Below are 56,493 nucleotides of genomic sequence, written 5' to 3' on the forward strand. Positions count from 1 at the left end.
TTTTTATTTAAAGGGTTGGGCTTATTTGTCTTGTTTAGGTGGAGCGACAACCCACTCCGCCACTTTTTCGATAAGCCGATGATGTCCTGTTTTTAAGACAATGGGTTTTGTGTCAGGTAGCTGTGTGGTGAGAGGAAGTACGTAGTGCGCGGGTAGTAAGCTGTCGTGTTTTCCCAGAAAAATCTTTAAATCGATTTGGTTTTCTTTTATCAATTGAGCAATGAGTTTTATATCTGCCCGCATCAAGCTAAAACCTATCCACGAGCGATATACGCGCTCGCGCTGCTCAGAAGTAGCAAGGGTACTTTCGGCAAATTTTACGGCACTTTTCTCAATTAATTTAAGCTTTACTAATAAGTGAGCTAGTTTTTTAAAATGATTGACATTGCTTACAAAAAAGCGAAATAGTTTTTTGCTTACCCAAAAACGCGTCGCCAACCCATACCAAGGACTTTCCGTAATACCGTCGGGAGCCAAAAGCCAGCAGGATTCAATTTGTTTTGAGAAAAGTTGAAGGGTAACTAAGGCAAATTTCCCTCCCATGCTAAAACCCATGAGAGAGAAATTTTTGATTTGATGTATTTTCAAAAAATCTTCCAAAAAAACCTTCCATGCTTCTAAGGTGAGTTTTTCAGAGGCAAGAGCAGGGCTTTGGCCATGAAAAGGCAAATCAAACAAATAAAAGGTATACTGATTTTTTAGTACTTCTACCAAAGGCAAAAAGCAACGGTAATCTTGCCCAATTCCGTGAAAAGCCAAGAGCGTTTTGGGGCCATGCCCCAAAGTGACGCTTACGAGGTTTGGAACCTCATAAGCGTTGAGATTAGTAGCCGATACTTGTGTCATCACCGCGAGGGTCTGAGCCGCCTTCCAAAGTACCGTCTGGGCGAACCAAAATACAGTCCATCCGTCCGATGGTATTGCGCTGCATTTCCAGATTGTATGATTTGGCTTGTAGTTTCTGAATGACGTTAGGGGTAAATGCCCCATTTTCAAAAGTAGTTTTGTCGGGCAACCATTGATGATGAAACTTGTAAGCATTCACCGCCTGCTGCATGGTCATGCCGTGTTCGATTACATTCAAAATCGTCTGAAACACAGACGTAATAATCGTAGAACCTCCTGGAGTGCCCACTACCATGTAGAGTTTTTTATCCTTTTCGAGGATAGTCGGAGTCATCGAAGAAAGCATTCTTTTGCCAGGCTCGATGGCATTGGCTTTGTTGCCAATCAGCCCAAACATATTCGGTACACCGGGCTTGATACTGAAGTCGTCCATTTCGTTGTTCATAAAGAAACCTCCCCCTTTCACGATGATGCGGCTACCGTAGCCGCCATTGAGCGTAGTAGTCACCGAAACGGCATTGCCGTCTTTATCTACGATAGAAAAATGAGTCGTTTCCATGCTTTCATATCCTGAAATGTTGCCACCCTTAATAGATTTACTATCAGTAGCTTTGGAAAAGTCAAAGTCTTCCCAACGTTTGTGGAGATAAGAGGATGCCAACATTTTCTTGATAGGCACTTTTACGAAATCTGGATCACCCAAAAACTTGGCTCTATCGGCATATACGCGTCTTTCGGCTTCAATCATGACTTGGACAGTAGAGTCAGCGTGCCAGCCCCATTTTTTGAGAGGATAAGGCTCTACAAGTTTCAGAAGTTGTAACAAAGCCACGCCACCGCTTGATACAGGAGGCATGGTTATGAGTTTATAGTCTTTGTATTTTCCAACGAGAGGCTTGCGCCAAACGGCTTGGTAAGATTTGAGGTCTTCTGCCGAAATAAACCCATTTCCGCGCTGCATTTCGGCTACGAGCAAGTTGGCTGTTTCGCCTTCATAAAAACCAGCTCTGCCGTTTTGTTGAATACGACGGAGTGTTTTTCCCAAATCTACCTGAATCAGTGTATCTCCCGCTTGCCATTCGCGCCCGTCTGCTCTTACAAAATAAGTAGTATCAGCATTGAGTTTGACAATATCCGCTTTGATGCGGTTCAGTCCCGCCGCTTCTTTTGTGGTGAGAACAACGCCTTTTTCTGCCAAATCAATCGCAGGTTGAAGGAGAGATGCCCAGGGGAGTTTTGCAAATTTTTGATGTACTTGTACCATACCATCTACCGAACCCGGTACTCCACTTGCCAAATGCCCTACCATACTTAGGCCCGGAATGACATTGCCGTTGGCATCTAAGTACATGTCTTTATGGCCTTTAATGGGCGCTTTTTCGCGGAAGTCTAGCGTAAAATTTTTGCCTTTTCGATCACGATAAACAAAAAAACCTCCGCCGCCGATATTGCCGGCTGATGGGTGAACTACAGCGAGCGCAAACTGCACTGCAATGGCCGCATCGGTAGCATTTCCACCTTTTTGCAGGATTTCTATTCCCACGCGCGACGCTTCAGGATGAGCAGATGCTACCATGCCGTTGGAGGCGGAGACCCCGATACGATCTGAGTAAAACGGTTTTTGGTTGGGGTCGTCAGTCAAAAATTGATAAAAGCCTTTGTTTTCTTTTACTTCTTGACAAAACGCATGAGTGCTGATAAAAACAGCCAGTAAGTTGATGAATAGTTTGTTCATAAAGTGGGCATAAAAGTTTGGGGTTTCAAGTTACAAAAACTCTTTCATTTTGCTTCAAACCAAAAGTTTTAGAAATTGCAGCTTCTAAAATCTGAATGTTATGGCGATGTTTGAAGATGATGAAAGTTTCGGGTTTGAAGATGAAGATTTTGACCCTGAAGAAGCCAATCAAGAATGGCAACAAGAGCGCGCACGGATTGCCAATATGCCCATTATGCTCAAGGCTCGCGAAATCTTGGATACGGTGGATTCGCTCACCGAATTAATGGAGGAAGACGGAATGATGGCGCATTATCGGGATATTTTATTTGAAGATGCTAGTATGATTTGCGCCAAAATCGCGGGTGCTGAGAGTCGAGAATTGTATAGTTTAAGGATGGAAAATGCCGTCATTATTAAAATTCATGCTAGGAGCTTACTTACGCAGGTGTCAGGGCTAGCAATGATGGGATTTAAAGAAAAGCATTATTTGGAGGTCTTGCGGGAAGAAATTGAGGAGTTTAGGGTTTTATTTATAGAATGGGTAGAGGGTTTTGACAAATCCAACGACATCCCCGATAATTGGGGTGTTTTGTTTCGATAAATGAACTTATATTTCAAACAAAAAACCTTTTGATACTAACTCCTGATAGCGTTTTTCATCAAAACAAAAATAATAAGCTCCGCGTCTAGAAGTGCCCTTTTGTTTCTCTTTGAGTTTTACTAATAAGTTCATATTCAGGATTTTCTTGCTAAAGTTTCGCTTGTCAAGGGGTCTTCCCAAGATAGACTCATATAGATTTCTGAGCTCAAGCATCGTAAATTTTTCGGGCAACAATTCAAAGCCAATAGGCTGGTATCTGACTTTTCGGCGAAGTTGATCAAGTGCTTTATGAAGCATCGAAAGATGGTCATACACAAGATTAAGTTTTAGTGCAGAAGAAATGGGATGCCATGTGGCTCCAAAATTGGAGGAGAGCTTGGATAAAGTAGGTTCTACTTCAATGAGGGCATAATAACAAGTCGTAATGACTCTTTCGGTAGGAACCCTAAATACATTTCCGAAGGTGTACACTTGCTCCATGTATACATTTTCGAGGCTCGTAAGACGCTCTACGGTGTTGCGGGCTGCATCGTCAATATTTTCATCAAGATGTACAAATCCCCCCAACAAAGCCCAATATCCTTTGAAAGGCTCATAGGGGAATTTATGAAGTAGAATATGTAGCTCAGTACCATAAAAACCAAAAATGACACAATCAACCGAATTGAGCAGGCCAATTTCGCCGGCATGATAATGCGGCAGAGAGCTATCGGTGAGGCGTGAAATAGGAAGATTGGTTTGGTTAAGAGCAGAAGAGTCGGACATATAAGCGTATAATTTTTCTCCAAATATGTTATGAAAAGACAGAAATGAATCGAAAATACCACTTGATTTTAAGGATACTTTTTAAATAAATCATTACGAAAATGAGACAGACAAGCTTGGCATTAAATGGTATCTAATAGAAATTTGTATATTTGGAGCCAATAAACAATATTAGACCAATCCATTCCGTTTTTGTCACAGCAAAAACCTAACAGTAATGATTTTACTTCAAGCGCAAACCGCCGTCGATTCAGTAGCTACCGCTGCCTCAGCCCCAGGGATTTCATTGTTTGATTTGTTGATGAAAGGTGGATGGGTGATGATTCCCCTCCTAATTATGTTTTTTTTGACTATATTCTTAATCATTGAACGTTGGCTAGCTATCAATGCCAATGGCAAATTGGAAGAGAGTTTTATCGACAATATGAAGGACTTTGTCCAACAAGGTAATATTAAATCAGCCGAATCTCTGTGCCGTAATCAACGTTCAGCGGCAGGGCGTATTTTTGAGAAAGCGATTGGACGCATTGGATACTCTATAAAAGATATTGAAAGTACCATCGAAAATGCCAGTCATATCGAAGTATCTCGCCTCGAAAGCAACCTTTCGTATTTGGGGGTGATTGCGGGGATTGCGCCAATGCTTGGATTTGTGGGAACCATTTCGGGAATTATCAACATCTTCTACAGCATCTCCCAATCCAACGATTTCGACATTAGCACCATCGCAAGTGGTATGTACGAAAAAATGGTAACTTCGGGTGCTGGTCTGATTGTAGGTTTGATTGCGTATATGGGCTATCACTTGCTCAATATGAAAATCGACCGTATCGCTCTGAAACTTCAAGCAGGTGCTTTTGATTTCTTAGATGTATTGCAAAAACCTATTACGAATCGCTAGTCAAAGGCATTGGTTGGAAAGAGGTGTTTGTTGAAAAAGAATAAACACCTATCTAAGCAATGAAGCTGACTTATAAATACTTATACCATGAAAATCCGACGTAAAAGTAGGTTTGCCCCCGAGGTTTTTACGCAATCATTAAACGACATCATGTTTTTCTTGATGTTGTTCTTTTTGATTATTTCAACAATGGTGAATCCCAATGTCATCAAGTTGATGTTGCCTAAGGCTTCTGCGGCTCAACAAATGCAGAAGAAGCAGACAACTCTTTCGGTAGATGCCGAGAAAAACTATTTTTTAGATAAAGAACCTGTTTCTAAAGAACAATTGGAATCGGCATTATCATCCGCTTTTGCCGGAATAGACGAAAAAACGGTCATCTTGCAAGTAGATCAGAGTATTTCGGTACAAGATTTGGTGGATGTACTGGCTATTGGAGCCAAACTTGACATCAAAATGGTAATGGCCGTCAAAAAATAAATCTTCGAGGAATTTTTCCTATCCTTCACAAATTAGGGTGTATCATACGCTAAAACGGGGGTTTTTACGCTAAAATCCTTTGTAAAGAGTATCTAAATTTACAGTTATTGATATAGTTGTAAATCAGATGCTTACACTCTAATTTGTTTATCCATGATTTTTTCTGAAAAAACTTTCGTAGATGCTTTGGGTGGCATAGTCATTCAAAGCAAATTAGGCCCTGCTGTCAAGCGTAGCGGATTTGAAAAGGTGCTTTTTCCGGGCGTAGAAGTGGGGCTTCCGGGTTGGGAACGCGCTCACAGCCAAGGTGCAGGAACGGGTTTTGAAAGTCCCAATGCGATTAGATACGCGCCTCAAGAAGTCAATCAAGTGTATCAAAGGTTAGGAATAGAACAATACTTGAGAGACTTAGCGAAGTATAAAAATACGGAATTATGGCTTACTACGGTCACTTACACACATCCGCGAAGTTTAAGACTTAAAGAAATTCAGTACCGAGTTGATGAAGTTTTGAATGGTTTTTCGCGGAGATTGTTTGAGGCTAGTATTGAGATTGAAAACAAAACAGAAAAGCCGCGAGTGGTAATCAACGCGACCCCTTTATTGATTTATTAGGTCTAAGGCCAACTCTTCGGAATACCCATCGTATGAGCGTAGTTTTTAGGACAATGCGTATGTACATATTCTAAAAGCCGTTGCATATCGCGCTCAAAATCAATGTAATAATCTGGATTAAACTTTGCTAATTTTTTGAGAAGTGCTTCGGTTTTTTTTGCGATGTATTCGGCACAGGTATCACTACGGCTATTATGAACTTTTAGTAGGGGGGATTGATGTTCAAAAAAAGTTAAGAACAAGTAAATCATAAGCTCAATTTCCCCGTATTTGTCTTTGGTGATTTTGACGTGCTGAGTGATGTCACCCATAAAACTCCTCATATCCATCATCATCCATCCGGGCGTGTCATGCGTCATTTGGGCTACTTTCAAGATGCGCTTTTTGATATCATCGCGGCGCAGTTGAATGGTATCTCCGTGTTCAATAAGCTCAAATTCAAAGCGTTGAACTAGATTTTTGTCTTTGCTTATTAGGCGTAGAAGTAATTTGTCTTTCTCTTTTTGAGGCAATTCGACAATCGCCTTCTTTAGTTCATGGGAGATAGCCATTTTAAATTCCTTTGTAGTTTTTCTTTTTTTGTCGCGTTTCTAGTTGTTTAACGACTTGCTGATATATCCGTTCCATAAAAACGGGATTGGTCGAATAAAACTCATAGCTACGATTATAAGTTGCTGAATCAACACCGTACTTTTTGAAAGTTCGTAGTTTTAGTTGCTCCGTAATGATAGTCGACGAATCAAGAGATGTAATAGCCAATCGCCCTACTCTGGCTTCAATCAGGTGAATGTCGGCCAAAATTTGAGCCATTTTATCTTCAGTTATTGTTCCTTTCGGAATTTGGGGGTCACTTTGGCAACTTATTAAGAACAATACAAAAAGTGAAAAACATAAAACTGTGCGATTTACCATGGCTGATTTTTTGTACTTTTGGATAGTTTAGTTACAAAAATACGCATGATTGAGCAATTTATTACTAAGATTCGACAGTACGAGATTAAGATTCGTAAGGCAGTCAACGCCGACATGCGTGGAAGCTTTCGCTCTGTATTTAAAGGCTCAGGAGTGGAGTTTGCTGATTTGCGTGAATACCAATACGGGGATGACGTGCGTACCATCGATTGGAACGTATCGGCCAAGGGGCATGGTACTTTTGTTAAAATCTTTAGGGAAGAAAAAGAGCAAACGGTATTTTTTTTGCTAGATGTGAGTGGGTCGCAGCAAGTGGGCGATGTATTTCGTACCAAGCTCGATACTGCAAAAGAGATTTGTGGGGTATTGGCACTGTCGGCGATACAGGAAGCAAGTCATGTAGGCTTGCTTTGTTTTTCGGATCAAAAAGAAAAATACATTCGCCCTTCCAATGGCATGAAACATGGCTATGAGCTTATTACGGAATTATACAAACTTAAGCCTCAGTCTAATAAAACAAATCTTGCGGAGGCTATTCTATTTACCCTCAATGTAGTAAAACGGCGGAGCGTGGTGATTTTTGTTTCGGATTTTATTGACAAAAACTACGAGCACAACCTACGCGCTTTGGCTCGTAAGCATGACTTAGTCATGATTCATTTGCAAGACCAACGAGAAACTAACTTACCTCGATTGGGGATTATTCCGATGGTAGACCCTGAGTCAAATCGTACGGTGTGGGTCAATACTTCCTCACTTTGGTTTCGGCGTAAAGTCAGGGAGGATTTTGGAAACGTAGGCAAACAAATTGAGCTATTTGCCCGCCAAAATGATATTAATTATGTGTCTATTGATTCTAAACAAGACTACGTCGAACCTTTGATTAAACTCTTCCGTATTCGTCGAAACAAATAAACCTTCATCCTAACTACGATTTTTGATATACCAATAAAAGCGTTATATATTTGGGGATATAACGAATCGCCCCTTTTCATGCAAGATGTTTTAGCACCGCTTTTGTTTGCCATTATGGCTTTTTTATATGCTTCGGTTGGCCACGGAGGCGCGAGTGGGTATTTAGCCTTGATGGCTATCTTAGGGACTTCACCTGCGCTGATGAAATCATCGGCTTTGATTCTTAATGTGTTTGTGTCATTGATTGCTTTTGTGCAGTATTATCGTGCCGGGCATTTTCGTTGGAACCTGTTTTGGCCCTTTGCCCTTGCGAGTATTCCGCTTTCGTATGTAGGGGCGACTTTACCCATTACAGATTCGCTTTACAAAAAACTTTTGGCGGTGGCCTTGGCTATTGCCATTGCTCGAATGCTCTTTCAGCCCGTTGACAAAGCTGAAAGTAAGCCTGTGCCACTGCTAGGTGCCTTGGCGATAGGTGGAGTGATTGGGCTATTGTCAGGAATGCTGGGGATTGGTGGGGGGATTATCCTGAGTCCAGTGATTTTATTGTTAGGATGGGGCAGAGTGAAAGAGACGGCGGCGGTTTCGGCCTTGTTTATTTTTGTCAATTCGATGTCGGGCTTATCTGGACTTTTGCAGAAAGGATTTGAGCCTAATGCAGAAATAACAACTTGGCTGATAGCTGCTTTGATAGGAGGCTTTTTGGGTGCATATCAAGGTAGTTTTAAATTTAATCTTCAAACGCTCCGATATATTTTAGCTTCGGTATTGTTGATTGCGGTGGCCAAACTATATTTGACCTAGTATCAAGCCTCCAATCATCAATAAGTGAAAAAATACCTTCTTTTTTTGTGCCTATTTTCTTGGCAACTAAATGCTCAAAACTTAGACGTTCGTTTATTACAAAATGTATATGGGAGCATTCAACCTACCAATGTAAACACCGAAAAATTTTTGTCATCTACTGCTACGCCCGTGAGTTTGGCTTTACCGGCGGGGCTATTGATAGCCGGTTTTTCTACTCACAATAAAACCTTACAGCAGCAAGGGTGGCAGGCACTGGGAGGATTTTTGATAGCCAATGCAACTACTCAAATCACCAAGAGGATTATATTGAGGGATCGTCCATTTGTGACTCATCCTCAGTTGTTTGTAGCCCGTGTGGATGGAGAAGAGCCTCATTATTCTTTTCCGTCGGGGCATACTACTGCGGCTTTTGCTACGGCCACTACCCTGGCTATCAATTATCCAAAGTGGTATGTGATTGTGCCTGCGTATGCATGGGCGGGGGCGATAGGGTATTCGCGGATGCGATTGGGAATACATTATCCAAGCGATGTATTGGTGGGAGCAGCCACGGGGGCGGCGGGAGCTTGGCTGTCCTACAAAATCCAGCAGAAATGGCTTCGTAGAAAAGCCCAAAGAAAGTAGAATCGAAAAGATATTTGCATTTTTCTAAGTTATCCTCTTACCTTTGTAGCCGATTCTGGCGCGCAGAATTTTTCAAAAATGGGGTGCCCTAACATGACGGGCTGAGATTATACCCTTAACACCTGAACCGGGTAATGCCGGCGGAGGGAATTTAAAATGCTAAAATTTACATCTTGGTTTTTGGCCGTAGCAACGGGAGTGTTGCTTTACGTGCCTGTACTTGCCCAGCTTTCAGTATCGGGCAAAATCACTGACGCAGAAGATGGGCAGCCATTGCCCGGAGCCACCGTTAGGGCGGGAAGTGTGAGAGGAACGGTGACTAATGAAAAAGGAGGTTTTTCCCTTAAAAACCTGCCTCGTGATACAGAAGCGTTGGAAGTATCGTATGTAGGTTATGAAACCCAAAAAATCAATATTGGAGGTGAATCAACGGTTGAGGTTAAGTTACGGAGAAGTTCTTTCTCTGCGGATGAAGTAGTCATCAATGCCACCCGTGCCAATCAAAATTCGGCGGTAGCTTTTACCAATGTAGGAAAGTTAGAATTGAATAAACAAAACCTTGGGCAGGATTTGCCTGTGTTGCTCAACTTTACGCCTTCGCTCGTCACTACTTCTGATGCAGGTGCGGGAATAGGCTACACTGGGTTGAGGATACGAGGTTCGGATGCGACGCGTATCAATGTCACTATCAATGGAATTCCTTATAACGACGCTGAAAGTCAAGGGACGTTTTGGGTCAATATGCCCGACTTTAGTTCTTCGGTAAGCAGTGTACAGATTCAACGCGGGGTTGGAACTTCTACCAACGGAGCGGCAGCTTTTGGCGCAACGGTCAATATCAATACCAATGAATTTAGAAAAGAAGCTTATGCCGAAATCAACAATTCGGTAGGGTCGTTCAATACCCGTAAACATACTGTGATGGCCGGAACGGGCCTACTCAATGATAAATTTACGGTTGATGCACGTTTATCCAAAATCACTTCCGACGGTTTTATCGATCGAGCCAAATCAGATTTAGGCTCTTTTTATGTATCAGGTGCTTATTTTGGAAAGAAAAGCTCTATCCGTATGAATGTATTTTCGGGCAAAGAAGTAACCTACCAAGCTTGGGAAGGGACGCCTGAAGCAAAAATCAAAGGTGACCGCGAAGGTATTTTGGCTTATATAGACCGCAATGGTTTGAGTGAGCGGGATGCCCAAAATCTGTTGAATTCAAATAATCGTACTTACAATTTATACCTGTACGACAATCAGGTTGACAACTATCAACAAGACCATTACCAGCTGATTTCGTCGCACATACTCAACAAAAATTGGACGTTTAACCTCAACGGATTTTTGGTAAAAGGGCGAGGTTATTATGAGCAATTTCGCGATAACGACCGCCTGCGAAATTACAAAATTCCGAATGTGATTGTGGGCGGAGATACGATTACTCGGAGTGATTTGGTGCGTCGTCGTTGGTTGGATAATTCTTTCTACGGAACCACCTTTTCTTTAGATTACAACAGTTTCAAAAAACTAACGGCTAATATAGGCGGAGGTTGGAACCAATACGACGGAAATCACTTTGGTGAAGTGATTTGGGCGCGTTTTGGAGGCAATGCCAACATTCGTCAGCGATATTATGAAAATGTGGGTTTCAAAACCGATTTTAATCTTTATGCAAAAACCTATTATCAATTGACTGAAAAGCTGAATGTATTTGTGGATGCGCAAGTGCGTAAGATTGGGTATTTTGTGAAAGGAGATGACAATCAGCAGCGGCAGCAAGCCCATGATGTCAACTATACTTTTTTCAATCCTAAAGGTGGGTTAACTTATCAGGTTTCGGAAAGCAGTACGGCTTTTGCATCGTTTAGCTTGGCGCACCGTGAACCTAATCGTGACGATTTTACCGAATCGACACGGCAGATTCAGCCTAAGCCAGAAGTATTGCGGGATTGGGAAGTAGGGTATCGTTTCCAAAAAGGACGCGTGGCAGCTTCTATAGGGGGGTATTACATGAACTACAAAAACCAGCTTGTAGTATCAGGGCAGCTCAATGATGTGGGGAATCCGATTAAAATCAACGTTCCCGAAAGTTATCGGGCGGGAGTTGAACTAGAGTTTGGGGCGCAGCTCAGCAAGCAATGGAAATGGAATGCCAACGCGACTTTTAGCCAAAATAAAATCAAAAACTTTACGGAATATGTGATTGATTATGACGACGAAAATGGCGGCTATCAAGTCACAAATCATGGTAATACTGATATCGCATTGTCTCCCAATGTGATTGTGGGAAGTCAATGGGCATACACTCCCGTCAAAAACCTCGAAGTGGCGCTATTGACCAAATATGTGGGAAAGCAATACCTCGACAATACTTCTAACAACGCGCGCAAACTAGATGCTTATTTTACCAACGACCTTCGACTCATCTATCGTATCAAGCCCAAATGGATGAATGAAATTACGGTAAGTGCCTTGGCCAACAATGTCTTCAATGAATTGTACGAATCCAACGGTTATACTTATAGCTATATCTACGGAGGTCAAACCACCACCGAAAATTTTTATTACCCACAAGCTGGGCAAAACTTCTTGGTGAGTTTGGGATTGAAGTTTTAAGTTGATTCATTTGTAACGTCAGGTCTTTCGCAAGGAAAATTTTTTTTTTACTAAAAAAATAGCTATGGCTACTCTACTTGTTGAAATAGAAGATAAAAAGCTCAAGTTGTTTAAAGAACTTCTTCAGAGTTTACCTTTTGTGAAAATGCGTGAGATATATCCTAATGAAGATACGGATGAACAAGTTATTTCTAATATTCGTCAAGGAATACAAGAAATGCGTCTGGTTGAAAATGGAGAACAGAAGAGCCGTTCGGCACGTGAGTTCCTAAAAGACTTATGAGTTAGAAAACGTTGTTAATAAATACATAGCCGTTTATTATATCAACAATAAAGCCCTTCCATTTCTAAAAATTGGAAGGGCTTTATTGTTCGTTTTTCGTAATCCTATTCTACCAAAATCTTGGTTGTAATCATTTTCAATCCTTCGCTTATGCGAATGAGGTAACTTCCTTTGATAGAGTTGGTTATATGAAAGTGCTCGTTTTGTTGTTGTAGTGGTAAAGCACGCCCCATCACATCAAAAAGTTCTACTTTTCCGTTTTTAAACTCAGCAGGAATATCCATTTGGAAGGTGCCGTTGTTAGGATTTGGGAAAACCCTTAATTTACTTTCGGCGCTGCTTGATTCCGTTCCTAATATAGGGCTGATGTCTATAAAAATGCCTTTAGAAACATTGTCGCAACCATTGTTGGTGACTTTTACCGTGTAATTTCCTGAACTCGAAACTTCATAAGAAACTTTGGTGGCACCTGTGATATCTTCACTATCTTTTTGCCATTGATAAGAAAATCTGTTGTCTCCTTTGTTGGCCTGCAAAATAGCTCTAAATGAAGTATTGCCGTTGGTCAATGGGCTAATCTCAGCGGGTGGAATAGAACCAAATTTGATACTAAGTTCGTTGGAAGTCATGGTCTCACAGTCAGTATCTTGGGCGATGATTTTGTAGATTCCCGCTACGGATGTATTGAGACGAGTAGAAGTCGAATTGAGCGTAATATTGTGATTGTCTTTTTGCCATTGATACCTAAAACCTTCTACTTCGTTGACCTTCAAAATGATGTTTTCGCCAGTACACGCTTCAGTTTTAGACGCCGTAATTTGTGGTTTGAGGGATGAACAATCGAGCACCAGACGTTCGATTCGGCCTTTATAAACGAGCAAAATCTCTTGAGAAGATACGGGGAAAATACTGCTGATAAAGCGGGTATCAAGAGTTGGCGTCACTCGAAAGGCAGTATCACGTGAGCCGTCGCTGTTGAGTTTTACAAATAAGGTCTCGTCCGAAGCTTTCTCTTCATTGAAGTATTTACCATAAACCAAGATTTTTTGGTCGTTTTGGAGGTAGGCTGTCCCGGATAAGTCGTCTGGAAGAGCTGCTTGAAAAGTGTTGTCTATCAGACCATTGTCATTGAAGCGTGAAAGCCTGCCGTTCGTTGCCACAATCAACCTTTCACTGTACTGAGTACCTTTCAGTTTAAGGTAATTTTGGGCCGAAATGATGACAGGAGCGAAAGAGGCGTCTACCGAGCCATCTGCCAAAAAACGTGTCAGAGACATGGTTTGATTGTCAGAAGAGACTATTCGTGCTACGATGTTTTTTTGGTCTTTCAATGGCCAATATTCATAAAATTCCGACGCAACGATACATTGCTCAAATTCATTTTGAGGGGCTACGCGTTGGCCATCTTTGTCCACAATAAAACGTGCGGAGGTAGTCCAAGGGTTAGAAAATTGTCTAATGGCAAAGCGATTGTTTGGTAAGGGTAAAGTGCTAGCACTGTCTTTCAAAAATCTGGAATCTACATTTCCGTCGGGTTTTAAGAGATAAGAATTTCGATAAAAAACAAAAATAGAGTTCCTATCCGTTTCTCTATTCATTACGATAGAGCCGTCATTGAGTGGAAACACCTCGGGGTTTCTCACCGTATTGAAAGCAGTGACGTCTCCGTAGTAGCCTGTTGGAGAAGGGAGCTGATACTGTGGGGGGATGCTAGGTTTGGCGGATTGATATTTAAAATTACTGTCCAATTTGCCATCTTTATAAAAGCGGTATAACTGTGCATCATAGCCATTTTGGATATCAGCCAAAATGCGCTCATTGGCTAAAATCCCTCTGACCGCATTGACGGTCGAAATCCCAAGTTTAGGTTTTGATTTTTGAACAATATTACCTTCGCCATCAACCCAGAGTAATTCATCGGCATAATTTGTCAAAAGAAACTGCCCTTGGGGAAGAAGCGAAACTTTATAAGCCCCAAAAGCGGGATGAAGCGTGGTATCTTTGAGCAGAGGCGTGGCTTCATTGGTGTTTATCATAATCTTGTAAGGCATTTTAGCCCCGCGTTCGATGAAAAAATCATCCGAACCAATGATAGTATTGCCCCATTCGTCAAACACTCCTTTGGGAAGAGGGTGATTTTTTTCGAGCTTCCCGTCTTGGTCAAATATGTAATAGGCTTTGGCCATGCGGTCTCTCATAAAAAGCTTCCCGTTAGGAAAAAAGGAGATTTGAGGGAAGGGGCCATCTGCAATCTCAAAAGGAAGACCATTGTGAACGAGAATTGCCTTTTTTTCTAAAACGCCGTCTTTGCTAAATAGCTGAATGTTAATGTTTTTGTTTATGCGAGTAGCCAACAAAATTTTATCGTCGGCTTTGAGGCTGAGATCTAAAACGTAAGGGTCATATTGCTCGCCTGCTATGGGCTGAAACCGAAAAGTAGTATCTATTTGGCCGTTGCTGAGCAGCCGAAAAAGCTTGTCGTTGCCAAGAGCTATTATTTTACCATCTGATTGAATTTTCCATTTATGAAAATTTGGGTGATAACTTTGGTAGACGGTGTCAAGTCCGGCATTTTCTTTGTTTTTTAAATGAGTGATATTTAGCATAGTACCCCACGTCTGAGGAGGGATAATCATCACTTTTCCATCCGCAAATACCCTGTGTTCATCTCCTACCAAAATTTGATTAGACTTGAAACTCTCATCCAAAGTACCGTTTTGGTTGAGTCTAAACATATTGCCCGAAAAATGCTTGCCATTGATATAGTGAAAGTTGGAAGTGCAGAGGATGATTTTTCCGTCTGGCAATACAATAGGCTCAGAGAAATAAAAATGAGTAGTTTCTTGATAAAAATCCGGGGTCTGGAAGGTAGCATCTAGTTCATACCTTTTCTTTTGCTGACTATACACACTGAAAACAACCCACCCTATGAGATACAAGGTTATGCATACTCGTTTCATCTACAAAAATATTTTAGAATTAATACTTCACTTCAGGTTGTTCTTCTGCCGGTAGAGGATACAAAACTATAGACGGAAACCCTCGCGAAAGAGTTGTATAGAAACTCCTTAAATAGTGTAAGTCGCTATGAGTCAGTGTTTTTTTTATAGTGAAGTGCGATGAAAAATAGTTGCTATTTTTCAATAGGCAAGTATCAATAAGGAGAAGTGACGTCTATTTACTAGTAAGTTGGTGATGTACAGATTTTACAAAATCCAATGATGGTTTTTAGTTTTTGTTCTAATTTACCCCTAAACCCAACCTCCAAAAACTTGCTTCGCATAGGCTAAATCGCGTTGATGCGCTTCTACGGCTTTGAGAGTGTTGGGAGATTGGGCTTCGAGGCATTGCTCCAAAACAAGCAATGGTTTTACCTTTAAAGTGGTGAGTTCGCGCACTAAACGAGGATAATCAATGTCGCCTTCGCCAAAAGTTTCGGCCCAAATCTGATTAACGGATTGTCGAATATGCAACTCTACGATGCGTTTGCCGTACATTTTAACCACGTCAAAAAGAGCAACTTGCGAATTTCCAGCACCGCGATATACCCAATGTACATCCAGACAAAATCCCACCTCTTTGGGGTCGGTGTTTTGAAGCATATGGTGAAGCTCCCGCGCGCCTGCCCGTAGCTCTACGTCGTGCGTATGATAAGCGAGCGTTATACCACGTTTACGTAGTTCTTTACCCAGATACGCTAGATTTTTGGCTTGCTCGATGAGCTGCGCATCATTTTTGATTTCTGCCCCTCCCCATTTCAATGGACTTGGATTCGAAACCAATATTTTGAGTCCTAATGGTTGAGCCGCTTCGGCGATTGCCAAGGCGGTTTCGATAGATTTTTTCCCTTCGTTGGGTTCGTGAAGCACACTGCCTACGTAAGCCGAAGGCATCGTTAAGTTGTATTTTTGTAAGAGTGGCCCCAGTTTTTTTACTTCCTCCACCGTCGTAAAACTAGGCTCGTATGCCGTGAGTCCTGATTTGACGTACTCCGCTAAAGAAGCATCAAGGTCGGCGTTCCAATTGCGTTTGTCGCGGTTATAAAAAGTAATCCAAGCGTACTGATTAGAAGAAATAGGCCAATGCTTGGTACCTATCGCCTGAGCCAAAGGCGACAATAAAGCCGCTGTACCAGTAGCCGTGAGAGTTTCGATAAAATGACGACGCGTGTAAGACATGAAAGTGTTTTTTTGGAAAAGACATAAAGTCTCCAAAACTCACTACATGAGGCGTCTTACAATCAATCCTTTGACCAATTCATAAAAGGGCTGAGGCTGCATCGTACGCCAATTGTCGAGGTGGAGCGTACCGCCGAAGTTTAGGAAATAATCTAAGCGATAGCGTTTCCATTCGCGTTCTACGTGCTCACGCGAGCCTACCACCGCAATCCAGCCATCTTCGATTTCTTCAAACCATTCGGCATAATATTCGTCGTCGGAGCCGTGGAAATTGAGGATATTTTCTCCAATCAAAATAAACTGACTAATACCTTCGGCGAGGAGGTGATCGATGACGTTGCGCTTGAAATACATGATGTCGTTGTGGAGGGTATCGTTCCATTCTCCAAATAACTCAATCACTACAAAATGCTTTTTGTAATCAGCAAAGAGGATTTTAACATAAAGCGTTTCTGAATCAATTTCGTCCCACAAAGGGTGTATGTAGTAGCCATAAATATCGTGTTCATATTGATTCATGTTATAGTCGCGACCATAAAAAGGAGATTTTCGGTCTTCGGCGGCTATATAATGTTTTTCCCAATTGTAAAAAGGCTCAATCTCGTGCATGTCTTTCTCTCATTATCTTTCAACTTATCCTTAGGACAAATATACAAACATGGATGGGAGGGTGTGGCTGCTGGACCGTTTTTCTTCTTAACTTGCGTCATTAATTTGTAATGATACCATGCCTACCAACACAATCCAATATAACTACAAAGCCGAGCATCTCAATGTTTCGGAACCGAGTAAATACACCGCCGAAAATCTAAAATCGGAAGAAATGGTGCTCAATATGGGACCGCAACACCCCTCGACCCACGGCGTGTTGCGGCTTGAAGTGGTATCGGATGGCGAAATCATCGTCGATGTAGTGCCCCATATAGGTTATTTACACCGTTGTTTTGAAAAACACGCCGAGGCATTGCCTTTCAATCAAATCATCCCCTACGTGGATCGTATGGACTATGTAGCAGCCATGAACTCCGAACACGCTTATGTAATGGGGGTAGAGCGGATGCTTGGTATCGAAAAAGACATTCCCAAACGCGTCGAATATATTCGAGTATTGGTAGCGGAACTCAATCGCCTTGCTTCGCATTTTGTGGCTATTGGTACTTATGCGATGGATATTGGGGCTTATACGCCTTTTTTGTGGATGATGCGCGACCGTGAGCATATTCTTCGGATGTTAGAGTGGCTATCAGGAGCGCGAATGCTTTATAATTACATTTGGGTAGGTGGGTTGTTTTATGATTTGCCGGTAGGTTTTGAAGAAAGATGTCAAGAGTACATCAAATACCTCAAGCCCAAATTGCAAGAGCTGCAACAATTGGTGATAGAAAACAAAATTTTTGTGCAACGCACCGCCAATGTGGGCGTGTTGCCGTTGGCAGTGGCTATCAATTATGGCTGCTCTGGCCCTGTACTTAGAGGTTCGGGCTTGCGTTGGGACTTACGCAAAGTGGATGGTTATTCGGTATATCCAGAATTGGATTTTGAAGTACCAATGGGTGAAGGGTTGGTAGGAACAGTGGGCGACTGCTGGGATAGAAACTACGTACGGGTACAAGAATGCTGGGAGTCGACCAAAATCATTGAGCAGTGCATCGAAAAACTGCTGGGAGAGTATCGACGCACGCCCGATTTTGACCCGCAGGCTTTTGTCCCGAAAAAAATCAGACCTCAAGCGATGGACTATTATGTAAGAGCCGAAAATCCCAAAGGCGAGCTAGGTTTCTTTTTTAGAACCGACGGAAAATCTGATATTCCAGTTCGGTGCAAAGCACGTGCTTGTTCGTTCAACAACCTCTCGGTTATTGCCGAAATCTCACGTGGGGCTATGCTCGCCGATTTAGTGGCGATTATTGGCTCTATCGATGTGGTAATGGGAGAGGTAGATAGGTAGGCTATTCGTCATTAAACATATAGCCTACGCCTTTGAGGGTTTTGATGTAGTTCTCTCCTACTTTTTCTCTCACTTTTCTGATATGCACATCTACAGTGCGTTCGAGCACATAAATATCTGCTCCCCAGATTTTTTGGAGAAGTTCTTCGCGGTTAAAAACCTTGTTGGGGTGGTTGGCTAAGAAAAACAATAACTCAAACTCTTTCTTGGGTAATACTACCGACTTGTCTTCTTTCGTAACGGTATAGTTTTTACGATTGATAGACAGCCCCGCAATTTCGATTTGAGACTCAGGCTCGGACTTTTGGGCCTCTCTTCTAAACAGCGCATTGATGCGGCTCATCAAAGCACGCGGCTTGATGGGCTTAGTAATATAATCATCAGCACCAATTTCAAAAGCGGCCACTTCCGAATACTCTTCCGAACGAGCAGTGAGAAACAAAATGTAAGTATTGCGAAAATCAGGAATATCTCGTAACAGACGGGCGGTTTCGATGCCATCCATTTGGGGCATCATAATATCCAAAACGACGAGTTCGGGGATGAAAGAACGGGCGATTTCGAGGGCCTGTTTTCCGTTGTGGGCAGTGGCTACATCGTAGCCTTCTTTTTCTAAATTATAAGCAAGAAGCTCGACAATATCTGAGTCGTCGTCAACGACTAAAACTTTGTGTGCAATCTGAGCCGATTTTGCAGCGCTCATAGCATAAATGTTGATTTCGGTGACGAAATTACAAGTAGTGTCAACAATTTTAACACTACTTATTGATTCTTAACACAAATTTAACAGTTGAAGTGCATTAAAACGAATGAAGTATAAAAGTAAAAATACTTTTTTAACTTCAATAAAATCAACAGTTTATGCCGTTTAGGGAAGGAGACTATGATTCTTTAGGAGCAACTGGCGACATCACGTCTTTTTGAATACGGTGCAAAAGCTTTTGCATTGAGCGTTCTATTTGGTCATACTCTACTTTTTCTTTTGCAATAAGTACAAATGCAATCGATAACGCCGGAGATGTGGGAGAAATCTCCAACAAATGTTTGTTTTTACGATACGCTTCACGGCAGCGGCGACGCAGAAGATTGCGATCTACGGCTTTTTTGAAATTGCGTTTTGATATAGAAAACAAAACTTGAGGAAGCTGAGAAGGTAGAGAGGCATCAGCTAAATAAAATACCTTAAACGGAAAAAGGTAGGACGTTTTGGTTTCCGTACTACCTTTTTCAAACAAACGACCGATGCGTTTTGGGCTACAGAGTCGCTCTGTTTTTTTGAATGTCTGTTTCAATGTTTGAATCGTTTGAATGGTTTAAGCTGTTTGAGAAGCTAAATTCAACTTTTCAAACTATCAAACTCCCCAAACACACAAACAAGATTATTGCTTGTGACGTTTTTCGTCAGAAACTGTTAATTTCCAACGACCTTTTTTACGACGCGCCGCTAATACTTTACGACCATTGGCCGATGACATACGCTCACGAAACCCGTGCTTGTTGCGTCTTTTGCGGTTTGAAGGTTGATATGTACGTTTCATTTCTTAAAGCCTTTTATTACTTATAAATCCTTGATTTCAAAACGAGTCCGCAAAGGTACGGAAACTTATAAAAGTTTACAAACTATTTTTCGGGGAAAAACGCGAAATTTGGCGCGGTAGCTCTCAACACCTTCTCTCATACAAAACAAAACGCCTTCTATGGGCCTATTTCGTAAAGATTTGGACGCAATAAATTCGTTAAGATCAGAAAAAAAAACTTGGCTTTTTTTCCTAATCTTTTGTGTACTGAGTGCAACAGGACATGGATTGATAGGATATTGCTGGTCGCGTTCACAAATAGGGGAACTGATTCTTACGTTTGCACCTCTTTTTTTGCTATATACAATAGTGATTTTAAAACAGTGGCCCACTAAATGGATCAAAAGGTTGATGTGGGTTGGCGTAGGGTTAAGATTGGTTTTCTTGATGGCGACACCTGCTTTGTCGGACGATTATTTTCGCTTTATTTGGGATGGCCGATTGCTGGCTTCAGGCTACAATCCCTATTTATATCTGCCTTCTGAAATCCTGCATACTTCTATTGCAAAAGAGGCCAATCTCACCCAAGCGCTTTATGAGGGGCTGAATTCGCCGCATTATTTTACAGTTTATCCACCGCTTAATCAGCTGATTTTTGGGGTAGCAGCTGGGTTAGGACAAGGTAGCGTGCTCATTAGTATTTTGGTACTTAGACTTTTTATTATAGCCGCAGAGGTAGGAAGTCTTTGCATAATGGCCTCTTTTCGATGGCCGAAGTATCTTCAAAAATCCCGTCGAGAAATTGTGTTGGTGTATGCCCTCAATCCGTTTGTGATTATGGAATTGGTGGGAAATTTGCATTTTGAGGCGGTGACCTTGTTTTTTGTTTTATTGGCTCTACGAGGGCTTATGAGTCTATCAAAGATGCCTTTTCAATACCCAAAATCGGCGGTAGCTTTGGGGTTAGGAGCTTCTGTAAAGCTGATTCCTTTGATATTTTTGCCTTTGATTGTGAGTAGAATAGGCTTGCTCAAGGGCGTCAAATACTCAATGATAACGATCGGGGTGGTATTGGTTTTATTTATGCCCTTTATGAGTGAAGCATTATTCCATAATTTCGGTAAAAGCTTGGATTTATATTTCCAAAAATTTGAGTTCAACGCCAGTATATACTATCTTCTACGGGAAGTAGGATTTTGGCTCACGGGCTACAATATTATTCAGGTGCTTGGCCCTGTACTGTCTTTAACAACGCTTGTGGGAGTAGGTTGGTTAGCTTTGCAGCGGCAAAATTTGTTAGAACAAATGCTACTGGCACTTACTTTGTATTTTTTGTTGGCTACTACCGTACATCCTTGGTATATTACTACTTTGGTAGCTTTGGGGGCGCTTACTCAGCGTTGGTACACATTGGTATGGTCGGCTTTGTTGCCTCTCACTTATGTTGCCTATCTTTCCCAACCCTATCAAGAAAATTTACGAATGGTGACGTTGGAGTATCTCCTTGTTTTTGGGTGCTTGAGCTATGAATTTTTTCTGAAAGGCATAGATTGGGAAAAGCCTAATTTGCCTTAATTTTTTCTTGAACAAACTTCAACTCCATGCGAGTTGAGTCGGTAGGGGTGGCATAATGAAGCCATAAATAAGAGGTGCGGGTATCTTTCGGTAAAAATAACAATCCTCTCACAGACTCACCCACCGGTAGAGTGGTTTTGCGCAACGCCATTTCCTGCCAATTAGCTCGTTCATGTTTGAGTTGTTGTGCGCGGGCTTTTTGGAGATGAACGTCGGCAATTTGTTTTTGGATGATAATATTGTAGGCTTGGTCGTGCATGTACCGATTGTTGGCTCGTTGTTGCCAAGAGCGGTCGTTGCGGCTCGAATGGACGTCGCTAGCGATAGTAGCGATAAGCAGCAAGCCATTAAAAACCGAAGAAGCGACCAGTCTTTGTTTTTGTCGTTTTATGTCAAGCGTGGTTTGCTCAATTTTCTTCTCAGGGTCGGTAGCCCGATAAATAGAAGCGTACAGTGGGTTGTGTTTGTTGCGAAGAGTATCTGACTTGGTATCAAAAGGATAATACGAAAAATCGACTGGGTCAACCAATAACGGGGCGGAAGTTCGGTTTTTGATTTCGACATCAAGCACCAAATGACTTGGGTCTTCAAATTCGTAAGAAGCTACCAAAACAACTCCATTTTGTTCGGTACGGGTCACTTCACGTCCGTCAATCCAAGCTACGTCACCCGAGGCAGGGCGTAGTTGATAATAGCTGGGCGCACATCCAATCAGAGAAAGTAAACTGAAAAATACGAGGATATAAACTGAGGTTTTCATGACAACTTTGGCTGTTTTGTTAATCACAAATTTGATAATAATCTTCACAAGATGTGATTAACAAAAATAACAACCATTATAATACTGCCCAAATGAATTTTGATGAATGGTTAAGAGGTAGCGTAGGCTGAAAGAAGTTCGTAAACTTTATGTAAAGGCAAGCCCATAATGGTATAAAATGAGCCTTCGATACGAGAAATCCCAATCATTCCAATCCATTCTTGTACTCCATACGCACCTGCTTTGTCGAAAGGACGATAATGGGCGATATAATAATCGATTTCGGTTTCGGTCAATGTTTTAAATACTACTTGTGCCACATCGCTGAGGGTTTGGTAGCCTTCTGTACTTAGTAAACATATCCCCGTAATCACCTGATGCTCCCGCCCCGATAGTTTTTGAAGCATGGCGCGAGCTTCGGCGGCATTAGCGGGTTTGTTTAGAATTTCGTTGTCAACCACCACAACGGTATCAGCACAGAGAATGAGCTTTTCGCCCAAATCATGCGCAAACTGTGCGGCTTTGTGCTGCGCCAAATATCCTGCTACTTCCGAAGCGGGCATATCTGCGGGAAAAAGCTCATCGGTAGGGCGAACTTGTACCGTAAACTCAATCCCCAATTCTTGCAATAACTGCTGACGGCGCGGGGAATTGGACGCAAGAATGAGAGGACGAGATAGGTCTATCATATCTTCTCTTTGTGCATAAGCGTTGCAACGCCTTTGGTAGTGATTTTTCCGGTAGTTACGTCAAACACTTCACCCAAAATCTCGCCAGTGTGCTTTTCGGGATTGAGACTTTGTACCGTAAACTTTACTTTGTAGTCAGTATCAACAAACATAGGCCGTAAAAACTGGAAAGTTTGCCCCACATAAATCGAACCATAACCTGGAAAGCGAGTGCCGATGATTTTGGTAAAAACACTAGCGCCTAGCATCCCGTGGATAATGGGGCGTTTGAAAGGCGTTGTGGCCGCGTAATCGGGGTTTAGGTGCAGTGGATTGTCGTCGCCTGTGAGCTGTGCAAATGCAATTACATCGTCTTGGGAGAATCGAAATTCGTATTCGTAGGTATCGCCAATGGAAAGTTTCATGATAAAATAATGAGTTAATATACGATAAAATCGTCTAAGATTAGATATTGATTTATGGTTAGAGAGAGCCTGTTTTGCCGCCATCTACTGGCAAGTTGATACCGCTAATCGCCGCTGCCGCTGGGCTACAAAGAAAAGCTACTGCGGCGGCGATTTCTTCGGGCTCAGCAAAACGCCTGAGAGGCACATCGGCCGCAAGTTGTTGGTTGATTTCTTCTACTGTTTTTCCTGCTGCTTGGGCGCGTTGTTCGTTGATAGACGTTAGACGGTTGGTGTTGGTGTATCCAGGCAGTACATTGTTGATGGTAATGCCAAATTGCGTAATTTCTAAAGAAAGGGTTTTGGCCCAACTTGCCACCGACCACCGCACTGTATTGGATACTCCCAAACCCAAAATAGGCTGCTTGACCGAAGTTGAGATGATATTTACGATTCGTCCAAAACCTGCCCTTTTCATAGAAGGTACTACAGCTTGGGTCAAGATTTGATTGTTGATGAGGTGCATTTCAAAGGCCTTCAAAAATTGCTCAGGAGTGGCTTCGATGATAGGACCTGAGGCAGGGCCTCCCGTATTGTTGACCAAGATGTGCACTTCAGGAAAAGTCGCCATATAAGTTTCAATGGCCATTTTGACGTTTTCGCTACTAGCAAAATCGGCGACTATGTATCGGTGGATTTGGTTTTTGCTAGTATCCAAGGAAGCCAAGGTTTCTTTCAACGATTCTTCGTTGCGAGCCATTAGGGTGATATTTGCGCCCAAAAGTGCTAATTCTACCGCGCAGGCTCGGCCTATCCCTTGCGTACTTCCGCATACAATGGCCGTTTTGTGAGTGAGGTCAAGATTCATAGCAATGGCACAAGTTTTTATTCTATAACAAAAAGAATCTATTTGGGTTTGAATTTACGTTTGTATGGAAACGTTAACCTAAATTGGCATTCGACAAAAGTTTAAATTCGTCATTTCATTTTTTAACTTACCTAAATTTATGCGCAGTTTCTTATTGATTGTATGGTTGATAACATTCGCTTTTGGGAGTTGTACAGCTACACCTACTTCCAATGCTGCCCCTGTAGATCACTCTGCTTGGGACAAACTTCTGAAAAAACACGTAAACGACAAAGGTTTTGTCAATTACACTGCTTTCAAAAAAGATTATGAGGAGCTTAAAAAGTACTTAGATATGCTGAGTGCGAGTGCTCCCAACGACAAATGGAGTAAAGAAGAACAACTTACTTACTGGATCAATGCCTACAATGCTTTTACGATTCAGCTTATTTTGGACAACTATCCGGGAATTGGTAGTATCAAAGATATTGGTTCTAAAATCAAGATTCCGTTTGTGAATACGCCTTGGGATGTAAAATTCATAAAAATCGCAGGACAAAAGATGGATTTGAACAATATCGAGCATGGCATCATCCGTAAGAAGTTTGATGAGCCACGTATTCACTTTGCGCTTGTATGTGCTGCCAAATCTTGCCCACCCCTCCGCAACGAAGCCTACGTCGCCGACCGCCTTAATGCGCAGTTGGATGAGCAAGCGCGTGATTTTATTAATGACAAAACCAAGAATAATGTCACAAAAGACAAAGCTACCTTATCGAAAATTATGTCTTGGTACGGCGGAGATTTTACCAAACAAATGCCTATCGTGGATTGGGTAAACAAGTATTCTAGTGTTAAAATCACGAAGAATACCAACATAGATTACATGGATTATAATTGGGAACTGAATGGTAAATAACAAAAAAGGCGGTTGAATAGACCGCCTTTTTTGTTAAAAAAAATAACATACCTAAGCTTTGACTGCTGCGGGTTTGAGATCAGTCAGATCCGAAATTTTTACGGGTTGTCCTGTTTGAATGCTTTTTCTAGCCCCGATTCCAACCAAAATCGCCATTGCTCCGTCGCGGCTACCTGCCGATTGGCGGTAAGTGTCTTTGGCGTCGGGATTACGGAAAATCTTGTCGCGAAGGCGTGCATCTCCTCCACCGTGCCCTTCAGCTTGGGGAATTTTGATGTATTCTACTTCTCCAAAATTTTTAGAAAGCATAAGTTCGTCGTAAGGCTCGATGGTCATCTTGCCAGATTCTTTAATCCATGCTTCTAGGCGGCCTTTGGTACCGTTGAAAGCAATACGATAACCCTCATACGGTGAGTACGTAGTGAGAGAGTAGCTGACGTTTACGCCGTTGGCATAATGAATCGTCGCGGCCATTTTATCATAAATATTTATATCTTCTTTGAATACACAGCCATCGCGTAGGTAGCCGTCGTGTTTTTCGTTGTCAACGTACAAGGCCACAAGGCGCTTATCTTTGGTAACATCCCAATAAAACTTGCAATCGTTTTTGTGAGGGCAGCTACGGCAGTTGTTTCCTCTTAGAGTACCATTTTTACCATAGTGTTCCAACGATCCTTGGGCATATACACTTTCAGGTTCAGATTCGAGCCACCAATTGAGCAAATCAAAATGGTGACTTGCTTTGTGTACCCAAAGTGAGCCGCTGTTTTCTTTTAATCGGTGCCAACGACGGAAGTAGTCGGCGCCGTGGCGTACATCAAGATACCAATGAAAATCTACCGAGGTCACTTTGCCAATAGCCCCTTCCCGTAGCAATTCATAAAGTTTTTGACGGTGAGGCGAATAGCGATAATTGAACGTAACGGTGACTTTCTTTCCTGTACGTTTTTCGGCATCCAAAATCGCCTGACATTTTGTTTCGTCGGTGGTCATGGGCTTTTCAGTCACAATATCAGCACCCATTTCCATGCCTTTGATGATAAACTGATCGTGGGTAGCATCTACCGTAGTGACGATGAGCAAATCAGGCTTGGCTTCGCGCATCATTTTTTCAAAGTCCGTATAAAGTGGACAATTGACATTGAGCATTTTGCGGGCGGTTTCGGCGCGGCCGGGGTTGATGTCGCAAAGACCGACAAATTCGATAATATCCCCAAATTCTTTGATAACGGGAATGCCCCACATACTAGTACCACGGTGACCCGTGCCTACCATTGCTACTTTGCGTTTGGCAGAGGTGCCGCTGGCAAATGCCGATGATGCTGCCAACACTCCAGCGGTAGCTAAGGAGCTTTTGTGCAGAAATTCGCGGCGGTTAAGAGTTTCTTGTGAATGATTCATGTTTGGAGGTATTTGGAAGAATGATGAGGAAAATTGAGAGGCTTATTTTAAAGAATTAGATTTTTTGAAGAAACCTAAATCATCAAACAAAACACCTGAAAATATTCCTTATTCAATTCTACATTCTAGGTTTGGTACATTACAAATGAAATATTGACTTTTTTTATGCAAACGTTATCGGCAACGTTGTCAGTGTGTCAAAATCATGCTTTTGAGAAAACACGAAGAAAAAAATAGGCTTGCTAGGTAAGTTTGAAAGGCGGCAATAAAAAAAGCAAAAATTGTACTAATTTGAGAATTTATAATAAGTACTTACGCATAATTAGGTGAGACTTTGCGGCCCGCCGCCGCGGCAAGTTTATAACTCTTCTGATTATCAATAGTATAAGCCTAAAACCGCGCGGCGGACCGTTTGGAAAGTCTATTTTTGCTCAATTACTTACCTCTCTTTCTTTATTAATCCATATGAAAGACACATTCAAGAGATTCACTTACAGGGGAGTTGTCGGGATTAGTATCCATAATGTCGGCCATATAAGCCCACCATTTTTTGACAATTGGATGCTGCGGTAGCAAATCAGCAGTATGGTTTTCGGTGCGTTTTTGTACTGCAAACAAAAAGCCAGAAGACCGATGAAGGTAAATAGAATAGTCGCTTACACCTGCTTCAGAGAGGGCTGCCGAAAGTTCAGGCCAAATTTCGTCATGGCGTTTTTGGTACTCTTCCTCAAAGCCGGGCTTGAGTTTCATCACAAAGGCTACTTTTTGCATCGTTGGAATTGGGATATGAGTTTGGAAAAATAATCAATGAATAAAAAAGAAGAAATCTGCCAAACCTTCCTGTACTTTGGTATATCGATAATAGGAAAGAGACTCAAAGCCACGCTTGAATCTCTTTCCCACCTTGGTTACCAGAGATGATGTACCTGTGGTTTTATGTATTTTTCATAAATACGATTGACTGCTTCTTGCTGGGATTCAGTCAAATTGGGTGTATTGAGGGCGGCTAAATTGGCGGTAGCTTGCTCAGGATTTGAAGCCCCCGGAATAATTGTACTGACGGCTGCAAATTCCAAAATCCAGCGCAAAGCAACAGGGGCAAGGTTGGAATATTGAGGAAAAAGAGCTTTCAGTTCTTCTACAGCTGCAAGTCCCGTCTCATACTCAATCCCTGAAAATGTCTCACCTTTGTCAAATTTTTCACCGTGACGGTTAAAAAAACGGTGGTCGCCTGCGGTAAAGGTAGAATCTTTTGAAAACTTGCCAGTCAGCAATCCACTTGCCAAAGGTACTCTCACAATCACCCCTATGTTTTTTTTGAGGGCTTGTTCAAAAAACAATTCGGCTGGGCGTTGACGAAACATGTTAAAGATGATTTGAACCGTAGTAACGTTTTCAAATTCAATGCCTTTGAGAGCTTCTTCTACTTTTTCGACGCTAATGCCCAGATTTAGGATTTTACCTTCATCTTTGAGTCGGTCAAACAGCTCAAAGATTTCGGGACGGTAATACACTTCGGTAGGGGGGCAGTGGAGTTGAATCAAATCGAGGGTTTCGAGGCCCATATTTTGCAAGCTGTCTTCCACAAATTTGCGCAATACCGCTGGCTGATACGCTTCACTGGTATGAGGATTGAGCTGGCGTCCGCACTTGGTAGCTACATAGATGCGCTCTGAGCGGTTTTTTACGAACTTTCCAACTGCTTTTTCACTTTCTCCAGCTCCATATACATCGGCTGTATCGATAAAGTTGATTCCTGCATCGACCGCAGCGTGGAGGATTTTTTCGGCGTTGTCGTGGCTAAAATCATCGCCCCATTTTCCGCCTACTTGCCAAGTGCCGAGACTGATTTCGGATATTTCAAAGCCCGTTTTTCCTAATTTTCGGTAATTCATTTCTGTAATTTTGTTGAGTTGATTATTCATTCCAAGCGTTCATGCCGGGTGTAAGAGGCATACACGCAATGTAATTGCCCGGAATAGGGTCATAGCCAAGAACGTCCTTTCCGATTTTTTGGGAGGTAAAATATCCCAACAATGTCAATTCTTTGAGGCGTCTAAAAAACGGAGTGGGAGAAGGTGGCGCTAGTCTGATTCCCCAAACCGATGGCGGCAAAGCCTCGGCTTCTTTGTCTAGTTGGGTCAAAAAGGCTTCTCGCTGCTGAGGTGTACACTCTACAAAAGACTTACCGTGAGTTTTTTCGCATTCTTCTTCTAGCTTTTCGAGGCCTGCCACAAAATCTTTTTGCTCCTCTTCAGAAAGTAAATCTTTGAGCATTTTATCCACAAATTGGGGTACACCCAATTCTTTCGCACCGGGTGTTTTGGTTTTAGGGAGAATCGTCTCCGTAATTTCGGCAATGCTTGCTGCTTGATTGTTGGTCAAGAATACAGGCTTCCAATCAAGTTTTGCCTCTTGGGTACATGCCAAAAATGTTTGACTCAGGGCGGTTGTGGAGACGGCATACCCCAAAAACAAAGCCGATGATTTTAATATTTCTCTGCGGTTCATGTCGATTCGGTAAGTTTAGAGGCTGAGGCGATTGAGTTCTTTGACGGCAAAATCTACCGCTCGGGCTGTCAAAGCCATATAAGTAATGGAGGGATTGACACAGCTCGAAGAGGTCATACATGCGCCGTCGGTGACGAATACATTGGGTACGGCATGGATTTGGTTTTGTCCATTCAAAACCGAGGTTTTGGGATCGCGGCCCATGCGGGCTGTTCCCATTTCATGCACTCCTACGCCGATTCCGCCCGAATAGTCAAATGGGGTGACGTTTTTGAAACCTGCTTTTTCGAGCATTTCAGCGGCATCAATTTTCATTTGTTTGCGCATCGCCATTTCATTACCCTTAAATTCGGCATCCATAGTCAGGGTGGGTAGTCCCCACTTATCTTTTATGTCTTTGTTGAGCGTTACTTTGTTTTCGTGATAAGGCAAACATTCCCCAAAACCTACCAGCGACATTCCCCAACCTCCGGGCGCAAAAAGGCTATCTTTGAAGTCGGCTCCTACGCCTCCACCACCTACGCCACCGCCCCAATTGCCTCTGCCTCCGCTTCCTTGATAATCATAACCACGAATGAAATCTTTGGTTTGGGAAGCTTCATCCACGTTGCGATAGCGTGGTATAAAAATCCCGTTAGGGCGGCGACCTTTGTAATATTGGTCTTCAAAGCCGTCGTATCCACCCATGGCACCTACTCGATAATGATGATCCATGAGGTTGTGGCCTAGTTCGCCGCTATCATTGCCCATGCCGTTGGGAAAACGGCTTGAGGTAGAATTAAGCAAAATTTGGGTTGAACCCAAAGTAGAGGCATTGAGGAAGATAATTTTGGCATAAAACTCAAGCTCTTCTTTGGTTTCAGAATCAATCACTTTGACACCTTTGGCTTTGCCAGATTTTTCGTCATAAATGATAGACGCCACTTGCGAATCAGGACGAAGGGTAAGCTTCCCTGTCGCATCTGCGGCAGGAAGTGTGACGGCATTGCTACTAAAATAAGCCCCAAAAGGACAACCACGTGAGCAGCGGTTGCGGTTTTGACATTGCCCACGGCCATTCAAAGGTTCGGTAAGATGCGCTACTCGTCCAATAGTGAGGTGCCGCCCTTGGTAGTTTTTCTCCAAGCTTGCTTTGAAATGCTTTTCGAGACAATTCAACTCCATAGGAGGTAAAAAATGGCCATCGGGCAAATGAGACAGACCGAGTTTTTCGCCGCTGATACCCACAAATTTTTCAACATAGGTGTACCAATTTTCGAGGTCTTTGTACCGAATCGGCCAATCGATGGCGATGCCTTGCTTGGCATTGGCCTCAAAATCAAGGTCACTCCAGCGATAGCATTGCTTCCCCCAAAGCAAAGAACGGCCTCCCACTTGGTTTCCTCTAATCCAATCAAAACGCTTGACCTCCGTATAAGGGCTATCGAGGTCGTTGTTGTAAAAATGCTTATTGGTTTCGTTGATAAATCCACTCCGAAGTTGGATGTGGTATTTTTGCTGGTCTTCGTAAGAAAGTTTTTCGCGGTGCTCAAAATCCCAGTGGTCGAGATTCATGGTAGGATAATCTTCTACGTGCCGCACCATGCGGCCACGCTCCAATACCAACGTTTGTAGCCCTTTTTCACAAAGCTCTTTGGCGGCCCATCCACCGCTAATACCCGAGCCAATCACGATGGCATCGTAGGTATGGGTTTTGTTTACTTTTAAATTAAAACTAGGCATAGGTTAATGTATGATTGAATTGAATAATCTTCAGGTAAAATGTTGCTAATGTAAGAAATTAAATGTCGAGATGACAGTTGCCAAAGACTTAATTTATTTCTAACGGAACCCACCCTTTTCTTGGAAGATACGAGATTGACGGAATATGGCTAAATGCATGGTAATCGGTTTTTATTGACTTGTTGAACTTTTCACGAGAGAACTTTATTGTAAAATTGTATGTATATACATATATTTATCCAGCAATCGAAAATCATATTCTAAAAAAGGATTTATGATTTTTGATGTGATTGATAATCAATAGGATGAAAAGAAGCGAATTTCTTAAAAGCGCCCTTGGAGGGGCGATAGCAATGGAATCTTTAAAAGATTTGTATCAATGGAACGAGCAGTTGGCTACCAAAGATAGTCTCATGCCGATGCTGTTTGTAGGGCATGGCTCACCGATGAACGGCATCGAAGACAATGAGTTTAGTCAAGGTTGGCAAAAATTTGGTAAAGAAATTGCCGTACCTACGGCAGTGCTGGTAGTATCGGCGCATTGGTACACGCCGGGTACAAAAGTAACGGCTATGCCAGAGCCGCGCACGATTCACGATTTTGGTGGATTCCCCAAGGCTTTGTTTGATGTTCAGTACCCTGCCCCTGGAAATCCAGCTTTGGCCAAAGAAACAGCTGCTTTGATTCACAAAACCAACGTGGGGCTCGACCACGAATGGGGCCTCGACCACGGTACTTGGACGGTAGTAAGGCACATGTATCCTCAAGCCAATATCCCTGTATTACAGCTTAGTATTGATTATACCAAACCGCCACGCTATCATTACGAATTGGCAAAAGAGCTTGCCATATTGCGTAAAAAGGGAGTGTTGATTATAGGAAGTGGCAATATGGTACACAATCTGCGCATACTTAATTGGCAACTTACTGACAAGGGCTATGACTGGGCGATTGAGATGAACGAGACTTTTAAGTCTTTGATTCTAAAAAATCAACATTCGTCGCTTATCAATTACGAGAACTTAGGACAAGCCGCCAAAATGTCAATCCCAACACCGGAGCACTATTTGCCGCTTTTGTATATTTTGGGGTTGAAAGAAGAGAATGAAAAAGTAAGTTTTTTCAACGACAAGACCTTGATGGGCTCTATTTCGATGACCTCTGTCAAGGTAGGTTAGGTATTTTTTGAAAATACCTAACCTACTAGGTTTAGACTTCAATCACTGCCTTAATGACGTTGCTTTCGGGTTTTAGCAATTCGTCGAAAGTATTGATGAGTTGGTCAAAAGCAATTCGATGCGAAATCCAAGGGCGGGTATCGAGCGTGCCATTTTCCATTGCAGCGATGATGCTCCTAAAATCTTCGGGTAGGGCATTGCGACTTGCCAAAAGAGTTACTTCGCGGCGGTGAAATTCGGGGTCGTTGAAAGTAACATCACCTTGGAATAATCCCACAAAGGTCAATCGCCCACCGTGAGAAAGATACTTAAAGGCTTGCATCATTGAAGTAGGATTGCCAGTGGCATCAAACACTGCCGTCGGCAAATCTCCCGCAAAAGCTTGTCGGATGTCATCCAATGGACTCTCGTTTTGAAGTAAAATAGTCGTATCTACGCCGAGTTGTTGCGCACAAAAAGCCAATCGAGAAGCGTTCATATCCAACACCGCTACTTTAGCTCCTTTCAATTTTGCAAATTGAATAACAGATAAGCCAATCGGCCCTGCCCCAATAACAAGCACCAAATCATGGGCTTGTACTTGCGCACGGTTGACGGCGTGAGAGCCTATACCGAGGGTTTCGACCAAAGCAAGTTGTTCGTAAGATAGTGTCTTAGAAGGATATACCTTAGACGCAGGCACTTTGATAAGCTCACGCATTCCGCCGTCTGTATGAACTCCCAGTACTTTGATTTGTTCGCAGCAATTGGTCTTTCCGCTTCTGCAAGCTTGACATTTGCCGCAATGCAGATAAGGCTCTACAGCTACTTTGTCGCCTACATGCAAGGAAGTTACTTCATCGCCTAAAGCAATGATTTCCGCTCCTAGTTCGTGGCCTAAAATGCGAGGATAAGAGAAAAAAGGCTGCTTGCCTCGATAAGCATGATAATCTGTACCGCAAATACCGATACGATGAATCTTAATCAATACTTCGTGAGGTTCGAGTGAAGTATCAATATCGGTGTCTGAATAACTAAACTGTCCGGGGGTGTTGAGGATGAGGGTTTTCACATCAATGATTGGTTGGGAAATCGCAAATATAAAAACATCCTCAACGCAAACTCTCCTGCCTCTTCCTATTAAGCTGTTTTATTGGATTTAATAAGTTATTTTTGTTTGGTTCAAACCTAGTTTTGTATGTACAAAGACATTCTTTTTTCGCAAAGCGCAGGGGTAGCGCGTATTACCTTCAACCGTCCCGAGGTATTGAATGCCCTCAGTCCAAATCTTATTGCCGAACTTACCGATGCTACCCAAAAAGTGGCATTGGACGAATCTATCAAAGTTTTGATTGTGACAGGAATGGGGCGCGCTTGGTCGGCAGGGGTAGATTTGCAAAGTCTCAATGATAGTATTCAAGAAGGGTATTTTTCTAATACAGAAGTACTTGAAATGGGGGTAGCGTTTATTTTAGCGCTTCAGTCTATGCCTCAAGTCACTATTGCGCAGGTCAACGGTCATTGTTATACGGGTGCGTTGGAGTTGATGCTGGCGTTTGATTTGGTATATGCCGCCGATGAGGCTCAGATAGGAGATACCCATACCAAATGGGGCATCGCTCCCAAATGGGGCATGACTCAGCGCTTACAGCAAAAAGTGGGGCTGTTGAAAGCCATGGAAATGTCGTTTACGGCAGAGCCTATTAGGGGGCAAGAAGCGGCAAGGATTGGTTTGGTAAATCAATCGGTTGCTCTCGAAAAGCTAGAAGAAAAAGTGAGTCAAGTAGCGGAAAAAATCAAAGCAAACTCCGCCCAAACCATCGCTGCTATGAAAAAGATGTACTATTTTGGAGCGCATCAGGGCTTGCATCGGGGGCTTGAATACGAATGGCAAGCAGATTTTAAAATCACTGACCGTGAGCAGTTTTTGCGGGATTTTAAGAAAAACAAATAAGCTTTTTGTAGCGTCTTGGGCATAGCCAATAGCTATGCCCAAGACGCGAATTAATTTACTTTTTGAGTTTTTCTAATTCATCTTTCACAAAGTTCATAAGCTCTGTGATGTATTCTTTCGAAAAATCAAAGGGGATATTGGCTGCCGCATAAATCGCGCTGATAGGGGCAGTATAGCCTAGTTTGAGGGCATTGAGATAGCCTTGTAACCCCTGTTGAGGGTTTTGTTTATAGTTTCGCCAAACGCCGATAGCTCCCAGCTGCGCCATGCCGTATTCGATATAATAAAACGGTACTTCGTAGATATGAAGTTGTTTTTGCCAAATGTACTTTTTGAACGCTTCTAGGCCACTCCAGTCGGTCAGAGAATCGCTGAACTGCTCGTAAATAGTGAGCCAATTTTGTTGACGTTCGGCTACTGAGTGGCTAGGATTTTCATAAATCCAATGTTGGAATTTATCAATAGTTGCTACCCACGGTAAGGTTTCGATGATAGATTCGAGGTGCTGGATTTTGGCGCGGCGTAGTTCGTCTTTATTCTCAAAAAATACATCCCAATAATCCATCGTAAGCAGCTCCATACTCATAGAAGCCAATTCGGCGACTTCGGCTGGGGTGTTTTTGAAAGAATTGAGCAGTAAATCCCGCGTAACAAAATTGTGAACAGCGTGACCACCTTCGTGCAAAAGCGTAACCAAATCGCGGAGATTGGAGGTCGCGTTCATAAAAATGAACGGTACGCCGATTTCTTCTAAAGGATAATTGTAGCCTCCGGGGGCTTTGCCCTTGCGGGATTCGAGGTCAAGGTGTCCCATAGCTTTCATGATGCGCAGGTAATCCCCCAACTCAGGGTCAAGCAAAGTAAAACAAGTAATGGTTTTTTCGAGCAATTCGTCGCCCGTACTGAAAGGCTTGAGCGGGGGTAAATTTTGTGGATCTACCTTGAAATCCCACGGACGAAGGCTCGAAAGTTGCAGCGCCTCTTTACGTTCGAGAGCCATAGTATTGAGCATTGACACTACCGCTTCTGCCACTGATTCATGAAAGTTGAAGCAGTCTTGGGGAGTATAATCGAAGCGGCCCAAAGCGGCAAACATATAATCGCGGAAATTGTCGAAACCTGCATTGGTAGCTACTTGATGACGCAAATCGCGTAGGGTATTGAGCAGTTCGTCGAGTTTGTCTTTATCTTCTAATCGCCGCGTTTGGATTTTGTTCCAAACTTCTTCTCGAAGGGCACGGTCGGTCGATTGCAAAAAATCTGACGCTTTTTGGAGGGTTACTTCTTCTCCTTGGATATTGACCGTCATGGCACCTACGGTAGCTCCGTATTTGGCTTGTTCGGTTTGGATTTGAGTTTGAAGAGGAATATTTTCATCCCTAAAAATCTCAATGGCTTTTTTCATGCTACGAAGCGCGATGTCAAATCCTTGGTCTTTGAGTTCATTCAAAAAAGGACTTTCCAAGGCTTTTTTGTCAAGTGCATTGCCATAGGACGATAGATGTGGCTGGAAGTTTTCCACAAAATCGCCAAATTCCTGTTGGTATTGCTCACTGCTTGTATCGCAAGTCATGCGGATATATCGCCATGCAAAGTTTTCGGAGAGATAAGACTCCAATTCGCTTTTGTCCAAAAACCATTGCCGTAATGCTTCGGCTGATTGGATAGGACGATTGACGAGGTTTTCATAAAATGGCTGAAGTTGCTCCCAAGTGGTAAGCTCAAAGTCTTCTCCTAAAAATTTTCGAGGCGGGCGTTGGGGAATATTAATCGCTGACATAAAGCTGTTTTTTCGATGTTTTGATAATGTTGGCTAACAAAGGAAGGTGAAAAATGGTTTTGTTAAAAACAACATACCTACTAATCATCAGTTTTATCATTAAAATGAGCTATTTGTTTAAAGATTGATTGCAAAAAATTATGTGGCTTAATATTCTCATTGTTTTAGGAACCTTTGTTTTTATGGAAGGTTTTGCGTGGTTTACGCACAAATACATCATGCATGGGCCGATGTGGAATTGGCACGAGTCTCACCATGTTCATCATAAAGGATGGTGGGAAACCAACGACCTCTTCGGGATTATCTTTGGGGCGACAGCCACAGTTCTCATTATAGTTGGGTCGGAGTGGGAATCATTTAGGTGGTTGATGTATGTGGGAATAGGAGTTACCCTTTACGGAATTGCCTATTTTGTATTTCATGATGTAATCGTACACCGCCGAATCAAGGTTAAATTCAAAACAAGTAGCCGGTATCTCAATCGTATCATTTGGGCGCATTATATGCATCATAAAGTTCACCAACGTGATGGGGCTGAGGCATTTGGGTTTTTGTATGCTCCCAAGAAGTATGACAAGCAAAAAATGAAAGAGAAATAAGAACGTATTTTTTTGAGTCAAGCGACGATTTTTCTAAAAGTAGTTTTGTAAGATTGGCTGCTTTAATCAAAAAATACGTACAATAATGACAAAATCGTTTTATCTCCTGGCGCTTCTTTTTGCTATTTCGGTAAGTTCTTTTGCGCAAAAAAAGAAAAAAGCAGCTACGAAAGATGCCATTTTGGTTTTTTCTAAAACAGCGGGCTACCGACATTCGTCTATTCCCAAAGGAAAGCAAGCTTTGATACTTATGGGGCAGCAAAACAGATTTGCAGTAGATACTACAGAAGATGCATCGGTATTTACGCCCGAAAACCTAAAGAAATACAAAGCAGTGGTGTTTTTGAGCACTACTGGAAATATCCTCAACCAAGACCAAGAACACGCCTTTGAGCAGTTTATCCGGGCAGGAGGAGGTTTTGTGGGGATTCATGCCGCTGCCGACACCGAGTACGATTGGCCTTGGTATAATCAACTAGTGGGAGCGTACTTTTTGAGTCATCCCAAGCAGCAAAACGTAGACGTAGTAGTCAATGACCACAATCACCCCTCTACCACTATGCTACCCGACCGCTGGAAGCGTTTTGATGAATTATATAATTATAAAAAAATAGTGCTTGGTATCAAAGTATTGGCGACCCTCGACGAATCTACTTATAAAGGTGGGGCAAACGGGGTCAATCATCCTTTTATTTGGTATCGTGAGTTTGATGGAGGGCGGTCTTTCTACACGGGAGGTGGCCATACTGACGAGTCGTTTGTAGAACCGCTATTTGTACAGCATTTGCTGGGAGGAATAGAATATGCGATTGGTCGTAAATCCGTAAAGAAACCGATGTAAGGGGTTACGTTGGTAATTAGTACAATCATGAACGCAGATAGGCTGCTTTGGTAGCTTCTCTGCGTTTTTTTTGATTTAAGGTGAGGTACGAATTCCACAAAATGCCCAAAAAATACGCATGGAATGGTTTTTTGATGAAATATATCAAATCAAAAAACAAACAATAAACATGAAAACGAAAGTATTACTGTTAGCGCTTCTGTTGGTTCAAGGACTAAGCTATGCACAAAGTGAACCCAAATTTTTTAGTCTAGGTCTACGTGCCGGTGCCAACTTATCACAATTTAAAGGCAATGATTTGTCGTTGAATTCAAGCGAAGGTTCTTTTCAATTGACCGACAACAGCAACCGTGTTTGGGGAGCTACGGGAGGTATCTTTATGAGATTTGGACGCACGTTTTTCATACAGCCCGAAATCATGCTTTCCCAAAAAGGAGGTAGATTTAGTGTATTTGAAGGTACTAGCGGAAAAGCTGAAAAAAGTTTCAAAATGACAAACATTGATTTTCCAGTTATGTTTGGGGTGAAGATTGCCCGTTTTTTGAGAATCAATGCTGGGCCAGTAGCCGCTTTCAACTTAGGCCGTGATGGAGACTTAGAGGAAGCTTTTGAAGACTATACCAACGAAAAAGACTTTGATGATGCTTTTCGTCGTGCGGCACTTGGGTATCAAGCAGGTATAGGCCTTGATTTTGGCAAACTCAATTTTGACTTACGTTATGAAGGAAACCTTACAGATGTAGTAAAACTTCAATTGAGCAATCCACAAGCTCAAGCGCAGTTTGACCGTAAGATGAATCTCGTTCAAGCTACACTAGGTTTTGCTTTTTAGTGCTTCATTTATTCCATCAATCAATAAAAAAAAGGGCGATTATCGCCCTTTTTTTATTGATTGAACTTTACTTTTCAAATACTTCATCCTCTTCTCCATTTACGATTTGAGTATCATTTTCGGCGTTTATCTCGTGTTTTTGAGGGTCGGGGGGAGTGTGTTTATCAGGTTCGATTTCGGGAGGAGCCGTAGGCTGCTCTATTTCGGGCTGATGAATTTCGGGCTGCGCAGGATGCGGCTCCACTTCGGGTGCTGGCGTAGGTGGCGCAGGCGTAGGATCGGGTGTTTGTGTGTTTTTCATGGTTTGAAATATGTTTGGTTTGGGTATTATTTTGAAAAACTTGTGCCACGATTTTTGGGGAACAATCTCCTCAGGCTGGTACAATATTGAGCTGGAATACATTTTTAGCGTATAGTAGTAACGCTAATAATCTAGTGAAGCAAACTTTGATAGGTTTCAAGTTTGATTAAGTATTGACAATAAAACCAAAAAAACAGCCGCTATGCCTCCCGTACCTCAAAATATTCAGTTGCCTTATATAGCACGTTTAGCTTTTGGGCTTATTTGTGTGACCATTATTGTATATTGGATGCACGTGCTGGGCTCAATCGTGACTTTGCTATTGTTTTCTATCCTTTTTTCGATAGCGATGTATCCGCTTACTGATTGGCTAGAACGGAAAGGTCTAGGTAGAATGTTAGCCATTACGATTTCAATTCTTACATTTTCGTTGGTAGCGGCGGGGGTATGTATGGTCTTGGGGTATCAGGTGAGAGATTTTTCTGAGATGCTTCCTCAATTGATTAATAAAGTAAATGCCTCCCTAAGCAAAGTGCAGCTTTGGGCGTATGAGCGTTTTAAAATTCCCCCAAGCCGGCAGTTAAATGAGTTGCAGAAATATTGGCAAAATATAGCCGAAGGGGGAGGTTCGGTAGTAGGAACCGCCGTCTCTACCACCACTACGATGCTAGGTAATATCTCTATCTTGCCCGTGTATATTTTCTTCTTGCTGTATTATCGCGATATGTTCAAGCAGTTTTTTTGCAAAGTCTTTGCTTCTACCAAAAAAGCCAAAATACATGAAGTACTTGGTAAAATATACGAAGTAGTCCACAGCTACCTTTCAGGACTTTTGATTGTGACCTTGATCGTGGGTACGCTCAATTCGGTAGGGCTATTGATTTTAGGGATTCCATCGGCTATCTTCTTTGGGTTTTTAGCGGCTATTTTATTGATTATTCCTTATATAGGAATCTTGATAGGGTCTATTTTGCCCATTGTGGTAGCTCTCGTTACCAAAGATTCCCCTATGTACGCGGTAGGAGTGGCTGGAATATTCTTCTTTGTACAAATGCTTGAAGGAAACATCATTACGCCTTATATCGTAGGTTCCAAAATCAGTGTCAATCCCTTGGCGGCCATTGTCATGTTGTTTTTGGGGGGGGCTTTGTGGGGAATTGCAGGGCTGGCTTTGGCCTTACCACTTACGGCGATTTTAAAAGTGGTTTTTGATGAAGTAGAAGCGCTCAAACCCTACGGATATTTGCTAGGAGAGCCTGAAACTACCAATAAACAACGAGCTATTCAGAGCAAAAAAGTGCAAAAAATTGAACAAAATGTAGTGGAAAGTATTGCCGAAACTACCAAAGAAGTAAAGTCCCTTTTTGGGCGAAAAAAAGCCACAAAATCTGCTTAACGAGTAAAATTGGGTAGAAGATTCCACAAACTTTAAGCTTTGAAAGCAGTAAATTGAAGAGTTGTAAGTGGTATAGTTTTTTGTAAATCTTAAACATCAAAGACTAACACTACAATTTAAAATACCTATGGACATAGCCATTACCCCAGAATATACAAAAAGTAAAGTAGGTGGTATGGGAGCCGTACCGACCGACGAAGGGGTTTCGTTTAGAGTTTGGGCTCCTAATGCAAAAGAAGTATTTGTAACGGGCGACTTCAATGATTGGGAAAAAACAACTATTGCTTTGACTCACGAAGAAAACGGCTTTTGGTCGGTACAAGTACCTGAAGCAGCCACTGGGCATCAATACAAGTATGTCTTGAAAACAGCCCAAGGCGAATTGATGAGAAATGACCCCTACGCTCGCGAAATGACCAATTCGGTAGGCAACAGTGTGGTCGTTAATCATTCGGATTTTGATTGGGAAGATGATCATTTTGAAATGCCCTCGCTCAACAAAATGGTCATATATGAGCTCCACGTAGGAAGTTTTAACGTAAAGGAAGAAGGCAAAGCAGGCGATTTTTATGGCGTAATCGAAAAATTGGATTATCTAAAATCTGTTGGAGTTAATGTCATAGAATTGATGCCAGTGGCCGAGTTTCCGGGTGGTTTCTCCTGGGGCTATAATCCCGCTCACCCTTTTGCGGTAGAGTCAGAGTATGGTGGCCCCAAAGCACTAAAAGAACTCGTGAAAGCAGCACATCAAAAAGGAATCGCGGTGGTGTTGGATGTAGTTTACAACCACTTTGGGCCTACTGATATGGATTTGTGGCAATTTGACGGTTGGCAAGAAAACGGTTTAGGGGGAATTTATTTTTATAACGACTGGCGCGCCAAAACTCCTTGGGGAGATACACGGCCTGATTATGGAAGATCAGAAGTGCGTCAGTATATCCGTGATAATGCGCTCATGTGGCTTGAAGAATACCACATGGATGGCCTTAGGATGGATATGGTTCCTTATATCAGAAACGTAAATGCTGACGGGAATCCTGCCAATGACCTCGAAGAAGGCTATAAACTAATACAGTGGATCAATTCAGAGATTAAATCTAGATATCCTCAAAAATTTACGGTAGCCGAAGATTTACATACGCTAGATGCCATTACAGCACCTGTCGAAAATGGAGGACTCGGCTATAGTAGTCAGTGGGATAGTCAATTTGTACATCCTATTAGAGACATTATTATCCAAATGCACGATGAGCATCGTAACATGGATGTAGTGGTGGCGTCTATTCTACACCGTTATAACAATGATGTTTTTGAAAGAGTCATTTATACCGAATCTCATGATGAAGTATCAAACGGCCAAGCCCGTGTAACGCAGGAAATTGCGGGAGAGCAGGACGTCGATAATTGGTATACCAAAAAACGCTCTCTCTTAGGAGCTGCTCTTATGATGACTGCGCCTGGTATCCCGATGTTGTTTCAAGGACAAACCATGCTTGAAGATGGCTGGTTTCAAGATACCGACCCTATCGATTGGGCACGGGTGTCAGAATTCAAAGGCATTACTAAGCTTTATCGGGATTTGATTCATTTGCGCCTTGATTATAAAGGAATTACGAAAGGTCTATCAGGACAAAATGTAGAAATTTTGCATGTTGACAACCAAAATAAGGTAGTGGCTTTTCAGCGTTGGATGGATGGGGGACCCAAAGATACCACAGTGATAGTAATGAATTTTTCGCAGCAACCTATCGAAAACTATAGTATCCGTTTTCCAACCCAAGGGCTTTGGAAAATCAGATTCAACAGTGATTGGGAAGGCTATGATAATGATTTTGATAGTCATTTTAGCCATGATGTAGAAATAAATACCTCCCAACATGACGATTCTCATTGGACTGCTGGGGTTTCTTTAGGAGCTTACAGTACTATTATTTATTCACAAGATTAATCAAAATTGTTTCACAATAAACTTACTAATAGAATGAAAAGAGTATTCAAAACCGCCGCGATGTTGTTAGCATTAGGAATGTTTACATTGACTAGCTGCTCAAGAGAAGACAAAAGAGAAGTAGCTGATGATGTTCAGAATGCACAAGACAAAGTAGAAAACACCGCTGATAATGTAGCTGAAGATGTAAAAGAAGCAGGCCAAGAAACGGCGGCTGAAATCGAAGCCGAACGTAAAGAAATGGCCGAAAAAATCGAAAAACGTAAGAAAGAAATCAATGAAGAATTAGATGAGTTGGATGCCAAAATCAAAACGGCTAAGGCGAATGAAAAAGAAAAATGGGAAAAACGCCGCGCTAATCTCAAAGAAGATATCAATGAGCTAGATGCTGAAATGGCCGAAGTCAAAAAAGACGTCAAACGGGATTGGAAAGAGTTTAAGCGCGATCTAAATGCTAAGATTGATGACATGCAAAAAGATCTAGAAAACTAGTATACAATCCAATTTTGTCCGAAAAGTAAGTAAGCACCAAGAAACATTTGGTGAGAAAAGCTTTTCGGACAGAATTTTTTAATAAATGATATGAAAAATCTCTGCACTATTGTCGTAAAGACATTATTTAAGGTCAGTCAATAAAACAACTTAAGCATATATCCACATAATAACACACCTAATTGAAGAGCGTCATGGAAGAAGTGAAAGAGTCAATGGTGGTACAGTTGAGGAAGTTGTGGGCGCTGTACCTGCGACGCTTGCAAGTATGCAAGCAGCTCGAAAAACAATCGTTAGCTGAAGATAAAAGTACGTTTATCAAACATTTTCAGGCCGAAACGCAGCTTTTTCTTAACGAAGCAAGCCAGTTTGATTGGATTCTTGGGCAAAAATGCTTGCCTATAGCCGTGAGCTGTAAAAGCCTGTATGAGGTTGATAATCATCTGATTAATGTTTATACTGTCTTGCAGAATGATACTTCTTGGGAGCAAGAATACCCCGAGTTGTCGCGATTTCTGATGCGAAACTTAGGACGTATCAAGGCTTCTTTGGGGTTGACTCGCTATTTATGATAGCAATAGCCGTCGGGTTGAGTCAATAATTATTCGTACATTTACTAATGTTCACCTAGCGGTCATTTTTGAAAAACAAACTAGAAAATGGGCGACTCAAATCACTATAATCTTATCTTTTTAACCCATTTTTATCCATGAAACTAAGAGGCAAAAGTGTCTTCAAGTATCAAGTCAACGAAAACACGCCCGTCCTAATGCTATTACGGCCTCGCCGTCAAGAGGGCCAATCTATCATCAAAGAAGAATTTACGACTGAGCCAACCTTCCCTTTTAATGAATATACCGACGACTATGGTAATCAGTGTCAAAGAGCGGTATTTCCGGTAGGCCCGCTTACTATTACCACTGAGGTGGAGTCATTGGTGGAGCCACATGTTCAGCTGCAAGAGCCTTTTCCTGGGTTTGTACCAGTAGAAGAATTACCAAGCGAGACGATTATTTATTTATTGCCCAGTCGCTATTGTCAGTCTGAGCTTCCCGAAATCAATGATTTGGCCCAACAGATTGTGGAAGGAGTGCCGGTAGGCTATCTTCAAGCAGAAGCTATACGCAATTGGATACATCAAAACATTAAATATGAGTACAATACTACCGATTCTTCCACTACTGCTTTAGACATTGTACGGCAAAAAGTAGGCGTCTGCCGCGATTTTACCCATTTGAGTATTGCGCTGTGTCGTAGTTTATGCTTACCTGCCCGTATGACTGTAGGGTATTTAGACAAACTAAAATACATGGATTTACATGCGTGGTTTGAGGTTTTTTTGGGAGGACAATGGCACACCTTTGATGCCGTACAACCCCAAACGGAAGGATGTAGGATTGTGATAGGCTACGGGAGAGATGCCGCTGATGTAGCCATGGTGACTCAGTTTGGGGATTCGGAGTTGCTGTCTTTGACGGTAGAAACGGCTGTGATAGAAGAAGACTAAAAAAAAATTATGCGCTTAGAGAGCTACTATGTAGGTATAATACCACGGCATTAGAATCAAAAGAGGGTGTCTGCATCAGACACCCTCTTAGTTTAATGATTGCCGTCCTGATACGGGTCTTGACCGTAGTAAGAGGCAATTGCAATTTTTTGGCAGTTTCTTCGTGCGTATATCCACCCCAGTATACCATTTCGATGAGTAGCCGGTGCTCGGATTTTAGAGTAGATACGAGCTCTCTTAGTTCATGGCTGTCCATCAATCCAAATATAGCTTGGCGCTCTTCTATTGAAGGAGCTGCTTTTTCGATTTCAATCATTTCGGGGCGTCTGGCTCTTAAAAAATCAATAGCGCAGTTGCGGGCTATGTTGAGCATCCAAGTGAATAGTCGTCCTTTTGAAGAATCATAATGGGCTATTTTTTTCCAAATCTTGACGAAAGTATCTTGAAGTAAATCCTGAGCAACTTCTTCTTCTTGCACAATTTTGAGGAGTATTCCATAAAGAGCCTCCGAATAGTTGTCATATAGATAGTTGAACGCTTTCCGATCTTGTTGAGAGAGCATTTCTAACAGTTCGTTTTCGGCATAAGTTATTCCTTTCATACAAGTCTGGGAGAAATTTAAGGGAGTTAGAGAAATTAAGAAAAGCTTGGTTTGTAATATAAAGTCTTCAAAGAGACCAAGTTATTGGATTTTCAAAGTCTCTTGTTCGGCTTTATTATATTGGGTGCTTGTACTGATACTTTGTATGATTTTGAGCGAGTTTTCGAGGTTTTCGCGTTGACGTTGCAGTACTCCTCGAAGTTCTTCATTGTTATATATTTCTGCGGTGGCCAAGGCTTCATCGTATGTCTGAAGAGCGGAGCTATCACCAAATTCGCAGGAGGCTAAGATAGCGGCTCTATCATTTCCCACAATCGCTGCTTTCAGATTAAGCCAAGCCTGATGGATATTTCCACCGATTGTTCCTTTGGTGGTGGGTTCGGCTCTCATGTCCCGAATATAAGCGGCCAAATTTTCAGCAAAATTGACGCTTTCATTGAGCATAGTCGAAAATACTATTTGCAGGTCTTCATCCTTGATTTCTTGTGCTGCTTGATGGTACCCCGCTATCCGGTCGTTGTTGATATGTAGCAGTCCATTGAGTATATCAACAACTTTTTTGATGGTGTCTTGATTGAGTTCCATGACGTAGCTTTAATAAATATTAAATAGATTATTAATACATATTTTCCAAAAAAATCTAATACCACCCATTTTAGGGTAAAATTGAGGAGAGAAAATGAGGAGTTGGGGTGTTTTTTCTACAATATTTTGGATTACCTCACTGGCATCTGTTTTTCTGATAGATAAGTATCTAAAAGAGTCCATACTCAAAACAAGATATTGTTATGAATAACATTGAAAAAGAAAGTGTCAAAGACGACGCAAAATCTCAGAAAATTTCGGCAAGTACTATTTTGTGGGTAGTGCTTGTGGTTGGAATCGTACTCATGGGCTTTGCTTATTTCAGCGGATATTTTACAGTCGGTGAAGACGGTGGAGGAAGAATGGGCCCCGTAAACGGCAAAGACTCAGCGATAGTTACCGAAAGTGACACCATACAGGGAAATTAATCCTTACGTATCCAAGCTGATTACTGTATACACACAATGAGATTACCTTCTAAAAAAACATATCTTTTCTTAATATAACCAAAAATCAATTTTTTATCATGAAAACTAAAGAAGAATTGCTTAAAGAAGCTGCCGAGCATAAAGCCGAAACAATGGAAAAAAAAGCAGATGTAGCCAAATCTGAACTACAAGAAAAAGTAGACGATGTAAAAATTGGAGCTGCTACATTGGCCGAAAAAGCCCAAGACAAATGGGAAGATTTCAAGGATAAGGCCGAAGATGCTTGGGAAAATACCAAAGACAAAGTAAAAGACGCTTGGGAGGATACTAAAGACAAAGCCGAAGAAATTCGCGATAAAGTAAACGACAAAACCCAAGAAACAAAAGAAGAAATTCGGGAAAAAACAAGATAATAATCCTTTCTTCATCGCCTCGATTCGACTCAATATATAGCCGAATCGAGGCTTTTTGTTGATAAAACAAACAACCTTCATTTATTGAATACATCTAACCTAATCGCTTTATAGCTATGGATTTAAGGACCGATTCGCCTTACTGGCTTATGAAAAACGGCTTTGTTTATTCTTACCCTTCTCTCAATCATTCGGTCAAAACAGAAGTAGCTATCATAGGCGGCGGAATTACCGGTGCTTTGATAGCCTATCATCTTACCCAAGCGGGGATTTCTACGGTGGTACTTGACAAACGTAAAATCGGAATGGGAAGTACTTGTGCGAGTACCGCTTTGCTTCAATACGAAATTGATACTCCTTTGAATCAGCTTCAGTCTTTGGTGGGTGAAAAAAACGCTAATCGCAGCTATCTACTATGTGTAGAAGCCATCAAAAAAATCGAATCTATAACCAAAACCTTACAGAAGGATGTAGGTTTTGAAAACAAACAGAGTTTTTACTACGCATCCCGAAAAAAAGACCTTGACGAACTTGAAAAAGAACTAGAATTAAGGCAAAAAATAGGGATAGAAGTTGAGTTTTGGACCCAAGAAAAGATAGAAAAGCATTTTAGTTTTTCAGCCCCTGGGGCTCTCATGTCAAGCTCAGGGGCGCAAATTGACGCCTATCGTTTTACACATGAGCTTTTTCAGTGGGCAAAAGCACGCCAATGTCAGGTATTTGATGATACGACCGTGGAGGAGATGGTGCACCATAAAAATGGAGTCACCCTAAAGACCGAGCAAGGCCATACTGTGGATGCCAAAAAGCTGATTATCGCGTGTGGATATGAATCTCAAAACTATTTGACCAAAAAAATAGTAGACTTCAATTCTTCATTTGCGGTAGTGAGTGAGCCTGTGCCTATGGAAGATATTTGGTATCACAACTGCTTGATTTGGGAAACCGCCCGCCCTTATTTATACATCCGAACAACCTCCGACAGTCGTATATTAATAGGTGGAAAAGATGAGCCTTTTTATAGCCCTACCAAAAGAGACGCCCTCAACAAGCGTAAGGCAGCTCAGCTAGAAGATGCCTTTAAACGAAAATTTCCTAATATCCCGTTTCGGGTAGATTTTAAGTGGGCAGGGACCTTTGCCGAGACTGCTGATGGGCTACCCTATATTGGAAAAGTGAAAGAGCACCCACATACTTACTTTGCTATGGGATTTGGAGGTAATGGCATTGTTTTTAGCCTTCTAGCAGCGGAGATAATCAGAGATGAGTTGGAAGGTAAGAAAAATGCGGATGCGTCAATATTTAAGTTTGACCGTTAGAGTTTATCGCTAAAAAAATACGGCTATTGAAGGATTTGCTCTATTTTGCTCAAATCGAGGGGTTTTTCGACAAAACCATCAGCACCAGACTGTAGTGCACGCTCCCGTAAGCCGCTCATTGCGGTGATCATGACGAGCCTAGAAGTAGGGGCTTTTTCCCGAAATTTTTCGATTTGTTCTACACCGATTCCATCTGGAAGATTGTTGTCCAGAAAAATCAATGAAGGCTGCTCTTCGGCGGCTTTAGCAAGCCCTTCTTCGAGAGTATGTGCTCTAAGCGACATAATCCCAAATCTCTGTAATGCTAACCCTAATAAAAGACAGGTGTCAATCTCATCGTCTATGATCACAGCCTTTCGGTAGGTTCCTGAAAAGGCTCTATTACTCATTTTTACAAATTGGTTAAAATACACATTATTAATATTTTGAGTCATGGCTGAGCTAATAATACAAAGCAATTTTTCTTTGTATTATTAGCTTTAATATTAGTTAAAAAATCGTGCCAGTATAATACATTAGTGGCAGATTTGATACTCAATAAACCTCAAATTGGGGAAAAAAGGTAACACAATCAACTTTTAGGGAGGTATTCGTGTATGGAATGGTTTTTTTTTGATGATATACGAAAATATATGTCAATCACTAAAACTTAAATGCCATGACTAATAATTCGAAAGTTGTACTGGGTATCATCACTGCCGCTGCCGCAGGAGCTGTTATAGGAATGTTGTTTGCTCCCGAAAAAGGTAGCGAGCTTCGTGATAAAATGCGTGACACCGCCAACGGCTTCGCTTCTGACTTGTTGGATGCCATTCAACGTGGTCGTCAGCAATATACAGAATTAGAAGGCGAAGTAGAAGACAAAGCCAATGAGCTCAAGTCGAAAGCTGCGGGTAAAGTTGCTGAAGTAAAAGACCGTGTAGAATCGGAAGTTGAAAATGTGAAAGATAAAGCGCAACGTTATTCATAACGGTGAGTCTGACGAAAAGGTACAAACCTGCTAGCTTATAAACCATTATCACAACCTCGAAATTGCGAAGGCATCAGTCTTCGCAATTTCTCAAAATATGATTCAATCCAATGCAAGTACTAGAATCTGCAAACGAAATCAAAGAACGAGCCGGAGACTGGTTTGAACACGCTTCTGATTATTTGGAGGCACGTTGGAACCTAGGCGTGTTGGATGTTTCTCAAAAAACCGCTAATGCCATTTCAAGTTTGGTTTCGGCGCTTATTTTGGGGGCTATTGGTATGTTGGGGTTGCTGTTTTTGAGTTTAGGAGCTGCATGGCTCATCGGAGAAAAGCTCCAAAGTTTGGCGGCGGGATTTTTTATCGTAGCCTTGTTTTATGGAGTTGTCGGAGTGGTTTTGTACTTGGTCAAAGACCGGTTTATTAAAATTCCAGTAGTCAACACTTTTATAAAAAAGTTTTATTATGAAAACTAAGATTGAAACAGTGGATGACCTGCGAGCTGAAAGAGCACGATTAAAAAACAAGTTAGAATTGTCTAGAATTCATATGCGAAAAGAAATAAATGCCATAAAGACAGAGCTTAGCCCCGCACGACAGGCCGTAGGAGTGGTAAGTGATTTGTTGACTACTCCTCGAAAAGGGCTGTTGCCTATTGGAGTAGGGATTGGAGTAGACCTAATCTTGCGACGCACCTTGCTCTCTAAAGCAGGCTGGCTTCCAAGGTTGATAGTCCCTCTCATAGTACGGAATGTCACCACAAATCTAATTCAGAAAAACAAAACGAGCATCGTAGAAAAAGCCCTGATTTGGCTCAAAAAAGCCACCGATAAGCCTCAGCCCAAGCCACAGCTTATAGAGGCGGCCGCTCCTCAAAAATTGTTGCCAAGCCCTGCCAAGCTCAATGGCAAGGTTCAGCATCCGTCTCTTATGGATAATTAATAAAAAGCCTTGAAGGATTCGGGTTTTATGGGCAAATGGGTAAGGTTAATCCAAAACTTAACCAATGTTAGGATGGTATCATTGAAGACATCAAACGAAGAAGGTTTGGAAATGTAGCAGTTGGCACCTAAAGCATAACATTGGTTAACGTCTTTTTCTGATTTTGAGGTAGTCAATACCACTACTGGAATTTTGCGGAGCTTAGGTTCTGTTTTCAACACTTTTAATACTTCTCTTCCATCCATCCTAGGCATATTGAGATCAAGGATGATAAGTCCTACCGAAGCATCATTGTTGTCGGTACGGATGTATTCCAATAGCTCCAAACCATCTCCTACAAACACAGTTGGGTTGAGTAAATTACAATCGTCAAGGACAGATTGCAGCAAGTACCGATCGTCGTCGTCGTCGTCGGCTATAAGGATAGTGGCGTTTCTGTTCATAATTTCGGGGCTAAATGATTTGTTACTGGCAAATAGATGTGGAATATGGCTCCTTCTTGATTTGGTTTTGCCTCTGCAACTATAAACCCGTTGTGATTGGATACAATTCGGCGGCATAGTGCTAGACCAATTCCTGTGCCTTCATATTCAGACCGATTATGTAATCGTTGAAAGATTACGAAGATTTTTTCAGCATAAATAGGATCAAAACCTATACCATTATCTATAAACGAAATTTGGTGGTAAATGTTTTCTTTTTGGTTGGTATTTATTCCTGCGATACTTTCCCCCACCACCTGCTTATACACAATTTCTATCATGGGTGGAGTATCGGGTTTGCTATATTTTATGGCATTGGAAATCAGATTGTTGAATAGCTGAATGATCTGAAACTCTATACCACTAATCACCGGTAGCGTTACGCTTTTGATGGTCACTTTTTTCTTGGAGATAGTATCCGAAAACTCGTCTTTTATGCGTTTCAGTAGAGCGTTTAGGTCAATGTCTTGGAATATTTTTTCACGCATATTTGCCGTTCGTGAAAACAATAGCAAATCATCAATAAGCTGCTGCATCCGATTCGCTGATTGATTGATTTTGCTGAGGTTAGCTTTACCGTCTTCGGTGAGTTGGTCGTACTGTTTTAGGATGAGTCTTTCGCCAAAGGCGCGGATTTTGCGCAGCGGCTCTTGTAAATCATGAGATGCTACATAAGCAAACTGCTCAAGTTCGGCATTGGCGCGTTCTAAATCCGTGAGCTTTTCTTCCAATGTCTTTTGGAAACTAATACGTCGCGAAAGCTCTACGTACAATAATCGGAAGAAAATGAGCAAAAATGCCAAAGACACGACCGAAAGCAACAAAAGGTAAAAGTTAGTGTTGCGGTCGGCTATTTTTTGCATTTCGGCGCGTTGATTGAGCAGTTGGAGTTCGTCTTCTTCAAAATGCCGAGAAATTACCCTAATCTTATCCACTTCTTTTCGGCCTTCTTCTAGGGCATTACCATCAAAATGCTGTTTGGCTTTGATACGGCTAATATTTAGTTCAATTAGATTTATGTGCCGTTGGATAAGCATATTGATAGTATCTAAGCGTCGGAGCTGTAGGGGATTGTCTCGCACAAGCAGCCTGAAGTCACGGGTTACTTTTTTTAGTTTGTTTCTCCCTTCGGCATAAGGATATAAATATTTTTCTTGGCCTGAGAGTAAGTAGCCCCTATGTCCGATTTCTATAATAGATAGAGTATTGGTCAGGTCTTTGTTTTTGAGACGTACACGGTAGCTGTGATTGACCGATTCGGTGCGTCGGCCGGTTTCTTGTACTCGGTCGTAGGCGAGCCAGCTTAAAAAGATAAGCATAAATAAACTGACGGCCATTGCTAAAAAAATTCCCAACAAATCGTTGCGTAAAATCATAAGGGTAATAAATCTGTGGCTTATTTTCTACAAATATATGTAGAGAAAAATACCCAATTTGGGTAAAAAAACGTTTTAGTATAAAACTATAAAATCATAATAGGTGTTGTATATAAAAAGTTTGAAAAGTGTAATCTGCTGATTTTTAGGATTTTTTGTAAATTTAGACTTGTAAATATAAATTTTAATTGAATGTAATTACTTACTGAGGCATCCAATTTGGTAGATAAAACCAAAAAATGTTGTCCAACAATGGCGGCTACTATGCTAAACCTCGTACAATCTCAAAAGCAAACGCTGAAGATATCTCCGGCGCAAATTCAGTTGCTCAATTTTTTGCAGTTGAATACGCTTGAGCTTGAGCAGCATATTAAAAATGAGCTTGAAGAAAACCCACTGCTTGAAGAAGGAAACGAAGAGTCTGATGATAATTTTGGGGATGATTTTAATACCCCTACCAAGGCCGAAGACCGTACGCAAGATTATATGGATTGGGATGAATTCAAGGATGATGATATGCCCGATTATCGTACTCGAATCAACAATTATTCCGATGACGATACTAATTATACGCCCCTTGTGGTAGAGGCTGTCACTTGGCGTCAAGAGCTCAAGGAGCAATTTCATCTATTGCCCCTGAACGAACGTCAGCAAATATTGGCTGATTTTGTGATAGATTCTTTGACCGACGAAGGCTACCTTAACTATACGGCGGAGGCATTGGCCGATGACGTATCTTTTACAAGTGGGATTTTTGTAGAAGAGACTGAAGTCAAAGAAATCGTCGAAATCTTACGTAAAATGGACCCGGCAGGTCTGGGGGCGCGTGATTTGCAAGATTGCTTGTTGCTTCAATTAGAGCGCCGTTCAGATAAAGAAGCCGAATTAGCTACCCTTATCATAAAAAAATATTTTGACGAACTAGCCGCTCGCAATTATGAAAAACTAATGCGTGCTTGCGGGATTTCGTCAGAGGAACTTAAAGAAGTAATTGCACTTATTGCGTCACTCAATCCGCAACCTGTCATGGGTAGTCAGATTGACAGTTTTGTAATCAAAGACAACATTGTACCCGACTATATTGTCAGAGTAGACGGAGACCTAATCGAAGTAGAACTCAACAACCGCCGTATTCCACCTTTACGTGTCAATAAGTCATATGCGCAAGAAGTAGGAGGGACTCGGGCTGCCAATACCTACGTCAACTCTAAACTTAATGCTGCCAACTGGCTGATTGATGCGATTCAGCAGCGCGAAAATACCATGCTCAAATCAATGAGAGCTATCGTCAAACTGCAAGAAGAATATTTTCGTACGGGAGATGTTCGCAAGCTAAGACCGATGGTATTGAGAGACGTAGCGGAGCGTATTCAGATGGATGTCTCTACTGTGTCGCGCGTTACGAGTGGCAAATACGCCCAAACTCCCTTTGGAGTCATTCATCTCAAAGACTTGTTTACGGAAGGAATCGTCACTCAAAGTGGGGAGGAGGTATCTAATCGGCAGATACAGCTGGCGTTGGTAGAATTGGTGTCGCAAGAAGATAAGCAAAGCCCGCTCAACGATTTTCAGTTGGCCGAAATGCTCAGTGAAAAAGGATACTCGGTGGCGCGTAGAACAGTCGCCAAATACCGTGAACAAATGGATATACCAACGGCCTCGTTGCGAAGGATATTGTAATCAAAATCATATATGTGATCATGAATGTGAAAGCTAAGTTTTCGGAAAAATTCGAACAAATGGCCGAAGCGGCTACCCGAGGCGTAGGAAGTAGCTGGGCTTTTTTGTTGGCTTGTGGATTTGTGATAGGTTGGCTAGTAAGAGGTATAGCCGTTGGATTTGATGACATGTGGGACTTGGTCATGAACAATATCACGGCTATTGTCACTTTTCTGATCGTTTTTTTGATTCAACAATCTCAAAACAAAGATTCTTTGGCGATTCAGCTCAAACTGGATGAAATAATCTTGGCTTTGGATAAAGCCAACAACCAACTCGTAGATGCTGAAAATCTACCTGAAAAAAAATTGAGACATATGCATGGAGAATACAGTAAGCGGGTAGAAGCACAAACACCTAAGAATAAAAACCGTAAAACAACTTCTTCATCTTGAACTTTTGATTCGTATGGAAAATAGAATATTGGTCATTGATGATGACACCGACATTTGTTTATTACTACGCCGTTTTTTGACCAAAAATGGCTTTGAAGTTGCAATTGCCCACACAGGCGCCACGGGATTGGCGACACTCGAAGAATTTCGTCCTGATTTGGTTTTGACGGATTTTCGTTTGGGTGACATGGACGGGACGACCATCTTGACCAATATCAAAGAAAAATTCCCTAGTGTGCCAGTACTTATCATTACGGGCTATTCTGACATCAAAATCGCTATCAATGTCATGAAACAAGGCGCTTACGACTACATCACTAAGCCTTTGTTTCCGGATGAGATTTTACTTACAATTAAAAAGGCCCTGAAAGCTTCTCAAGAAGCTTCTGAGGGCGATACTGCCTTAGACGTAACCAATACTACTTCTAACCCCGCAGGTAGTCGCCGTAAAAGTAGCACTCAAGCGCAGTATATTTTTGGGGAAGGGCCCGAGTCTGTGTATCTCTACAAACAAGTAGATTTGGTAGCTCCTACCAATTATAGCGTGTTGATTTACGGAGAAAGCGGCTCTGGTAAAGAGGCCGTTGCACTCGAAATTCATAAGCGTAGTAAAAGAGCAAATGGGCCTTTCATTGCGATGGATTGTGGAGCGATTTCCAAAGAATTGGCAGCTAGTGAGCTGTTTGGGCACGAGAAAGGTTCTTTTACGGGTGCAATAGGACAAAAAATCGGTCATTTTGAAATGGCCAATGGAGGTACTTTGTTTTTGGACGAAGTCGGCAATCTACCCTACGATGTACAAATGTCGCTTTTGAGGGTAGTGCAAGAACGAAAACTGCGGCGTATCGGCGGAAACCGCGAGATAGACGTAGATGTAAGGCTGATTGTAGCATCCAACGAGCGTTTGATTGAGGCAGCTCGAAAGGGTAAATTTCGTGAAGATTTATACTATCGTTTCAACGAGTTTAGTATTGATGTACCTCCCCTCAGAGACCGACGCTCTGATTTACTGACTTTTGCACAGTTTTTCTTGGATAAGACCAACGCCGAATTGGGCAAACAGGTAAAAGGCTTTACGCCAGAAGTAGAAAAAGCTTTTAAGGAGTATCCTTGGCCCGGTAATTTGAGAGAGATGAGAAATATCATTCGTCGATCAACATTACTTACCGAAGGAGATAAGATAGACATCCGAACACTCCCTTTTGAGCTTATTAATTATGATAGGTTGTTGTTTTTAGAACCAAACAATCCACCCTTGCCTGAGCCTTCTCCTTACGCTAGCTATGAAGCTCCGGCTCCGTCGATTCCGGCTAAGGTGGTGACTCCCCCCAAAGTAGATTTGAAATCGGCAGCGCTCGAAGCCGAATATGAAATGATTTTGAATGTTTTGAAACAAGTAAACTTCAACAAAAGTAAGGCAGCCCAAGCCTTAGGAATCGACCGGAAGACTTTATACAACAAAATGAAAAATATCAATCTTAGTAACTAATGCTGCCGCCCAATCATCAAGATAATGCTATGAAGCCTTTTGCCTTGAGTTTTTCTCAAAGTCAAATGGAAGCGTTGTTGCAAAATTCGCCTGATTTGGTATACATTGTAGATTTAAGATTGCAAAGCCTAATCTTCATAAATGAGAGAGTTAGCGATATTTTGGGCTATAGCATGGCTGAAGCAGAGACGCTAGTTCAAAAGCTATCATCCATTGTGATTCACTCGGATATAGCCTCTTTGTGGGAAGCTTTACTTACTAGATTTAGATTACTTCCTTCCAACGAAACCGCAGAGTTTCATCTAAAATTACGACATAAAGACGGCTCGGTGCGCACTTTACGTCATCGATGTAGAGTGATGACGAAAGAGGGCGAAGAAAATACCCAAATCATGGGAACAGCCGAAGACGTGACCGATAGCTCTAGCCGAGAACTTGCCTATCAAAAAAACCAATATCAGCTCAAAGAAGCAGAGGTAATATTTAAGTGCGGAAGCTGGGAGTGGCAGTCTCACGAAACATGCATGAGATGGTCAGATGGGCTATTCAGGGTATTTGAATTGTCGCCAGATCAGTACCCCGATAGATGTATTGAGTATAAGGTCTATGAAAGTTTTATATACCAAGAAGATATTGCTAAAGTACGAAGTTATGTAAGGCAACTATTGTCAGAACGACGCGGAACTTTGGATTTAGAGCATCGTATTGTAGATGCCAAAGGAGTCCTTAAATACATCACTCTACGCGCCAAATGCTATTTTGATGAAAAAGGCAAACTTGCCCGCCTTATGGGTGTCGCCGCAGACCGTACAGAAATTGAAAGCTACCAAAATGAGTTGGAAAGACGCCTGATTGCACTCAAAAAAAGCAACCAAGAATTGGAGCAGTTTGCGTATGTGGCTTCTCATGATCTACAAGAGCCTCTTCGTAAAATCATTGCTTTTGGAGAGCGATTGGATAAAAAATACAAAGATCAACTCGGTACAGAAGGGCAGTTTTTTATAGCTCGTATGACCAACGCCGCCAATAGAATGCACGGGCTAATTGAAGATTTGTTGACGTATTCGCGGGCTTCTCGGCAACTAGAATCCCAAGAACCTATTTCGCTCAATGAAGTAGCCAAAGAGGTACTGGAAGATTTAGAAGTAAAAATTCAAGATAAAAAAGCGATTGTTGAAGTAGACGACTTGCCCACTATCGAGGCACAATCCACCCAAATGCACCAGCTTTTTCTGAACCTTATTGAAAATGCCCTGAAATTTACCAAACCTGACCAAGAGCCAATTGTGCAGGTAAGGGTTCGGAAAGCTACCTTGCCCGAAATAAAAGCAATACCCCAACTCAATCCACATCAATCTTATTTTTGTTTTACTGTTAAAGACAATGGCATTGGATTTGAGCCTCAGTATGCAGAACAAATTTTTGCGATATTTCAAAGATTACATGGTAGATCAGAATATGAGGGTACGGGTTTGGGATTGGCGATTTGTCGAAAAATTGTCGAATCCCATCAAGGATATATTGGAGCTCGTGGAAATATAGGCGAAGGAGCTGAGTTTTATTTTTATTTGCCACACCGTCGGTCCGGCGTTTCGGCTTAGTACACAGTAGAATTTTTTAATTCTACACTAACCTAATGCATCTTATGAACAGTACAGACAGTAAGCAGACCAAGGAAAGTGTTTTGATATTAGTCGCTGACGACGATGAAGATGATCGGATGTTTACCAAAGAAGCCTTTGAAGAGAACCATTTACTGAATGATATTCGGTTTGTGAATGATGGTGTAGAGCTGATGGATTATCTCAAACGGCGCGCCAAATACGCTAACCCTGCCGATAGCCCACGCCCAGGTATTATCTTACTGGATTTGAATATGCCCAAAATGGACGGTCGTGAGGCGTTGAAAGAGATTAAATCTGACCCTACCCTCAAGACTATTCCAGTAGTAGTACTTACTACCTCAAAGACCGAAAAAGATGTATTACAGACCTACGATTTGGGGGTCAATTGTTTTATTACAAAACCTGTCACTTTTTCAAGTTTTATTGAAGTTACCCGCACCTTGGGGCATTATTGGTTCGATATTGTCAAGCTACCCAATTCTCAAGATTGATGCGAAAAAAGATATTGTGAATTTGAGAATTTGAAAATAAGATAATTTAAACATCAGGCGACTATGCTGGATATGTATTAAGTTATGGAATATTAGTGTTTTCAATGTTTAAGAATTAGAACCTATTTGCAAATTGTCATATTCCCGAATTACTAAATTATCGTATTTTCAAATTGCCTAATTGTCATATTTTCAAATTCTCTTATGTCGAAAGATATCATTAAGCTTCTCATTGTAGATGATGATGAGGATGATTTTTTCTTAACCTCAGATTATCTAAAAGATATTCGTTCAAAAAAATTTGATATTACATGGGCTAGTT

Annotated in this window: 62 protein-coding genes and 1 riboswitch (1 of these 63 only partly in view); of the genes, 34 read left to right on the forward strand and 28 right to left on the reverse strand. The window is 41.8% G+C overall.

What is annotated here, in order from left to right:
* Positions 1-21: 21 nt before the first annotated feature.
* Positions 22-846 carry an alpha/beta hydrolase gene (locus tag G563_RS33800; protein ID WP_051210782.1) on the reverse strand — a complete coding sequence of 275 codons (825 nt, stop codon included), beginning with the start codon at positions 844-846 and terminating at the stop codon, positions 22-24.
* A complete protein-coding gene (gene ggt, locus G563_RS0105825; protein WP_028664488.1) occupies positions 824-2,581 on the reverse strand; it encodes a gamma-glutamyltransferase in 1,758 nt (585 codons plus the stop codon). The genes G563_RS33800 and ggt overlap by 23 nt, the downstream gene beginning before the upstream one ends.
* A gap of 100 nt (positions 2,582-2,681) precedes the next feature.
* On the opposite strand from ggt, the gene G563_RS0105830 reads away from it, so the two are divergent.
* Positions 2,682-3,164 carry a hypothetical protein gene (locus G563_RS0105830; protein ID WP_037325945.1) on the forward strand — a complete coding sequence of 161 codons (483 nt, stop codon included), beginning with the start codon at positions 2,682-2,684 and terminating at the stop codon, positions 3,162-3,164.
* A gap of 6 nt (positions 3,165-3,170) precedes the next feature.
* On the opposite strand, the gene G563_RS0105835 is transcribed toward G563_RS0105830, so the two are convergent.
* Complete coding sequence (locus G563_RS0105835) at positions 3,171-3,929, reverse strand: NUDIX hydrolase (RefSeq protein WP_051210783.1); 759 nt, start codon at positions 3,927-3,929, stop codon at positions 3,171-3,173.
* A gap of 217 nt (positions 3,930-4,146) precedes the next feature.
* On the opposite strand from G563_RS0105835, the gene G563_RS0105840 reads away from it, so the two are divergent.
* The 3 genes from G563_RS0105840 to G563_RS0105850 all read left to right on the forward strand — a co-directional run bounded on the left by G563_RS0105840 (position 4,147) and on the right by G563_RS0105850 (position 5,925).
* On the forward strand, positions 4,147-4,830 hold the full coding sequence (locus tag G563_RS0105840) for a MotA/TolQ/ExbB proton channel family protein (protein ID WP_028664491.1): 684 nt from the start codon (positions 4,147-4,149) through the stop codon (positions 4,828-4,830).
* A gap of 87 nt (positions 4,831-4,917) precedes the next feature.
* Positions 4,918-5,310, forward strand: a complete 393-nt coding sequence (locus G563_RS0105845; protein ID WP_028664492.1) for an ExbD/TolR family protein — start codon at positions 4,918-4,920, stop codon at positions 5,308-5,310.
* A 153-nt stretch (positions 5,311-5,463) separates the two neighbouring features.
* Complete coding sequence (locus G563_RS0105850; RefSeq protein ID WP_028664493.1) at positions 5,464-5,925, forward strand: polymorphic toxin type 4 domain-containing protein; 462 nt, start codon at positions 5,464-5,466, stop codon at positions 5,923-5,925.
* 2 nt (positions 5,926-5,927) lie between these two features.
* Here the strand turns inward: G563_RS0105850 and G563_RS0105855 are convergent, their stop codons facing one another.
* Together G563_RS0105855 and G563_RS0105860 are read right to left on the reverse strand one after the other, a co-directional pair.
* On the reverse strand, positions 5,928-6,476 hold the full coding sequence (locus tag G563_RS0105855; protein WP_028664494.1) for a hypothetical protein: 549 nt from the start codon (positions 6,474-6,476) through the stop codon (positions 5,928-5,930).
* Between the two features lies 1 nt (position 6,477).
* Positions 6,478-6,735: a DUF4296 domain-containing protein gene (locus G563_RS0105860; protein ID WP_229598449.1), complete on the reverse strand. Its 258-nt coding sequence runs from the start codon at positions 6,733-6,735 to the stop codon at positions 6,478-6,480.
* 147 nt (positions 6,736-6,882) lie between these two features.
* On the opposite strand from G563_RS0105860, the gene G563_RS0105865 reads away from it, so the two are divergent.
* The 5 genes from G563_RS0105865 to G563_RS0105885 all read left to right on the forward strand — a co-directional run bounded on the left by G563_RS0105865 (position 6,883) and on the right by G563_RS0105885 (position 12,079).
* Positions 6,883-7,752 carry a DUF58 domain-containing protein gene (locus G563_RS0105865; RefSeq protein WP_211235254.1) on the forward strand — a complete coding sequence of 290 codons (870 nt, stop codon included), beginning with the start codon at positions 6,883-6,885 and terminating at the stop codon, positions 7,750-7,752.
* A 78-nt stretch (positions 7,753-7,830) separates the two neighbouring features.
* Entirely contained in the window at positions 7,831-8,556 is a 726-nt protein-coding gene (locus G563_RS0105870) for a sulfite exporter TauE/SafE family protein (RefSeq protein WP_028664497.1), read from the forward strand.
* Positions 8,557-8,580: 24 nt separating this feature from the next.
* Entirely contained in the window at positions 8,581-9,183 is a 603-nt protein-coding gene (locus tag G563_RS33805) for a phosphatase PAP2 family protein (RefSeq protein WP_051210784.1), read from the forward strand.
* Between the two features lie 69 nt (positions 9,184-9,252).
* Positions 9,253-9,349: riboswitch (TPP riboswitch) on the forward strand.
* On the forward strand, positions 9,340-11,796 hold the full coding sequence (locus G563_RS0105880) for a TonB-dependent receptor (protein ID WP_028664498.1): 2,457 nt from the start codon (positions 9,340-9,342) through the stop codon (positions 11,794-11,796). It overlaps the preceding riboswitch by 10 nt.
* Before the next feature lie 64 nt (positions 11,797-11,860).
* Positions 11,861-12,079, forward strand: coding sequence for a hypothetical protein (locus tag G563_RS0105885; protein WP_028664499.1), 219 nt, complete (start codon positions 11,861-11,863; stop codon positions 12,077-12,079).
* A gap of 104 nt (positions 12,080-12,183) precedes the next feature.
* Here G563_RS0105885 and G563_RS0105890 read toward each other — a convergent pair whose 3' ends face one another.
* From G563_RS0105890 to G563_RS0105900, 3 genes are all read right to left on the reverse strand, one after another.
* Positions 12,184-15,039: a T9SS type A sorting domain-containing protein gene (locus G563_RS0105890; RefSeq protein WP_028664500.1), complete on the reverse strand. Its 2,856-nt coding sequence runs from the start codon at positions 15,037-15,039 to the stop codon at positions 12,184-12,186.
* Positions 15,040-15,330: 291 nt separating this feature from the next.
* A complete protein-coding gene (locus G563_RS0105895; protein ID WP_028664501.1) occupies positions 15,331-16,257 on the reverse strand; it encodes a sugar phosphate isomerase/epimerase family protein in 927 nt (308 codons plus the stop codon).
* 42 nt (positions 16,258-16,299) lie between these two features.
* Complete coding sequence (locus G563_RS0105900; RefSeq protein ID WP_028664502.1) at positions 16,300-16,866, reverse strand: hypothetical protein; 567 nt, start codon at positions 16,864-16,866, stop codon at positions 16,300-16,302.
* A gap of 118 nt (positions 16,867-16,984) precedes the next feature.
* On the opposite strand from G563_RS0105900, the gene G563_RS0105905 reads away from it, so the two are divergent.
* Positions 16,985-18,205, forward strand: coding sequence for an NADH-quinone oxidoreductase subunit D (locus G563_RS0105905; RefSeq protein ID WP_028664503.1), 1,221 nt, complete (start codon positions 16,985-16,987; stop codon positions 18,203-18,205).
* Between the two features lies 1 nt (position 18,206).
* Here G563_RS0105905 and G563_RS0105910 read toward each other — a convergent pair whose 3' ends face one another.
* The 3 genes from G563_RS0105910 to rpmH all read right to left on the reverse strand — a co-directional run bounded on the left by G563_RS0105910 (position 18,207) and on the right by rpmH (position 19,743).
* Positions 18,207-18,908, reverse strand: coding sequence for a response regulator transcription factor (locus tag G563_RS0105910; RefSeq protein WP_028664504.1), 702 nt, complete (start codon positions 18,906-18,908; stop codon positions 18,207-18,209).
* Between the two features lie 178 nt (positions 18,909-19,086).
* The gene (gene rnpA, locus G563_RS0105915) at positions 19,087-19,497 is read right to left on the reverse strand and encodes a ribonuclease P protein component (RefSeq protein ID WP_037325948.1); all 411 of its coding nucleotides are present in this window, start codon (positions 19,495-19,497) and stop codon (positions 19,087-19,089) included.
* An 87-nt stretch (positions 19,498-19,584) separates the two neighbouring features.
* Entirely contained in the window at positions 19,585-19,743 is a 159-nt protein-coding gene (gene rpmH / locus G563_RS37595; RefSeq protein ID WP_028523643.1) for a 50S ribosomal protein L34, read from the reverse strand.
* A 426-nt stretch (positions 19,744-20,169) separates the two neighbouring features.
* On the opposite strand from rpmH, the gene G563_RS33810 reads away from it, so the two are divergent.
* Entirely contained in the window at positions 20,170-21,297 is a 1,128-nt protein-coding gene (locus tag G563_RS33810; protein WP_157585108.1) for an MptA/MptB family glycosyltransferase, read from the forward strand.
* Here the strand turns inward: G563_RS33810 and G563_RS0105930 are convergent.
* From G563_RS0105930 to G563_RS0105945, 4 genes are all read right to left on the reverse strand, one after another.
* A complete protein-coding gene (locus tag G563_RS0105930; RefSeq protein WP_028664507.1) occupies positions 21,284-22,057 on the reverse strand; it encodes a hypothetical protein in 774 nt (257 codons plus the stop codon). The genes G563_RS33810 and G563_RS0105930 overlap by 14 nt on opposite strands.
* Positions 22,058-22,167: 110 nt before the next feature.
* Positions 22,168-22,746, reverse strand: coding sequence for a Maf family protein (locus G563_RS0105935; protein ID WP_028664508.1), 579 nt, complete (start codon positions 22,744-22,746; stop codon positions 22,168-22,170).
* Positions 22,743-23,150, reverse strand: a complete 408-nt coding sequence (locus G563_RS0105940) for a MaoC family dehydratase (RefSeq protein WP_028664509.1) — start codon at positions 23,148-23,150, stop codon at positions 22,743-22,745. The genes G563_RS0105935 and G563_RS0105940 overlap by 4 nt, the downstream gene beginning before the upstream one ends.
* Before the next feature lie 58 nt (positions 23,151-23,208).
* Positions 23,209-23,997 carry an SDR family oxidoreductase gene (locus G563_RS0105945; protein ID WP_028664510.1) on the reverse strand — a complete coding sequence of 263 codons (789 nt, stop codon included), beginning with the start codon at positions 23,995-23,997 and terminating at the stop codon, positions 23,209-23,211.
* 139 nt (positions 23,998-24,136) lie between these two features.
* Between G563_RS0105945 and G563_RS0105950 the strand changes: the two genes are divergently transcribed.
* Entirely contained in the window at positions 24,137-24,895 is a 759-nt protein-coding gene (locus tag G563_RS0105950; RefSeq protein ID WP_028664511.1) for a DUF547 domain-containing protein, read from the forward strand.
* 51 nt (positions 24,896-24,946) lie between these two features.
* Here G563_RS0105950 and G563_RS0105955 read toward each other — a convergent pair whose 3' ends face one another.
* From G563_RS0105955 to G563_RS0105975, 5 genes are all read right to left on the reverse strand, one after another.
* The gene (locus G563_RS0105955) at positions 24,947-26,296 is read right to left on the reverse strand and encodes a Gfo/Idh/MocA family protein (RefSeq protein ID WP_028664512.1); all 1,350 of its coding nucleotides are present in this window, start codon (positions 26,294-26,296) and stop codon (positions 24,947-24,949) included.
* Positions 26,297-26,752: 456 nt separating this feature from the next.
* Positions 26,753-27,067 (reverse strand): L-rhamnose mutarotase, encoded by a 315-nt coding sequence (gene rhaM / locus G563_RS0105960; protein WP_028664513.1) that lies wholly within the window; start codon positions 27,065-27,067, stop codon positions 26,753-26,755.
* Positions 27,068-27,204: 137 nt separating this feature from the next.
* Entirely contained in the window at positions 27,205-28,191 is a 987-nt protein-coding gene (locus G563_RS0105965) for an aldo/keto reductase (protein ID WP_028664514.1), read from the reverse strand.
* Positions 28,192-28,213: 22 nt separating this feature from the next.
* On the reverse strand, positions 28,214-28,807 hold the full coding sequence (locus tag G563_RS0105970; protein WP_028664515.1) for a gluconate 2-dehydrogenase subunit 3 family protein: 594 nt from the start codon (positions 28,805-28,807) through the stop codon (positions 28,214-28,216).
* A gap of 15 nt (positions 28,808-28,822) precedes the next feature.
* Entirely contained in the window at positions 28,823-30,529 is a 1,707-nt protein-coding gene (locus tag G563_RS0105975) for a GMC oxidoreductase (RefSeq protein WP_028664516.1), read from the reverse strand.
* Between the two features lie 353 nt (positions 30,530-30,882).
* Here G563_RS0105975 and ygiD point away from each other — a divergent pair, with 353 nt between their 5' ends.
* On the forward strand, positions 30,883-31,707 hold the full coding sequence (gene ygiD / locus G563_RS0105980) for a 4,5-DOPA-extradiol-dioxygenase (protein WP_028664517.1): 825 nt from the start codon (positions 30,883-30,885) through the stop codon (positions 31,705-31,707).
* Positions 31,708-31,738: 31 nt separating this feature from the next.
* On the opposite strand, the gene G563_RS0105985 is transcribed toward ygiD, so the two are convergent.
* On the reverse strand, positions 31,739-32,758 hold the full coding sequence (locus G563_RS0105985) for a zinc-binding alcohol dehydrogenase family protein (RefSeq protein WP_028664518.1): 1,020 nt from the start codon (positions 32,756-32,758) through the stop codon (positions 31,739-31,741).
* A gap of 126 nt (positions 32,759-32,884) precedes the next feature.
* On the opposite strand from G563_RS0105985, the gene G563_RS0105990 reads away from it, so the two are divergent.
* A complete protein-coding gene (locus G563_RS0105990; protein ID WP_028664519.1) occupies positions 32,885-33,640 on the forward strand; it encodes an enoyl-CoA hydratase/isomerase family protein in 756 nt (251 codons plus the stop codon).
* Between the two features lie 55 nt (positions 33,641-33,695).
* Here G563_RS0105990 and G563_RS0105995 read toward each other — a convergent pair whose 3' ends face one another.
* Entirely contained in the window at positions 33,696-35,420 is a 1,725-nt protein-coding gene (locus G563_RS0105995) for a M3 family oligoendopeptidase (RefSeq protein WP_028664520.1), read from the reverse strand.
* A 140-nt stretch (positions 35,421-35,560) separates the two neighbouring features.
* Between G563_RS0105995 and G563_RS0106005 the strand changes: the two genes are divergently transcribed.
* The 3 genes from G563_RS0106005 to G563_RS0106020 all read left to right on the forward strand — a co-directional run bounded on the left by G563_RS0106005 (position 35,561) and on the right by G563_RS0106020 (position 37,692).
* Positions 35,561-36,019, forward strand: coding sequence for a sterol desaturase family protein (locus tag G563_RS0106005; RefSeq protein WP_037325950.1), 459 nt, complete (start codon positions 35,561-35,563; stop codon positions 36,017-36,019).
* An 85-nt stretch (positions 36,020-36,104) separates the two neighbouring features.
* Complete coding sequence (locus G563_RS0106010) at positions 36,105-36,860, forward strand: ThuA domain-containing protein (protein WP_037325952.1); 756 nt, start codon at positions 36,105-36,107, stop codon at positions 36,858-36,860.
* 169 nt (positions 36,861-37,029) lie between these two features.
* Positions 37,030-37,692, forward strand: coding sequence for a porin family protein (locus G563_RS0106020; RefSeq protein ID WP_028664523.1), 663 nt, complete (start codon positions 37,030-37,032; stop codon positions 37,690-37,692).
* 67 nt (positions 37,693-37,759) lie between these two features.
* Here the strand turns inward: G563_RS0106020 and G563_RS0106025 are convergent, their stop codons facing one another.
* Positions 37,760-37,993 carry a hypothetical protein gene (locus G563_RS0106025; protein WP_028664524.1) on the reverse strand — a complete coding sequence of 78 codons (234 nt, stop codon included), beginning with the start codon at positions 37,991-37,993 and terminating at the stop codon, positions 37,760-37,762.
* A 202-nt stretch (positions 37,994-38,195) separates the two neighbouring features.
* Here G563_RS0106025 and G563_RS0106035 point away from each other — a divergent pair, with 202 nt between their 5' ends.
* The 5 genes from G563_RS0106035 (at position 38,196) to G563_RS0106055 (ending at position 43,336) form a co-directional block, all read left to right on the forward strand.
* Positions 38,196-39,389, forward strand: a complete 1,194-nt coding sequence (locus G563_RS0106035; RefSeq protein ID WP_028664525.1) for an AI-2E family transporter — start codon at positions 38,196-38,198, stop codon at positions 39,387-39,389.
* A 127-nt stretch (positions 39,390-39,516) separates the two neighbouring features.
* Positions 39,517-41,337 (forward strand): alpha-amylase family glycosyl hydrolase, encoded by a 1,821-nt coding sequence (locus G563_RS0106040; RefSeq protein ID WP_028664526.1) that lies wholly within the window; start codon positions 39,517-39,519, stop codon positions 41,335-41,337.
* A 33-nt stretch (positions 41,338-41,370) separates the two neighbouring features.
* A complete protein-coding gene (locus tag G563_RS0106045) occupies positions 41,371-41,829 on the forward strand; it encodes a hypothetical protein (RefSeq protein ID WP_028664527.1) in 459 nt (152 codons plus the stop codon).
* Positions 41,830-42,023: 194 nt separating this feature from the next.
* Positions 42,024-42,401, forward strand: a complete 378-nt coding sequence (locus G563_RS0106050; protein ID WP_028664528.1) for a hypothetical protein — start codon at positions 42,024-42,026, stop codon at positions 42,399-42,401.
* A 137-nt stretch (positions 42,402-42,538) separates the two neighbouring features.
* Entirely contained in the window at positions 42,539-43,336 is a 798-nt protein-coding gene (locus G563_RS0106055; RefSeq protein ID WP_028664529.1) for a transglutaminase domain-containing protein, read from the forward strand.
* 7 nt (positions 43,337-43,343) lie between these two features.
* Here the strand turns inward: G563_RS0106055 and G563_RS33815 are convergent, their stop codons facing one another.
* Complete coding sequence (locus G563_RS33815) at positions 43,344-43,937, reverse strand: RNA polymerase sigma factor (protein ID WP_051210788.1); 594 nt, start codon at positions 43,935-43,937, stop codon at positions 43,344-43,346.
* A gap of 81 nt (positions 43,938-44,018) precedes the next feature.
* Entirely contained in the window at positions 44,019-44,522 is a 504-nt protein-coding gene (locus tag G563_RS33820) for a ferritin-like domain-containing protein (protein ID WP_051210789.1), read from the reverse strand.
* Positions 44,523-44,725: 203 nt separating this feature from the next.
* Between G563_RS33820 and G563_RS0106075 the strand changes: the two genes are divergently transcribed.
* The 3 genes from G563_RS0106075 (at position 44,726) to G563_RS0106085 (ending at position 46,682) form a co-directional block, all read left to right on the forward strand.
* The gene (locus G563_RS0106075; RefSeq protein WP_028664530.1) at positions 44,726-44,950 is read left to right on the forward strand and encodes a hypothetical protein; all 225 of its coding nucleotides are present in this window, start codon (positions 44,726-44,728) and stop codon (positions 44,948-44,950) included.
* A 98-nt stretch (positions 44,951-45,048) separates the two neighbouring features.
* On the forward strand, positions 45,049-45,363 hold the full coding sequence (locus G563_RS0106080; protein ID WP_037325955.1) for a hypothetical protein: 315 nt from the start codon (positions 45,049-45,051) through the stop codon (positions 45,361-45,363).
* A gap of 116 nt (positions 45,364-45,479) precedes the next feature.
* Positions 45,480-46,682, forward strand: coding sequence for an NAD(P)/FAD-dependent oxidoreductase (locus G563_RS0106085; protein ID WP_028664532.1), 1,203 nt, complete (start codon positions 45,480-45,482; stop codon positions 46,680-46,682).
* 23 nt (positions 46,683-46,705) lie between these two features.
* Here the strand turns inward: G563_RS0106085 and G563_RS0106090 are convergent, their stop codons facing one another.
* Entirely contained in the window at positions 46,706-47,071 is a 366-nt protein-coding gene (locus tag G563_RS0106090) for a response regulator (protein WP_028664533.1), read from the reverse strand.
* 269 nt (positions 47,072-47,340) lie between these two features.
* On the opposite strand from G563_RS0106090, the gene G563_RS36765 reads away from it, so the two are divergent.
* From G563_RS36765 to G563_RS0106105, 3 genes are all read left to right on the forward strand, one after another.
* The gene (locus tag G563_RS36765) at positions 47,341-47,652 is read left to right on the forward strand and encodes a YtxH domain-containing protein (RefSeq protein ID WP_051210790.1); all 312 of its coding nucleotides are present in this window, start codon (positions 47,341-47,343) and stop codon (positions 47,650-47,652) included.
* Between the two features lie 110 nt (positions 47,653-47,762).
* Positions 47,763-48,128: a phage holin family protein gene (locus G563_RS36770; RefSeq protein ID WP_051210791.1), complete on the forward strand. Its 366-nt coding sequence runs from the start codon at positions 47,763-47,765 to the stop codon at positions 48,126-48,128.
* The gene (locus G563_RS0106105) at positions 48,118-48,594 is read left to right on the forward strand and encodes a hypothetical protein (RefSeq protein ID WP_028664534.1); all 477 of its coding nucleotides are present in this window, start codon (positions 48,118-48,120) and stop codon (positions 48,592-48,594) included. The genes G563_RS36770 and G563_RS0106105 overlap by 11 nt, the downstream gene beginning before the upstream one ends.
* On the opposite strand, the gene G563_RS0106110 is transcribed toward G563_RS0106105, so the two are convergent.
* Both G563_RS0106110 and G563_RS0106115 read right to left on the reverse strand, forming a co-directional pair.
* Complete coding sequence (locus tag G563_RS0106110; protein WP_028664535.1) at positions 48,591-49,037, reverse strand: response regulator; 447 nt, start codon at positions 49,035-49,037, stop codon at positions 48,591-48,593. The genes G563_RS0106105 and G563_RS0106110 overlap by 4 nt on opposite strands.
* Positions 49,034-50,452: a sensor histidine kinase gene (locus G563_RS0106115; RefSeq protein WP_028664536.1), complete on the reverse strand. Its 1,419-nt coding sequence runs from the start codon at positions 50,450-50,452 to the stop codon at positions 49,034-49,036. The genes G563_RS0106110 and G563_RS0106115 overlap by 4 nt, the downstream gene beginning before the upstream one ends.
* Before the next feature lie 264 nt (positions 50,453-50,716).
* Here G563_RS0106115 and rpoN point away from each other — a divergent pair, with 264 nt between their 5' ends.
* From rpoN to G563_RS0106145, 6 genes are all read left to right on the forward strand, one after another.
* Positions 50,717-52,132 (forward strand): RNA polymerase factor sigma-54, encoded by a 1,416-nt coding sequence (rpoN, locus tag G563_RS0106120; protein ID WP_028664537.1) that lies wholly within the window; start codon positions 50,717-50,719, stop codon positions 52,130-52,132.
* Positions 52,133-52,152: 20 nt separating this feature from the next.
* The gene (locus tag G563_RS33835) at positions 52,153-52,566 is read left to right on the forward strand and encodes a low affinity iron permease family protein (RefSeq protein WP_037325957.1); all 414 of its coding nucleotides are present in this window, start codon (positions 52,153-52,155) and stop codon (positions 52,564-52,566) included.
* A gap of 13 nt (positions 52,567-52,579) precedes the next feature.
* Complete coding sequence (locus tag G563_RS0106130) at positions 52,580-54,055, forward strand: sigma-54-dependent transcriptional regulator (RefSeq protein WP_028664538.1); 1,476 nt, start codon at positions 52,580-52,582, stop codon at positions 54,053-54,055.
* 29 nt (positions 54,056-54,084) lie between these two features.
* On the forward strand, positions 54,085-55,656 hold the full coding sequence (locus G563_RS36775) for a sensor histidine kinase (protein ID WP_169579721.1): 1,572 nt from the start codon (positions 54,085-54,087) through the stop codon (positions 55,654-55,656).
* A gap of 44 nt (positions 55,657-55,700) precedes the next feature.
* Positions 55,701-56,171: a response regulator gene (locus G563_RS0106140; protein ID WP_028664539.1), complete on the forward strand. Its 471-nt coding sequence runs from the start codon at positions 55,701-55,703 to the stop codon at positions 56,169-56,171.
* Between the two features lie 204 nt (positions 56,172-56,375).
* Positions 56,376-56,493 carry the start of a hybrid sensor histidine kinase/response regulator gene (locus tag G563_RS0106145; RefSeq protein WP_028664540.1) on the forward strand. It continues 1,337 nt past the right edge of the window, so the window shows 118 of its 1,455 coding nt (coding positions 1-118); its start codon is at positions 56,376-56,378; its stop codon lies off the right edge, out of view.

This window comes from Runella zeae DSM 19591, assembly GCF_000423565.1.
GTDB classification, from domain to species: Bacteria; Bacteroidota; Bacteroidia; order Cytophagales; family Spirosomataceae; genus Runella; species Runella zeae.

Coding starts and splice junctions, on each gene's coding strand:
- G563_RS0106110 (WP_028664535.1), bottom strand. CDS start 49,037: ATGAACAGAAACGCCACTATCCTTATAGCCGACGACGACGACGACGAT.
- G563_RS0106035 (WP_028664525.1), top strand. CDS start 38,196: ATGCCTCCCGTACCTCAAAATATTCAGTTGCCTTATATAGCACGTTTA.
- G563_RS0106055 (WP_028664529.1), top strand. CDS start 42,539: ATGAAACTAAGAGGCAAAAGTGTCTTCAAGTATCAAGTCAACGAAAAC.
- G563_RS0106130 (WP_028664538.1), top strand. CDS start 52,580: ATGGAAAATAGAATATTGGTCATTGATGATGACACCGACATTTGTTTA.
- G563_RS0105945 (WP_028664510.1), bottom strand. CDS start 23,997: ATGAATCTTGACCTCACTCACAAAACGGCCATTGTATGCGGAAGTACG.
- G563_RS0105890 (WP_028664500.1), bottom strand. CDS start 15,039: ATGAAACGAGTATGCATAACCTTGTATCTCATAGGGTGGGTTGTTTTC.
- G563_RS36765 (WP_051210790.1), top strand. CDS start 47,341: ATGACTAATAATTCGAAAGTTGTACTGGGTATCATCACTGCCGCTGCC.
- G563_RS0106080 (WP_037325955.1), top strand. CDS start 45,049: ATGAAAACTAAAGAAGAATTGCTTAAAGAAGCTGCCGAGCATAAAGCC.
- G563_RS0105970 (WP_028664515.1), bottom strand. CDS start 28,807: ATGAACCGCAGAGAAATATTAAAATCATCGGCTTTGTTTTTGGGGTAT.
- G563_RS0105840 (WP_028664491.1), top strand. CDS start 4,147: ATGATTTTACTTCAAGCGCAAACCGCCGTCGATTCAGTAGCTACCGCT.
- G563_RS0105830 (WP_037325945.1), top strand. CDS start 2,682: ATGGCGATGTTTGAAGATGATGAAAGTTTCGGGTTTGAAGATGAAGAT.
- rpmH (WP_028523643.1), bottom strand. CDS start 19,743: ATGAAACGTACATATCAACCTTCAAACCGCAAAAGACGCAACAAGCAC.
- G563_RS0105955 (WP_028664512.1), bottom strand. CDS start 26,296: ATGAATCATTCACAAGAAACTCTTAACCGCCGCGAATTTCTGCACAAA.
- G563_RS0106140 (WP_028664539.1), top strand. CDS start 55,701: ATGAACAGTACAGACAGTAAGCAGACCAAGGAAAGTGTTTTGATATTA.
- G563_RS33835 (WP_037325957.1), top strand. CDS start 52,153: ATGAATGTGAAAGCTAAGTTTTCGGAAAAATTCGAACAAATGGCCGAA.
- G563_RS0105865 (WP_211235254.1), top strand. CDS start 6,883: ATGATTGAGCAATTTATTACTAAGATTCGACAGTACGAGATTAAGATT.
- G563_RS0106085 (WP_028664532.1), top strand. CDS start 45,480: ATGGATTTAAGGACCGATTCGCCTTACTGGCTTATGAAAAACGGCTTT.
- G563_RS0105870 (WP_028664497.1), top strand. CDS start 7,831: ATGCAAGATGTTTTAGCACCGCTTTTGTTTGCCATTATGGCTTTTTTA.
- G563_RS0105940 (WP_028664509.1), bottom strand. CDS start 23,150: ATGAAACTTTCCATTGGCGATACCTACGAATACGAATTTCGATTCTCC.
- G563_RS0105990 (WP_028664519.1), top strand. CDS start 32,885: ATGTACAAAGACATTCTTTTTTCGCAAAGCGCAGGGGTAGCGCGTATT.
- G563_RS0105895 (WP_028664501.1), bottom strand. CDS start 16,257: ATGTCTTACACGCGTCGTCATTTTATCGAAACTCTCACGGCTACTGGT.
- G563_RS0105995 (WP_028664520.1), bottom strand. CDS start 35,420: ATGTCAGCGATTAATATTCCCCAACGCCCGCCTCGAAAATTTTTAGGA.
- G563_RS0106075 (WP_028664530.1), top strand. CDS start 44,726: ATGAATAACATTGAAAAAGAAAGTGTCAAAGACGACGCAAAATCTCAG.
- G563_RS0106045 (WP_028664527.1), top strand. CDS start 41,371: ATGAAAAGAGTATTCAAAACCGCCGCGATGTTGTTAGCATTAGGAATG.
- G563_RS0106105 (WP_028664534.1), top strand. CDS start 48,118: ATGAAAACTAAGATTGAAACAGTGGATGACCTGCGAGCTGAAAGAGCA.
- rpoN (WP_028664537.1), top strand. CDS start 50,717: ATGCTAAACCTCGTACAATCTCAAAAGCAAACGCTGAAGATATCTCCG.
- G563_RS0105930 (WP_028664507.1), bottom strand. CDS start 22,057: ATGAAAACCTCAGTTTATATCCTCGTATTTTTCAGTTTACTTTCTCTG.
- G563_RS0106020 (WP_028664523.1), top strand. CDS start 37,030: ATGAAAACGAAAGTATTACTGTTAGCGCTTCTGTTGGTTCAAGGACTA.
- G563_RS0105835 (WP_051210783.1), bottom strand. CDS start 3,929: ATGTCCGACTCTTCTGCTCTTAACCAAACCAATCTTCCTATTTCACGC.
- G563_RS33800 (WP_051210782.1), bottom strand. CDS start 846: ATGACACAAGTATCGGCTACTAATCTCAACGCTTATGAGGTTCCAAAC.
- G563_RS0106050 (WP_028664528.1), top strand. CDS start 42,024: ATGGAAGAAGTGAAAGAGTCAATGGTGGTACAGTTGAGGAAGTTGTGG.
- G563_RS0105880 (WP_028664498.1), top strand. CDS start 9,340: ATGCTAAAATTTACATCTTGGTTTTTGGCCGTAGCAACGGGAGTGTTG.
- G563_RS0105860 (WP_229598449.1), bottom strand. CDS start 6,735: ATGGCTCAAATTTTGGCCGACATTCACCTGATTGAAGCCAGAGTAGGG.
- G563_RS36775 (WP_169579721.1), top strand. CDS start 54,085: ATGAAGCCTTTTGCCTTGAGTTTTTCTCAAAGTCAAATGGAAGCGTTG.
- G563_RS0105900 (WP_028664502.1), bottom strand. CDS start 16,866: ATGCACGAGATTGAGCCTTTTTACAATTGGGAAAAACATTATATAGCC.
- G563_RS0106115 (WP_028664536.1), bottom strand. CDS start 50,452: ATGATTTTACGCAACGATTTGTTGGGAATTTTTTTAGCAATGGCCGTC.
- G563_RS0106040 (WP_028664526.1), top strand. CDS start 39,517: ATGGACATAGCCATTACCCCAGAATATACAAAAAGTAAAGTAGGTGGT.
- G563_RS0106025 (WP_028664524.1), bottom strand. CDS start 37,993: ATGAAAAACACACAAACACCCGATCCTACGCCTGCGCCACCTACGCCA.
- G563_RS0105950 (WP_028664511.1), top strand. CDS start 24,137: ATGCGCAGTTTCTTATTGATTGTATGGTTGATAACATTCGCTTTTGGG.
- G563_RS0106005 (WP_037325950.1), top strand. CDS start 35,561: ATGTGGCTTAATATTCTCATTGTTTTAGGAACCTTTGTTTTTATGGAA.
- ygiD (WP_028664517.1), top strand. CDS start 30,883: ATGGAATCTTTAAAAGATTTGTATCAATGGAACGAGCAGTTGGCTACC.
- G563_RS0105965 (WP_028664514.1), bottom strand. CDS start 28,191: ATGAATTACCGAAAATTAGGAAAAACGGGCTTTGAAATATCCGAAATC.
- G563_RS36770 (WP_051210791.1), top strand. CDS start 47,763: ATGCAAGTACTAGAATCTGCAAACGAAATCAAAGAACGAGCCGGAGAC.
- rhaM (WP_028664513.1), bottom strand. CDS start 27,067: ATGCAAAAAGTAGCCTTTGTGATGAAACTCAAGCCCGGCTTTGAGGAA.
- G563_RS33815 (WP_051210788.1), bottom strand. CDS start 43,937: ATGAAAGGAATAACTTATGCCGAAAACGAACTGTTAGAAATGCTCTCT.
- G563_RS33810 (WP_157585108.1), top strand. CDS start 20,170: ATGGCGACACCTGCTTTGTCGGACGATTATTTTCGCTTTATTTGGGAT.
- G563_RS33820 (WP_051210789.1), bottom strand. CDS start 44,522: ATGGAACTCAATCAAGACACCATCAAAAAAGTTGTTGATATACTCAAT.
- G563_RS0105910 (WP_028664504.1), bottom strand. CDS start 18,908: ATGAGCGCTGCAAAATCGGCTCAGATTGCACACAAAGTTTTAGTCGTT.
- G563_RS0105845 (WP_028664492.1), top strand. CDS start 4,918: ATGAAAATCCGACGTAAAAGTAGGTTTGCCCCCGAGGTTTTTACGCAA.
- G563_RS0106090 (WP_028664533.1), bottom strand. CDS start 47,071: ATGAGTAATAGAGCCTTTTCAGGAACCTACCGAAAGGCTGTGATCATA.
- G563_RS0105905 (WP_028664503.1), top strand. CDS start 16,985: ATGCCTACCAACACAATCCAATATAACTACAAAGCCGAGCATCTCAAT.
- G563_RS0106010 (WP_037325952.1), top strand. CDS start 36,105: ATGACAAAATCGTTTTATCTCCTGGCGCTTCTTTTTGCTATTTCGGTA.
- ggt (WP_028664488.1), bottom strand. CDS start 2,581: ATGAACAAACTATTCATCAACTTACTGGCTGTTTTTATCAGCACTCAT.
- G563_RS0105855 (WP_028664494.1), bottom strand. CDS start 6,476: ATGGCTATCTCCCATGAACTAAAGAAGGCGATTGTCGAATTGCCTCAA.
- G563_RS0105885 (WP_028664499.1), top strand. CDS start 11,861: ATGGCTACTCTACTTGTTGAAATAGAAGATAAAAAGCTCAAGTTGTTT.
- G563_RS0105850 (WP_028664493.1), top strand. CDS start 5,464: ATGATTTTTTCTGAAAAAACTTTCGTAGATGCTTTGGGTGGCATAGTC.
- G563_RS0105975 (WP_028664516.1), bottom strand. CDS start 30,529: ATGCCTAGTTTTAATTTAAAAGTAAACAAAACCCATACCTACGATGCC.
- G563_RS0105935 (WP_028664508.1), bottom strand. CDS start 22,746: ATGATAGACCTATCTCGTCCTCTCATTCTTGCGTCCAATTCCCCGCGC.